General features: G+C 58.3%; 53 protein-coding genes (1 of these 53 cut by a window edge). 32 read left to right on the forward strand and 21 right to left on the reverse strand.

The features are described from left to right. Together ACR0NF_RS01935 and ACR0NF_RS01940 are read left to right on the forward strand one after the other, a co-directional pair. A protein-coding gene (locus ACR0NF_RS01935; RefSeq protein WP_480777682.1) for a sarcosine oxidase subunit alpha family protein crosses the window boundary here: on the forward strand, positions 1–2480 show its 3' portion. 535 nt of this gene lie to the left of the window's left edge; the window shows 2480 of its 3015 coding nt (coding positions 536–3015); its start codon lies beyond the left edge, outside the window; it ends in the stop codon at positions 2478–2480. Beyond that, positions 2473–3039 carry a sarcosine oxidase subunit gamma gene (locus tag ACR0NF_RS01940; RefSeq protein WP_480777683.1) on the forward strand — a complete coding sequence of 189 codons (567 nt, stop codon included), beginning with the start codon at positions 2473–2475 and terminating at the stop codon, positions 3037–3039. Before ACR0NF_RS01935 ends, ACR0NF_RS01940 begins: the two co-directional genes overlap by 8 nt. Positions 3040–3148: 109 nt before the next feature. Here the strand turns inward: ACR0NF_RS01940 and ACR0NF_RS01945 are convergent, their stop codons facing one another. Next, positions 3149–3916: an FkbM family methyltransferase gene (locus ACR0NF_RS01945; RefSeq protein ID WP_480469396.1), complete on the reverse strand. Its 768-nt coding sequence runs from the start codon at positions 3914–3916 to the stop codon at positions 3149–3151. Positions 3917–4017: 101 nt separating this feature from the next. On the opposite strand from ACR0NF_RS01945, the gene ACR0NF_RS01950 reads away from it, so the two are divergent. The 3 genes from ACR0NF_RS01950 to ACR0NF_RS01960 all read left to right on the forward strand — a co-directional run bounded on the left by ACR0NF_RS01950 (position 4018) and on the right by ACR0NF_RS01960 (position 6697). Next, the gene (locus ACR0NF_RS01950; RefSeq protein ID WP_480469397.1) at positions 4018–4617 is read left to right on the forward strand and encodes a superoxide dismutase; all 600 of its coding nucleotides are present in this window, start codon (positions 4018–4020) and stop codon (positions 4615–4617) included. 164 nt (positions 4618–4781) lie between these two features. Further along, a complete protein-coding gene (locus tag ACR0NF_RS01955) occupies positions 4782–5957 on the forward strand; it encodes a S41 family peptidase (RefSeq protein WP_480666732.1) in 1176 nt (391 codons plus the stop codon). A 287-nt stretch (positions 5958–6244) separates the two neighbouring features. Next, a complete protein-coding gene (locus ACR0NF_RS01960) occupies positions 6245–6697 on the forward strand; it encodes a baeRF12 domain-containing protein (protein ID WP_480469399.1) in 453 nt (150 codons plus the stop codon). A gap of 49 nt (positions 6698–6746) precedes the next feature. Here the strand turns inward: ACR0NF_RS01960 and ACR0NF_RS01965 are convergent, their stop codons facing one another. Beyond that, positions 6747–7298, reverse strand: coding sequence for an LOG family protein (locus tag ACR0NF_RS01965; protein ID WP_480469400.1), 552 nt, complete (start codon positions 7296–7298; stop codon positions 6747–6749). A gap of 126 nt (positions 7299–7424) precedes the next feature. Here ACR0NF_RS01965 and ACR0NF_RS01970 point away from each other — a divergent pair, with 126 nt between their 5' ends. From ACR0NF_RS01970 to ACR0NF_RS01980, 3 genes are read left to right on the forward strand one after another with little or no spacing between them, the layout of a single operon-like run. Beyond that, the gene (locus ACR0NF_RS01970; protein WP_480666733.1) at positions 7425–8780 is read left to right on the forward strand and encodes a LysM peptidoglycan-binding domain-containing protein; all 1356 of its coding nucleotides are present in this window, start codon (positions 7425–7427) and stop codon (positions 8778–8780) included. Between the two features lie 57 nt (positions 8781–8837). Beyond that, complete coding sequence (locus ACR0NF_RS01975) at positions 8838–10649, forward strand: ABCB family ABC transporter ATP-binding protein/permease (RefSeq protein WP_480777684.1); 1812 nt, start codon at positions 8838–8840, stop codon at positions 10647–10649. Positions 10650–10701: 52 nt separating this feature from the next. Further along, the gene (locus ACR0NF_RS01980) at positions 10702–11109 is read left to right on the forward strand and encodes a DUF2147 domain-containing protein (RefSeq protein WP_480469403.1); all 408 of its coding nucleotides are present in this window, start codon (positions 10702–10704) and stop codon (positions 11107–11109) included. 33 nt (positions 11110–11142) lie between these two features. On the opposite strand, the gene ACR0NF_RS01985 is transcribed toward ACR0NF_RS01980, so the two are convergent. Both ACR0NF_RS01985 and ACR0NF_RS01990 read right to left on the reverse strand, forming a co-directional pair. Beyond that, on the reverse strand, positions 11143–14910 hold the full coding sequence (locus ACR0NF_RS01985) for an efflux RND transporter permease subunit (RefSeq protein ID WP_480777685.1): 3768 nt from the start codon (positions 14908–14910) through the stop codon (positions 11143–11145). Beyond that, complete coding sequence (locus ACR0NF_RS01990; RefSeq protein WP_480777686.1) at positions 14907–16136, reverse strand: efflux RND transporter periplasmic adaptor subunit; 1230 nt, start codon at positions 16134–16136, stop codon at positions 14907–14909. Before ACR0NF_RS01990 ends, ACR0NF_RS01985 begins: the two co-directional genes overlap by 4 nt. Before the next feature lie 226 nt (positions 16137–16362). Between ACR0NF_RS01990 and ACR0NF_RS01995 the strand changes: the two genes are divergently transcribed. The 5 genes from ACR0NF_RS01995 (at position 16363) to ACR0NF_RS02015 (ending at position 21728) form a co-directional block, all read left to right on the forward strand. Then, positions 16363–17034, forward strand: a complete 672-nt coding sequence (locus tag ACR0NF_RS01995) for a hypothetical protein (protein ID WP_480469406.1) — start codon at positions 16363–16365, stop codon at positions 17032–17034. 43 nt (positions 17035–17077) lie between these two features. After that, entirely contained in the window at positions 17078–18400 is a 1323-nt protein-coding gene (locus ACR0NF_RS02000; RefSeq protein WP_480777687.1) for a PQQ-like beta-propeller repeat protein, read from the forward strand. Positions 18401–18449: 49 nt separating this feature from the next. Next, the gene (der, locus tag ACR0NF_RS02005) at positions 18450–19913 is read left to right on the forward strand and encodes a ribosome biogenesis GTPase Der (protein ID WP_480469408.1); all 1464 of its coding nucleotides are present in this window, start codon (positions 18450–18452) and stop codon (positions 19911–19913) included. A 162-nt stretch (positions 19914–20075) separates the two neighbouring features. Further along, entirely contained in the window at positions 20076–21062 is a 987-nt protein-coding gene (locus ACR0NF_RS02010; RefSeq protein WP_480777688.1) for a fatty acid desaturase, read from the forward strand. A 78-nt stretch (positions 21063–21140) separates the two neighbouring features. Next, positions 21141–21728: a helix-hairpin-helix domain-containing protein gene (locus ACR0NF_RS02015; RefSeq protein ID WP_480777689.1), complete on the forward strand. Its 588-nt coding sequence runs from the start codon at positions 21141–21143 to the stop codon at positions 21726–21728. Between the two features lie 52 nt (positions 21729–21780). Here the strand turns inward: ACR0NF_RS02015 and serS are convergent, their stop codons facing one another. Together serS and ACR0NF_RS02025 are read right to left on the reverse strand one after the other, a co-directional pair. Then, positions 21781–23073 (reverse strand): serine--tRNA ligase, encoded by a 1293-nt coding sequence (gene serS, locus ACR0NF_RS02020; RefSeq protein WP_480777690.1) that lies wholly within the window; start codon positions 23071–23073, stop codon positions 21781–21783. Positions 23074–23145: 72 nt separating this feature from the next. After that, complete coding sequence (locus ACR0NF_RS02025) at positions 23146–24807, reverse strand: mechanosensitive ion channel family protein (protein ID WP_480777691.1); 1662 nt, start codon at positions 24805–24807, stop codon at positions 23146–23148. Positions 24808–24999: 192 nt separating this feature from the next. Between ACR0NF_RS02025 and yajC the strand changes: the two genes are divergently transcribed. The 10 genes from yajC (at position 25000) to ACR0NF_RS02075 (ending at position 31977) form a co-directional block, all read left to right on the forward strand. Then, entirely contained in the window at positions 25000–25287 is a 288-nt protein-coding gene (gene yajC / locus ACR0NF_RS02030; protein ID WP_480469413.1) for a preprotein translocase subunit YajC, read from the forward strand. A 33-nt stretch (positions 25288–25320) separates the two neighbouring features. Next, the gene (gene secD, locus ACR0NF_RS02035) at positions 25321–26982 is read left to right on the forward strand and encodes a protein translocase subunit SecD (RefSeq protein ID WP_480469414.1); all 1662 of its coding nucleotides are present in this window, start codon (positions 25321–25323) and stop codon (positions 26980–26982) included. A gap of 1 nt (position 26983) precedes the next feature. Further along, positions 26984–27952, forward strand: a complete 969-nt coding sequence (gene secF, locus ACR0NF_RS02040) for a protein translocase subunit SecF (protein WP_480469415.1) — start codon at positions 26984–26986, stop codon at positions 27950–27952. Then, positions 27945–28691 (forward strand): sulfite exporter TauE/SafE family protein, encoded by a 747-nt coding sequence (locus ACR0NF_RS02045; protein WP_480777692.1) that lies wholly within the window; start codon positions 27945–27947, stop codon positions 28689–28691. Before secF ends, ACR0NF_RS02045 begins: the two co-directional genes overlap by 8 nt. Positions 28692–28700: 9 nt before the next feature. Then, a complete protein-coding gene (locus ACR0NF_RS02050; protein WP_480657306.1) occupies positions 28701–29054 on the forward strand; it encodes an Mth938-like domain-containing protein in 354 nt (117 codons plus the stop codon). 130 nt (positions 29055–29184) lie between these two features. Further along, on the forward strand, positions 29185–29799 hold the full coding sequence (ccmA, locus tag ACR0NF_RS02055) for a heme ABC exporter ATP-binding protein CcmA (protein WP_480777693.1): 615 nt from the start codon (positions 29185–29187) through the stop codon (positions 29797–29799). Continuing rightward, the gene (ccmB, locus tag ACR0NF_RS02060; RefSeq protein WP_480469419.1) at positions 29796–30452 is read left to right on the forward strand and encodes a heme exporter protein CcmB; all 657 of its coding nucleotides are present in this window, start codon (positions 29796–29798) and stop codon (positions 30450–30452) included. The genes ccmA and ccmB overlap by 4 nt, the downstream gene beginning before the upstream one ends. Before the next feature lie 61 nt (positions 30453–30513). Next, on the forward strand, positions 30514–31287 hold the full coding sequence (locus ACR0NF_RS02065) for a heme ABC transporter permease (RefSeq protein WP_480657308.1): 774 nt from the start codon (positions 30514–30516) through the stop codon (positions 31285–31287). Continuing rightward, entirely contained in the window at positions 31284–31442 is a 159-nt protein-coding gene (gene ccmD / locus ACR0NF_RS02070; protein WP_480469421.1) for a heme exporter protein CcmD, read from the forward strand. Before ACR0NF_RS02065 ends, ccmD begins: the two co-directional genes overlap by 4 nt. Then, entirely contained in the window at positions 31435–31977 is a 543-nt protein-coding gene (locus ACR0NF_RS02075; RefSeq protein WP_480469422.1) for a DsbE family thiol:disulfide interchange protein, read from the forward strand. Before ccmD ends, ACR0NF_RS02075 begins: the two co-directional genes overlap by 8 nt. Here ACR0NF_RS02075 and ACR0NF_RS02080 read toward each other — a convergent pair. The 3 genes from ACR0NF_RS02080 to acnA form a co-directional block, all read right to left on the reverse strand. Then, positions 31972–32673: an SDR family NAD(P)-dependent oxidoreductase gene (locus tag ACR0NF_RS02080; RefSeq protein WP_480777694.1), complete on the reverse strand. Its 702-nt coding sequence runs from the start codon at positions 32671–32673 to the stop codon at positions 31972–31974. The genes ACR0NF_RS02075 and ACR0NF_RS02080 overlap by 6 nt on opposite strands. A gap of 127 nt (positions 32674–32800) precedes the next feature. Continuing rightward, positions 32801–34303, reverse strand: coding sequence for a BCCT family transporter (locus ACR0NF_RS02085; RefSeq protein ID WP_480469424.1), 1503 nt, complete (start codon positions 34301–34303; stop codon positions 32801–32803). A 119-nt stretch (positions 34304–34422) separates the two neighbouring features. After that, entirely contained in the window at positions 34423–37113 is a 2691-nt protein-coding gene (gene acnA, locus ACR0NF_RS02090) for an aconitate hydratase AcnA (RefSeq protein ID WP_480666744.1), read from the reverse strand. A 226-nt stretch (positions 37114–37339) separates the two neighbouring features. Between acnA and ACR0NF_RS02095 the strand changes: the two genes are divergently transcribed. Beyond that, on the forward strand, positions 37340–38041 hold the full coding sequence (locus tag ACR0NF_RS02095; RefSeq protein WP_480469426.1) for a DUF1223 domain-containing protein: 702 nt from the start codon (positions 37340–37342) through the stop codon (positions 38039–38041). On the opposite strand, the gene ACR0NF_RS02100 is transcribed toward ACR0NF_RS02095, so the two are convergent. From ACR0NF_RS02100 to purB, 5 genes are all read right to left on the reverse strand, one after another. After that, a complete protein-coding gene (locus tag ACR0NF_RS02100) occupies positions 38042–38965 on the reverse strand; it encodes a lysophospholipid acyltransferase family protein (RefSeq protein ID WP_480777961.1) in 924 nt (307 codons plus the stop codon). 72 nt (positions 38966–39037) lie between these two features. Further along, on the reverse strand, positions 39038–40132 hold the full coding sequence (locus tag ACR0NF_RS02105) for a flagellar motor switch protein FliG (RefSeq protein WP_480777695.1): 1095 nt from the start codon (positions 40130–40132) through the stop codon (positions 39038–39040). Between the two features lie 66 nt (positions 40133–40198). Next, positions 40199–40741 (reverse strand): tetratricopeptide repeat protein, encoded by a 543-nt coding sequence (locus ACR0NF_RS02110; protein WP_480469428.1) that lies wholly within the window; start codon positions 40739–40741, stop codon positions 40199–40201. 104 nt (positions 40742–40845) lie between these two features. Further along, positions 40846–40998 carry a chitin-binding domain-containing protein gene (locus tag ACR0NF_RS02115; RefSeq protein WP_480469429.1) on the reverse strand — a complete coding sequence of 51 codons (153 nt, stop codon included), beginning with the start codon at positions 40996–40998 and terminating at the stop codon, positions 40846–40848. Positions 40999–41112: 114 nt separating this feature from the next. Further along, positions 41113–42417 (reverse strand): adenylosuccinate lyase, encoded by a 1305-nt coding sequence (gene purB / locus ACR0NF_RS02120; protein WP_480777696.1) that lies wholly within the window; start codon positions 42415–42417, stop codon positions 41113–41115. 88 nt (positions 42418–42505) lie between these two features. Between purB and ACR0NF_RS02125 the strand changes: the two genes are divergently transcribed. The 5 genes from ACR0NF_RS02125 to ACR0NF_RS02145 all read left to right on the forward strand — a co-directional run bounded on the left by ACR0NF_RS02125 (position 42506) and on the right by ACR0NF_RS02145 (position 44970). After that, positions 42506–42838 carry a hypothetical protein gene (locus ACR0NF_RS02125; protein ID WP_480666748.1) on the forward strand — a complete coding sequence of 111 codons (333 nt, stop codon included), beginning with the start codon at positions 42506–42508 and terminating at the stop codon, positions 42836–42838. Continuing rightward, positions 42835–43257: a DUF6314 family protein gene (locus ACR0NF_RS02130; RefSeq protein WP_480469432.1), complete on the forward strand. Its 423-nt coding sequence runs from the start codon at positions 42835–42837 to the stop codon at positions 43255–43257. The genes ACR0NF_RS02125 and ACR0NF_RS02130 overlap by 4 nt, the downstream gene beginning before the upstream one ends. A 76-nt stretch (positions 43258–43333) precedes the next feature. Then, a complete protein-coding gene (locus ACR0NF_RS02135) occupies positions 43334–43921 on the forward strand; it encodes a biotin transporter BioY (RefSeq protein ID WP_480666749.1) in 588 nt (195 codons plus the stop codon). 141 nt (positions 43922–44062) lie between these two features. After that, entirely contained in the window at positions 44063–44617 is a 555-nt protein-coding gene (locus tag ACR0NF_RS02140) for a hypothetical protein (RefSeq protein ID WP_480666750.1), read from the forward strand. An 11-nt stretch (positions 44618–44628) separates the two neighbouring features. Next, a complete protein-coding gene (locus tag ACR0NF_RS02145; protein WP_480469435.1) occupies positions 44629–44970 on the forward strand; it encodes a hypothetical protein in 342 nt (113 codons plus the stop codon). Positions 44971–45018: 48 nt separating this feature from the next. Here ACR0NF_RS02145 and ACR0NF_RS02150 read toward each other — a convergent pair whose 3' ends face one another. Both ACR0NF_RS02150 and dddP read right to left on the reverse strand, forming a co-directional pair. Then, entirely contained in the window at positions 45019–46233 is a 1215-nt protein-coding gene (locus ACR0NF_RS02150; RefSeq protein ID WP_480469436.1) for a bifunctional alpha/beta hydrolase/OsmC family protein, read from the reverse strand. 451 nt (positions 46234–46684) lie between these two features. After that, positions 46685–48028: a dimethylsulfonioproprionate lyase DddP gene (dddP, locus tag ACR0NF_RS02155; RefSeq protein WP_480777962.1), complete on the reverse strand. Its 1344-nt coding sequence runs from the start codon at positions 48026–48028 to the stop codon at positions 46685–46687. A 125-nt stretch (positions 48029–48153) separates the two neighbouring features. Here dddP and ACR0NF_RS02160 point away from each other — a divergent pair, with 125 nt between their 5' ends. After that, positions 48154–48897, forward strand: coding sequence for a heme-dependent oxidative N-demethylase family protein (locus ACR0NF_RS02160; RefSeq protein WP_480777697.1), 744 nt, complete (start codon positions 48154–48156; stop codon positions 48895–48897). A 36-nt stretch (positions 48898–48933) separates the two neighbouring features. On the opposite strand, the gene ACR0NF_RS02165 is transcribed toward ACR0NF_RS02160, so the two are convergent. The 5 genes from ACR0NF_RS02165 to ACR0NF_RS02185 all read right to left on the reverse strand — a co-directional run bounded on the left by ACR0NF_RS02165 (position 48934) and on the right by ACR0NF_RS02185 (position 53439). Further along, on the reverse strand, positions 48934–49842 hold the full coding sequence (locus ACR0NF_RS02165; protein ID WP_480666752.1) for a hypothetical protein: 909 nt from the start codon (positions 49840–49842) through the stop codon (positions 48934–48936). Positions 49843–50039: 197 nt separating this feature from the next. Further along, a complete protein-coding gene (locus ACR0NF_RS02170) occupies positions 50040–50831 on the reverse strand; it encodes a lytic murein transglycosylase (RefSeq protein WP_480469440.1) in 792 nt (263 codons plus the stop codon). A 60-nt stretch (positions 50832–50891) separates the two neighbouring features. Further along, positions 50892–51539 carry an MSMEG_1061 family FMN-dependent PPOX-type flavoprotein gene (locus ACR0NF_RS02175; RefSeq protein ID WP_480469441.1) on the reverse strand — a complete coding sequence of 216 codons (648 nt, stop codon included), beginning with the start codon at positions 51537–51539 and terminating at the stop codon, positions 50892–50894. Positions 51540–51661: 122 nt separating this feature from the next. Next, positions 51662–53068: a type I glutamate--ammonia ligase gene (gene glnA, locus ACR0NF_RS02180; RefSeq protein ID WP_480469442.1), complete on the reverse strand. Its 1407-nt coding sequence runs from the start codon at positions 53066–53068 to the stop codon at positions 51662–51664. A 32-nt stretch (positions 53069–53100) separates the two neighbouring features. Beyond that, positions 53101–53439 (reverse strand): P-II family nitrogen regulator, encoded by a 339-nt coding sequence (locus tag ACR0NF_RS02185; protein WP_480469443.1) that lies wholly within the window; start codon positions 53437–53439, stop codon positions 53101–53103. Between the two features lie 170 nt (positions 53440–53609). Between ACR0NF_RS02185 and ACR0NF_RS02190 the strand changes: the two genes are divergently transcribed. Next, the gene (locus ACR0NF_RS02190; protein WP_480666753.1) at positions 53610–55253 is read left to right on the forward strand and encodes an NAD(P)H-hydrate dehydratase; all 1644 of its coding nucleotides are present in this window, start codon (positions 53610–53612) and stop codon (positions 55251–55253) included. Between the two features lie 305 nt (positions 55254–55558). Next, positions 55559–56683 (forward strand): porin, encoded by a 1125-nt coding sequence (locus ACR0NF_RS02195; protein ID WP_480469445.1) that lies wholly within the window; start codon positions 55559–55561, stop codon positions 56681–56683. Positions 56684–56775: the final 92 nt, after the last annotated feature.

Consider the following 56775-nt stretch of genomic DNA (forward strand, 5'->3'; position numbering starts at 1 on the left):
GTGTCGCAGGTTTGCAAGCCGCCAAGGTGGCGGCCCAGTCCGGTGCCAAGGTGATGCTGATCGAGCAGACCGCGCATTGGGGCGGTCGCGCTCCGGTTGATGGCGGAACCATCAACGGTGAGCCTGTGGATAAGTTCGTGGAACAATTGGTTTCCGAACTCGAAACAATGGACAACGTGATCATACGCAATCGCTGCATGGGCGCGGGGGTCTATGACCACGGTTATGTGCTCGGGTATGAGCGCCTGACAGACCACAAGCCGGGTACGCAAGGCCCACGTCATCGCCTGTGGCGCATTCGTGCGAAACAGGTCGTGACCGCGACCGGTGCCATCGAGCGTCCGCTGTCATTTGCGGGCAACGATGTGCCGGGCGTCATGCTGGCGTCGGCCATGCGCGACTATGTTGTCAACTGGGGCGTAACACCGGGTGAGCGCGTGATTGTCGCCACCAATAATGACGACGCTTACCGGACCGCGATCATCCTGAAACAGGCCGGTGTGGATGTCCTGCGTGTGGTTGATGCGCGCGACACGGCCGGCCCCCTCGCCGAAGAGGCGCGTCAGCTGGGTATCCGCGTTGATCCCGGCAAGGCGATCGCCAAGGTCAAAGGTGGCAAGCGTGTCAAGAAGGTTGCCATCTGTAATCAAGAGGGAATTGGCGGCGCTCGGGAAGAGGTCGAATGTGACGCGGTCGCCATGTCGGGCGGTTGGTCCCCGGTCGTGCATATGTGGTCGCATTGCGGTGGCAAGCTGATCTGGGATGAGGCCAACGCGCATTTCCGCCCCGACCCATCGCGTCCTCCGCTGGGTGCCGATGGCGAAGGCTTCGTGCTCGCCGCTGGAGCCTCGAACGGTCCGCTGGCTTTGGGCGAAGTTCTGACCGATGCGGATGCGGCGGGTAAAGCGGCAGCCAAGGCAGCCGGGTTCAGCGCGAAGCGCACCAAAGCGCCGGTTGGCGAAACCATGGCCGAAGCCCCGATGGCAGCCGTCTGGCTGATGCCCTCGAATGCCGAGATTGGCCTGCGCATGAAATCGTGGCTGGACTTCCAGAACGACGTGAAAGTTTCGGACGTTCAGCTTGCCGCGCGCGAAGGCTATGAAAGCGTCGAACACACCAAGCGTTACACAACGCTCGGCATGGCGACGGATCAGGGTAAATTGAGCAATATCAATGGACTGGCGATCCTTGCTGACGCACTGGATTCAGAGATTCCGAAGGTCGGCACCACCACCTTCCGTCCGCCTTACACGCCCATTTCGATGGCGTCGATTGGCGGTGAGGCGCGTGGTGAGGTGTTCCAGCCGATCCGTCAAACCCCGATGCACAACTGGCATGATAAGAATGGTGCTGATTGGGAACCGGTCGGCCATTGGCGCCGTACATACGCCTACGTCCGTCCCGGTGAATCCGTGCATGACGCGGTGAACCGTGAGGTCAAGAACACCCGCGAAAACCTCGGTCTGCTGGATGCGTCGACACTGGGTAAACTGATCGTCAAAGGTCCCGATGCCGGTAAGTTCCTCGACATGATGTACACCAACATGATGTCCACGCTGAAGGTCGGCAAATGCCGCTATGGCCTGATGTGTTCCGAGAACGGCTTCCTGATCGATGACGGCGTTGTTGCCCGCATCGACGAAGATACATGGCTGTGCCACACCACCACCGGTGGGGCCGAGCGTATCCATGGTCACATGGAAGAATGGCTGCAAACCGAATGGTGGGACTGGAAAGTCTACGTCGCCAACGTCACCGAGCAATATGCTCAGGTCGCGGTGGTTGGCCCCAATGCCCGCAAGATGCTGGAGAAACTGGGCGGCATGGATCTGTCGAAAGAGGCGTTGCCGTTCATGGAGTGGCGCGATGGCAAGATCGGCGAATTCGACGCGCGAGCCTATCGCATCTCGTTCTCGGGTGAGCTGTCCTATGAAATCGCTGTTCCTGCCTCTCAGGGGCAGGCGTTCTGGGATGCTTTGATGGACGCAGGCAAAGAGTTCGGCGTAATGCCTTACGGCACCGAATGTCTGCACATCCTGCGGGCCGAGAAGGGCTTTATCATGATCGGCGACGAGACCGACGGCACCGTGATCCCGCAGGATCTGGGGCTGCATTGGGCGCTGTCGAAAAAGAAAGAGGACTACCTCGGCAAGCGGGCCCATTCGCGTAGCCATATGGCTGATCCTGAACGCTGGAAACTGGTCGGTTTGGAGACTGTGGATGGATCGGTTCTGCCCGACGGTGCTTATGCAGTAGGCGAGGGCGTCAACGCCAACGGTCAACGCAACATGATTGGACGTGTCACCTCGACCTACTACTCGGCCAATCTGGTTAAAGGTATCGCCATGGGCCTGGTCAAGCACGGCCCTGACCGTATGGGCGAGATTATCGAATTCCCGGGAACGGACGACAAAACTTACAAAGCCAAGATCGTGGACCCGATCTTCTATGATAAGGACGGGGAGAAGCAGAATGTCTGAACCCATCAGCGCACTGAACCACGCCAGCTATGACGGTATCGCCAAGGTCGAGGAATGCGGCCTGCAAGGCATGATCACGCTGCGCGGAGACCTGTCCGACAAGGTGCTGGCCAAGGCGGTCAAGGACGCCACCGGGCAGAAGATGCCTGGTCAGCGAGAGGCTCTGGTCGAGGGTGATACTGGCGTGTGCTGGATGTCCACCGACGAGCTACTGGTGCTTGTGCCCTATGCTGAGGTGGAGGCCAAACTGGCCGCGATGACCAACGCGCTTGGCGGTACGCATGCGCTGGCCGTCAATGTCTCGGATGCCCGTGCGGTGTTTACGGTCTCGGGCAGCAAAGCGCGCGAAGTTCTGGGCAAGGTTGCTCCGGTCGACCTGTCTCTTGCGGCGTTCCAACCGGGCCAGATCCGCCGTTCGCGCCTCGCGCAGGTGGCTGGTGCCTTCTGGATGGACGACGCCGAGACCTTCCGCATCGTTTGCTTCCGTTCCGCCGCGGATTATGCCTTCAAACTGCTGAAGGTTGCGGCGCAGCCTGGCAGCGAGGTCGGGGTTTATTAAGCCCTGATCGCCTGATGATATGTGGGTGCGGGGGCTTTGCCCCCTCGGCCTTCGGCCTCAATCCCAAGGCACTTCTGTCTAAATGAAAGTCGGATCTCTGTCTCGGGTGTCAGGGGTTCGCGCTGAACAGGAATGTCGGGAACTGAGTGAGTGCACGCTGGCCCGTGAGGGCTGACTTGCCGGTTTCGCCTGTGTGTGGGTCGTGGCAATGGCGATAGAAAGCCAGGTCTTTTGATAGTTTGTTCATAGCTGCGCTGCGGTTGTCTGCGCTCAGATAAGGTGCGTGCGTTGAGAGAAACAGCGCAGGGTTATCTATTTTTAACCAAGGCAGCAGAGAAGGCAGGACCGAAAATTCAGCGCCTTCGATATCCATTTTGACCAAAGACACGTTAGACAGGTCGACGGATTCAGAAAATTGATCCCAACCGACAGTGAGTGCGTCAGTGCCATGGCTTCCGTCGTGGAGCAATGACGAGGTGGAATCACCTGCCTCTCCGTGTGCCGATGCCATTCGGGTCACCCCAAACCCCTCAGACAAGGCGATGCTGAAGGCTGATACGTTGCGGATGTCGTTCAACTCTAGATTCCAGACCAAGTGGCGGTAAGCCACTGGGTCAGGCTCAAAACACCAGACATGGCGAGCGCGGCGCGCGGCGTATAGGACCGTAGGGCCGATCCATGCACCAATATCGAGATAGTCATGCTCGGGCGACAGACATTGGTCCAGCACCGAAAATGTCTCGGGCTCCCACCGCCCGGCTGATGCCTTGCGCCAGAATTTCGAGTGGTAGGGGTCCAGGCGAAAAGGTTCACCATTCAGGTTGCCCGCATAGTATCCGCGGGCGCGATAGAACATTTTGCGCGCCTGTGTCAGCATCGCGGGCCTCCGGGTTTTCTTGTCTCAGCCCTTGACCTGCGGCATTTGCCAAAGCATGTAACCTTTGGAAACCGCAACATTCATTTCAACAGGGGGCCGAGATGGCTTTTGAACTTCCTGATCTTCCTTATGCACATGACGCGCTGGCAGCCAAGGGTATGTCCGCAGAAACGCTGGAATATCACCATGACCTGCACCACAAGGCCTATGTCGATAACGGCAACAAGCTGATTGCGGGCACCGAGTGGGACGGCAAGTCGCTGGAAGAGATCATCGTTGGCACCTACGACGCGAACGCCGTCGCTCAGAACGGTATCTTCAACAACATCAGCCAGCTGTGGAACCACAACCAGTTCTGGGAGATGATGGGCCCTGACGGTAACGCGATGCCCGGCGAGCTGGAGAAGGCTCTGACCGAAAGCTTCGGTTCGGTTGACGAGTTCAAGTCGCAGTTCAGCGCCGCTGGTGCCGGTCAGTTCGGTTCTGGCTGGGCATGGCTGGTTAAGAACGCAGACGGTTCGCTGGCCGTAACCAAGACCGAGAACGGCGTGAACCCGCTGTGCTTCGGTCAGACCGCCCTCTTGGGTTGCGACGTGTGGGAGCATTCCTACTACATCGATTTCCGCAACAAGCGCCCGGCCTACCTGTCGAACTTCCTCGACAACCTGGTGAACTGGGAAAACGTCGCATCGCGGATGTGATTTGATCCAAACGGGATCAAAAGTGGCCTGCTGGCGGTGACGCTGGTGGGCCTTTCGTTTTAGATGGGTGTTTCTATTGCTGTGGTGGTGCTTCGCAAACGGCGTCAAATGACAGTTCTGAGCTTAATCTAGACATTGACGAACGGCTGTGCCCACTGTGGGCCATGTCGCTGACGGAAGACCTGAAGCAAATTCTAGAAACTACCCTGCCAACCGATCCCAGTTTTCGGCGGATCGAGAAAGCCGTGATAGACAGCTGCATTAGTGACTGCAGACGATACGCTTTGGAAGGCTCAAAAGAGGCCTTTCTGATTTCCGCGATGCGCCTATTGGCACTTCCCAACAATGGGCACACACGGCTGATCCCGAATGATGCGATCTCGGTGCTCCCGCTGAGGTTCGTGAGCGTGGGGCGTTCGGTGCAACTCATAGGGGCGGCACCAAGGGTAACTGCGCCGCGAGGCGAGTTGATTGCAGTCAACGGCGCAGCTTTGAGCCAAATCGAAGCCGCCTCAAATGAGTTTCTGGCGGGAACGCGCCAAAGAAAACGGGTCATCGGATCAATTCTTCTGGCTTGGCCGTATGCTCTGGCTCATCTGGGGTTTTCTTCAAAAGACGATACGACCGAGTATCGCGTGCAAGACGAGAATGGGCGGATAACCGGTTTCAAAGTGGAAAATGGATATACCGTTCCTGCATCAACGCTCTACCCGAGAAACGAACACGGCAAGGTTGATCCGGCCTGGAAACCTAAGAGATTTGTGGAGATTGAGGACTGGCAGGGATTGGGGCTTTCAATAGTGTTGCCAAGTTTCTTTGATCCAGACGAAAGTGCGCTGCCGAAAGCTATCTCGGGTGCAGCAGAACATGTACGCGCCTGGCCGGACAAAACGCTCTTGATTGACATTCGTGGAAACACTGGTGGCGACTTTCTTCAAACGATGCCATTGATCGACGCCATCTCGGAAAACGCAGGCAGTCAGGTTGTTGTGCTTGTCGATAAATTCACGTTTTCCGCAGCGATCGTGTTTGTAGCCATCCTTAAACGTCGTGTGAGAGATAGGCTCAAACTCATCGGGGAAGAAATGGGTGATGGGTTGAAGTTCTTTGCTGAGGGTGGGCTGCTCGATTTGCCGACAAGCGGAGCGGTCGTTCGATACTCATCAGCCTTTCACGACTGGAAGAATGGAACGACCGACGAAACCACTCCGTCCGAGATCGTGCAGCAAATCGTACCCGCCGGGGCACTGAACTTGGATCGGGAATGGGTCGCAGGACCTGCTGATGCGGATGCACAAGGCGCGTTCTACCAACGAGTACTCAAAAGCCTGAGCGATTAGACGAACTGCCAGTAAGCCCGCTTGGCTGACTCTACAGATTGTGTCATGCGAACGTGCTGATCCAACTCGGCGACGCAGCCGCGAGAGAAAACCTGCCGATACGTCAACTTTCGACCCAAGACCTATTGTACCGGCCCGCACAACCCCTAGCTATAGTATGCGGAGGGAGAGAACCGCCAATACATTCAGGACTGATCACGCAGCGCGCGGAAACATCTAGATCGCGCGATAGATAAGCTGTGTCCAGGGGACGGGGAAAGCCACGTCAATCTTTGCAGGAGACTATAATGGCCGCACTTGAACAGGGAACATGGGTTATCATTGCTGATGGGGAAAAGGCTCTGGTGATGGAGAACATTACCGACGCGCAGGACCCCAATCTCGTTGTCGTATCCGTCGAGGAGCAGGAGGTGACCCCGGCAAAACCCTCCGACAGGGCAGGGCGCAGGTCCGATACCGGCCCTAATCAGAAATCCGCCGTGGAAGAGGATACCTGGAAGGCTCACGCTAAATCCCTGTTTGTTCAGGACGTGGCCAATCTGCTGAACCGGAAGGGGCTGAAGGGGGCCTATAAGCGGTTGGTTCTGGTCGCCAGTCCCCATGTGCTGGGCCTGTTGCGGCGCAGGTTGCATAGCGAAGTATTGGCGAAAGTGGTGGCCGAGGTGGACAAGACTTTGACCAACCATCCGCTGCACAAAGTCGAACGCATCCTCAAGTCGCGGCTTGCAAAGCCCGCCTGACCATCAAGCGAAGGTACGGGCGGTTACGACCGCCCGATTGCCTGTCTTTTTAGTTAAGAAAGTCACGCAGCCGAGCCATGGCCTCATCAGGCGTGCCGACCCAAGTGATGAAGTCGGCCAGTGACGTATCGGCAAAGCCCTGATTGATCACCTGATCTAGCAGCGTATGCAGCGCATCCCAGTAGCCGTCGACATTCAGCACCAGAATGGGTTTGTCATGCAGACCCAGCTGCCGCCATGTGAGCGCCTCGAACAGTTCATCCAGCGACCCGGGGCCGCCGGGCAGCACGATCACCGCATCTGCGTTCATGATCATGACCTTCTTGCGCTCGTGCATGGTCTCGGTGACCACAAATCGCGTCAGATCGGTTTTGCCGACTTCGCGCTGCAGCAGGTGGACAGGGATGACGCCGAATGTGTCTCCTCCGGCAGTTTGTGCAGCACGCGCAACCTCACCCATCAGTCCCACATCTCCTGCGCCGTAGACCAGACGCCAGCCTTCGTTGGCCAGCAGGGTGCCGAACGACCGGGCCGCCTCGGAATAGGCCGGACTCGCACCATTGCGTGACCCGCAATACACACACACGGATTTCTGGGACATGGGTCGGTCTCTCTGCTCTTGTGTTCGGGGTTTTGACCCCTGATAGCGGGATTGATAGGTTGGCTCAACCGTCTGTCGGAATGCTTGGCTGTCAAAGCATTTACGCGACGGAGTGAAAGGAAAAGAATGAACGCCAATTCGGGAAGCGGAAGCTCGGGCACCTTCATCTGGGGGCTGGTTGCCGGGATTGTTGCAGTGATCGCCGCTGGCGGATTGTACTTGTCGGGTATCTTCGGCACAGCGCCAGAGCCACAGACGCCTGAGGTGGCCGAGGTGGCTCAGCCAGACGAAGAGACGGCTGAGGCCACGCCAGAGCCCGAAGCCGGGCCGATCGAAGAGACGCCATCCGAAACGGTTGAGGCGGAGCCAGAAAACGAAGAGGTCGCGGCCCCCGCCGTGCAGGCGCCTGTTCTGGATCAGATTTTTGTCGAACCCGACGGCAACGCCGTTCTGTCAGGCAATGCCGAACCGGGGGTCGAGATCATCGTGCTGCTGGACGGAGAGACCGTGCACAGCTTTGTCGTGGATAACAGTGGTCAATTTGCCGAGTTTGTTACGATCCCGTTTGCAGATGCTGCGCGTGGGCTGGTGCTGGAAGTACAGGGTGATGGTGAACCCGTGCGGTCGGATGACTATCTGATTGCGGCATTGCCGAAGCCACCTGCGCCTGAGGAAACCACTCCTTCCGTTGAAGAGCCAAGCGTTGAAGTTGCCGAGGCCGAGACGACCCTGGAAGCACAGGAACCGAATGAGGAAACCACCGAGGCGGTGACGGAATCAGAACCCGAAGCGCCCGCGTCGGAGACTGCTGAGGCAGACACGACAGACGTTGCCAGTGGCGAAACGGATGTGACTGAGCAGGCTGAGGCGACGCCAGAGCCGCAACCTGAGGCGGAAGCATCGCAAACCACCGAAAGCCAAGATCAGCAGATCGCGGTCATCCGGTCCGGAGAAGAGGGCGTCGAACTCGTTCAGCCTCCAACCGTTACGGATGTCCCGCCCAAGCAGATTGCTCTGGATACGATCGGCTACTCGGATACCGGCGACGTGGAACTGACGGGTCGCGCACAGGATGGATCGGCCGTGCGCCTTTATCTCGATAACCGGCTGATCGCCGACCTGCCACCCGCGCCGGACGGCCAGTGGCGTGGCGAAGTCGAAGGCATTGATCCGGGTGTTTACACCTTGCGCGTGGATGAAGTCGCACCCGATGGTACCGTGGTCAGTCGGCTTGAAACACCGTTCAAACGCGAACCCGTCGAAGTCTTACGCGCCGCCGAAGAGACCGAGCAGGGCGAGACCCCGAGCGAGACGCCTCCGATCCGGTCTGTCACGGTACAACAGGGTGATACACTCTGGGCAATCTCGCGTGAGCGGTTTGGCGACGGTATCCTCTACGTCAGGCTGTTCGAGGCAAACCGCGATTCAATCCGCGATCCAGACCTGATATATCCGGGGCAGATTTTCACAATCCCCGAGTAACACTCTGCCTCGGCCCGTTCGGGCCGGCGCATTCTCTGACCGCAGTCAAGGTACGTGATGAGACGATCCTCAGCCCTGAAAGTCGATGCCGACGAACAGCGTTCCGGCTGGCGCACGATCCGCAAGGTCGCGCCCTATCTCTGGCCCGATGACGAGGCCTGGGTAAAGCGCCGGGTGGTTCTGGCGCTGGTGATGCTGGTGGTGGCCAAGCTGATCGCGGTCTATACCCCGATCCTTTACAAAGGCGCGGTAGACGGTCTGGCGGGCGAAGGTGTTCCACCGCTGGCGCTGGGGGCGGTGGGGCTGACGGTGGCCTATGGCGTCGCGCGTATGATGACGGTGGGCTTTCAGCAGTTGCGCGACGCGCTGTTTGCACCGGTGGGTCAGCGCGCGCTGCGGGCTCTGGCGCTGGAAACGTTTCAGCATATCCATCAGCTTTCGATGCGCTACCACGTCACCCGACGCACCGGCGGTCTGAGCCGGATCATCGAACGCGGGGTTAAGGGTGTCGAGTTCCTGCTGCGGTTCCTGCTGTTCTCAATCGGGCCGCTGATACTGGAATTGCTGTTGGTGGCCATTATCCTGATGTGGCTGTTCGATGTCTGGTATCTGGTCGTCGTGGCGGCGACCATCGCGCTGTACATCTGGTTCACCTTCGCCGTGACCGAGTGGCGCGTAAAGCTGCGCCGCGAGATGAATGATCAGGACACCGAGGCCAACCAGCGCGCCATCGACAGTCTTCTGAACTTCGAAACAGTCAAGTATTTCAACGCTGAAACACGCGAAGCTGAACGCTATGACGTTTCGATGAAGGCTTATGCGAAGGCTGCATTGAAGACCGCCTATTCGCTGGCTTTCCTGAATTTTGGCCAGTCCTTCCTGATCACCTGTGGTCTGATTGGCGTAATGGTTCTTGCCGCAATCGGTGTGCAAAACGGTCAGCTGACCGTGGGCGATTTCGTGATGGTCAATGCCTATATGATCCAGATCACCGTGCCGCTGAACTTTTTAGGCACGGTCTATCGCGAAATCCGTCAGTCGCTGGTGGATATGGGGCAGATGTTCGACCTGCTCGAACAACCTGCCGAGGTCACCGATAAGCCTTGCGCGCCGAACCTGAAAGTCAATGGGGGCGAAGTCACTCTGGAAGATGTGCGCTTTGGCTATGAGGCAGACCGCGAAATTCTCAAGGGTGTGTCCCTGACAGTCCCGGCGGGGCAGACCGTGGCCATCGTGGGGGCGACCGGGTCAGGCAAATCTACCATCGGGCGGTTGCTGTTCCGGTTCTACGATGTCACCGGCGGCGCGTTGAAGATCGACGGGCAGGATGTGCGTGATGTCAGTCAGCCCAGCCTGCACGCGTCTATCGGAGTCGTGCCGCAGGATACGGTGCTGTTCAACGATACGATCCGCTACAACATCGCTTATGGCCGGGAAGGAGCGACGCAGGAGGATGTCGAGGCGGCGGCCAGGGCCGCACAGATTCATGACTTTATTACCAGCCTGCCCGAGGGCTATGACACCAAGGTGGGCGAGCGTGGTCTGAAACTGTCCGGCGGCGAGAAACAACGGGTCGGCATCGCGCGAACGTTGCTCAAGAACCCTCCGATCCTGCTGTTGGACGAGGCAACCTCGGCACTGGATACCGACACCGAACAGGACATCAAGGACGCGCTGGCCCGCGCGGGCGAGGGGCGCACGGTGATCACCATCGCGCATCGTCTCAGCACCATTGCCGAGGCTGACCGGATCGTTGTTCTGGAACGTGGTGAGATTATCGAGCAGGGCACTCATGATGAGTTGCTGGCGCGTGAAGGTCGTTATGCCCAGCTTTGGAGCCGCCAGCAATCGGATGCGCAGGCGGCCTGATCCCACGACTTTGATATGCTATGATGGGGCCTTGATAGGCGGAGGATTTACTATGTTTGGATGTCCAAAGACCTTCAGTGCCCCAATTATCGCCGTCCTGATCCTATTGCCCGGGATCGCCCTTTCAGACCCCATTGTGGGTGTCTGGAAGACCGAGCCGGATCGCAAGAACCTGACCTCTCACATCAAGATCACTGCCTGTGGTGACAAATTCTGCGGTCAAATTCTGTCGGCCTATGATCCGTCGGGCAAAGAGGTGCAGACACCGAATATCGGCAAAAAGCTGTTCTGGGATGTCGCCAGCGAAGGTGGTGGCAAATATGGCGGCGGTGAGTTCTGGGTGCCGTTGATCAATGTCGATGCGGTACCGCAGATGACGTTGCAGGGCGACACGCTGCAGGTCAAAGGGTGCGAACATCTGGTCTGTGCCCATCAGACCTGGTCACGGTTGAAGGGCTAAGAGAAAGGGCCGGAAGATCCGGCCCTTGTGGTGTCATTCTGCTGCTTTGAGTGGCGGTCCAGGCGGCTGATCCGGATCCTGTTTGACCTCGGACGCAGTGCCATCGTTCCAAACAATCTCGGTCGCTTGCATGTCGCGTGCGCTCTGGTCGATGGCCATGTCCTGCGCGATCTTGCTGGAGCGCCCCTGTGTGGCCCGCGCCAGCGCTTTGCCGAGCCAGACCGCATAAGTCGTCACCCACACCCGCAACGCCAGCAGCGAGGGCGTCACGATCAGCGTCAGCACCGTCGCCGTGCCCAGACCAAACACCACTGCTGTCGCCAATTGCTTCCACCACAGCGCGGTGGGGCTGTCGATTGAGTAGCCGCCATTGATGAAGTCCAGAGACAGCCCGAACATCATTGGCGTCAGACCCGCCATGGTGGTCAGGGTGGTCAGCAGAACGGGACGAATACGTGCCTCGGCGGTGCGGACGATGGCCTCGATCCGGGGCATATAGCGGCTGTACTCCTGATAGGTATCGATCAGAACGATATTGTTGTTCACCACGATCCCCGCCAGCGCCACGATGCCCGTCCCGGTCATGATGATCGAGAACGGCTGCTGCATCACCATCATCCCGATCAGAACACCGGTGGTCGACAGCACCACCGCCAACAATACCAGCACCGAGTTGTAGAACGAGTTGAACTGTGCCAGCAGGATCACGAACATCAGACCCAATGCTGCGAGGAAGGCGCTGGACAGGAAGGCTTGGCTCTCGGCCTGATCTTCCTGATCGCCGGTCCATTCCCAACTGATGGTGCGACCGAACGGATCGGTCTGCAGCCATTCCGTCAGCACCGCGATCCGCTCGTTCGGGTTGATCAGAGTAAAGCTGGCGCTGCCATCTTCGATGCTTGCGCGCAGTTGGCCGATATTCTCTGCACCGGTCAGTTGCACCAGCTCATATTCGCTGCCATCGGGACCGGTGATGATGGCTCGGTCAGAGGTTGCTCCCTCGGCCAGCGGGCGCACGACGGCCAGCCGCTCAGTGCTGCCATCCGGGCCACTGGCCACGACCTTGCTCAACCCCGGTTCGACATCGGCTTTCACGTCATAGTAACGCTGCTGATCGACCCGGTTGATCTCGGCCAGTTTGGCCACCGGCTGGCGGGTCACGAAGTTTGAGAGCGGCACCAGCCCGTCCGGCGTGCGGACCTTGAGCGTATCGAGCGTCGACAGCACTCGATCCTGATCGGGCAGGCGGACGCGGATTTCGATCTCTTCATCGGTCGAATCCGGGCGCATTTCACCCAGCAGGATACCGCGGGTCACAAGCTGCACCATTGCGCCGACGGTGGCGACGTCGGCGCCAAAACGCCCTGCCTTGGCGACGTCAACGTCGATCTGCCAGTCGATGCCGGGCAGGGGCAGGGTGTCTTCGATCTTGATCAGACCGGGGGTCTGTTCGAACGCCTCCCGTGCGGCGAGAGCGGAAGAGGTCAGCTCTTCCCAACCGTCGCCCTTGATGCGCAGATGGACGGGCTTGGCCGAGGCGGGGCCTTGTTCAAGTGGCAGAATTTCGACGACGAATCCGGGGATCTTGGCCAGTTCGGCATTCAGCTCATCCAGCACGAAATCGCCATCATATTCCGGCGCGATCACGTGGCGGTCGAAGAGCCCCCCGAAGATAGGCTCCGATACATTCGGACGATCCTCCCACGGGATGATCTCGAACTGAACGCGGCCCACGGTATCCGCGGGGGCGGTGGCTCCGCCGTTATTCTGGTTCAGGCCACCTTCACCGGCAAAGGCAAAAACGTTGATCACAGCCGGATGGGCGCTGATAACCTTTTCTGCCTCCAGAACCATCTCGTCCTTCTCGGCCAAAGACAGGTTGCCGCGAGCCCTGACATAAGCCGTGGCCTGTTCGGGTTCGCTTTCAACGAAGAATTCAACACCGCGGTTGTTTTCGCCAAAGACAGTCATGACGCTGATCACAGCGAAACCGACTAGACCAAGCGACACGATTGGCATGATCGGATTGCCGACCAGGAATTTGATCACATAGCCAAACGGCGTGTGTTCTTTGGCGGTATGCACATGATCATCCGGCGCGCGCTGGATTTTGGCAGCGCTCAGAGTGACCGACCCGGCGAAAGCGCCGAAGAGGAACATCAGAGCCCCGGCAATCGCGCCTCCGGGCAGCAGATAGCCGGGGTTCAGCATCTGCATCGCACCAAGGAAGATCATGTACAGCGACGGCGGCACCAACAACAAGCGCACCCACCAGTGCGTTCTTGCCCGCAGCCAGTTCGAGCTGCGGTCGAAACTACGGCTCATCCGGCCGGAGACGCCCCCCACGACAGGAAGATAGAGCAGCGCCACGATCAACGACGCGGACAGCACGAAGATAAGCGTGATTGGCAGCATCTTCATGAATTCGCCTGGAATGCCAGGCCAGAACAGCATCGGCAGGAATGCGCACAAGGTCGTGGCGGTCGAAGAGACAATCGGCCAGAACATCCGTTGCGCGGCCTCGACATAGGCGTGCATCGGACCGACGCCTTCTTTTATGCGTTTGTCGGCATATTCCACCACAACGATGGCACCATCGACCAACATACCCACGGCAAGAATCAGGCCGAACATAACCATGTTCGAGATTGTGACCCCGATCATCGCCAGAAACGCGAAACACAGCAGGAACGAGGTCGGGATCGCAAAACCCACCAACAACGCGGCGCGTGTTCCCAGAGACGCCAGAACCACGATCATCACAAGTGCGACGGCGGTCAGGACGGACCCTTCAAGCTGACGCACCATTGAATCGACGATGCGACTCTGGTCGTTCGAGGTGCCCACATCAACAGCGGCCCGCAGCTCGGCTGGCCACTTGGTCTGGGCCTCGGCCACGGTGGCTTTGATCAGCGCGACCGTATCGATCAAGTTATAGCCCTTGCGCTTGACCACCTGCAGCGCGACGGTGGACTCTCCGTTGAAGCGGGCCGTGCCTTCGCGGTCTTCGAAAGTATAGTTGATCTCGGCCAGTTCACCCAAGGTAACCACGCGGTCCCCATTGACCTTAACCGGCAGGCCATAGACGTCCTGTGCAGTTTTGAAGGACGAGGGGATTTTGACCGAGAACGTGCCTTGTTCAGTCTCAACTTCACCGGCGGCAATCAGTTGGTTGTTGTTCTGCACCACGCTGATCAGTTCGGCGGCGGTGACGTTATAAGCCTCCAGCCGCAATGGGTCGATCACGACCTCAAGCATCTCGTCACGGTTCCCGGCGATGCCGGCCTCAAGCACAGCATCCAATGCCTCAAGCTCGTCCTGCAGGTCTTTGGCAACGCGTGCCATTGTACGTTCAGGGACGGGACCCGTCAGGTTGACGATGACGATGGGGAATTCCGAGAAGTTAACCTCGGTAATCGTATATTGCTCGGCCCCCTCGGGGAAGTCGGCCTGCGCGCTGTTCATGGCGTCGCGCACGTCTGCGATGGTGGCGGACTTGTCCCAACCGAACTCGAACTCCAATAGAAGGCCCGCATAGCTCTCGGCAGCGGTGGCGGTCATCGTATCCAGCCCGTCGAGATCGGCCATCTCGGTTTCCATCGGCTTGATCAGCAGGCTTTCGCTGTCTTCGGCTGAAATGCCCGGAAACTGCACCGATACGAACAGCATCGGGATGTCGATATCCGGCTCACCTTCTTTCGGCAGGCCCACATAGGCGAACCCGCCAACAACCAGCGAGATCGCGATAAAGGCCAGAACCATCCTGGCCCGGCCTGCGGCCCAACTGACGATCCCCGTCATTGCGATGCTTCCCTGTAGGTCGGTGCAACGGAAACGCCTCTGGTGACGAATTCCTGCCCGATTACGATGATATCAGCGGTTTCAGGCAAGCCACCCACCCAAACGCCATCTGCGGTGTCACGCAGCAGTTGGATCGGCACAAAGTCGACCACATTGTCTGCGACGACGGTTCGCACGCCAATCTGACCTTCGTTGTTCAGGGTTAGCGCCGACTGCGGCAGCAGATGTGCTTTGACACCTTCCGCTGCGATCTGAATATTTGCGGTCTGGCCATCACGGATCAGCAATTCCGGGTTGGGAACAGTGATCTCTACCTCAAAGGTCCGGGTGGTCTCATCGGCTGAGCGGCTGAGGAAAGTCACACGCCCCTCGACCTGCAACCCGGTGACCAGCTGCGCCGACGCCATCGAGCCGACGATGATCCGGTTTACCTCGGTCTCGGGCACGAAACCGACCAGCTTGATCGGGTCCAGCTGGATCACGGTCGCGCACAGCGAACCGGGCTGCATCAGGCTGCCAAGCTCGGCTGTGTCACTTTCCAACAGTCCTTTGAACGGGGCTTCGATGGTGAGCCTGTCCATCTCGCGGTGCGCAGCGGCCACTTCGGCGGTTGCGGCTTCGATCCCGGCTTGGGTAGCCTCCAGCCCAGCCTCGGCGCTTTTGATGCCTGCTTTGGCCGAGCTCATTTCGGCCTCGCTCGAGATGCGGCGGGTTTCCGATCCAAACCCGGTTTCCGACAATTTGCGCGCGGCGGTCAGATTGATTTCGGCTTCGGCCAAACGAGCGTGGGATTCTTGCAGACGCGCTTCAGCTTCGGGCACACGGCTTTCGGCCTCAAGTTTGGCGGCCTTCGCTTCGGCGAGGCTTGCAGGGCGGGTGCCCGGGTCAAGTTCACACAGCAGGTCGCCCGTCTCAACAAAGGCCCCTTTGCGCTTGGGCTCGGAGACAACGGTCGAGGTGGTCTCGGCAAGAACCTCAACCTGACGGTTGGCTTTAGTCTGTCCGCGCAGCTGAACAGCACTGCCAATTTCCCGCGCAGTCGAGCGTGATACGACGACGCCAATCGCGTCCGCGATCTGTGTTTGTTCGGTTTCCGTGGCGTCAACTGGCGCTTCGGTCTGTTCTTCTCCACGGCCAGCAAACGCGAACAGCGCGTCGCGTTCGAAAACAAGGAAATACAATGCGACTATAACCAATACGGCGTTGATGAATGAAATCAAACGCATGCGGTGTATTCTCCAGATCTGATCGGCCACCCGGTTGCGGCGCTTACGCCTTGAAATGGGGCCGGGTCTTTGGCTTGTCCATACTGAACTGAATAGTTCGGTTCACTTTTTTTAGCAAGTCCCGGGGGCAACCGAGCAATTGTGTGAATTCGGACACTTGGCTTGGCCCAAAGGCCGGGGTATGACATGGCGCTAGAAAACCGAACACCTAAGCCTGGGGGCAGGGATGAGCGATACCGACAGTTTCATTGATGAGGTCACTGAAGAGGTGCGCCGTGATCGCATGTTCCTGCTCTTGCGGCGCTGGGGTTGGGTCGGTGTTGTCGCTGTCATCGCCATTGTCGGCGGGGCTGCGTTCAACGAGTACCGCAAGGCGCGCGACGCGGGTCAGGCCGAGGCGTTGGGGGATGCGATTCTGACGGCTCTTGCTGAAAACGGCTCGGCCGAACGGGCGACCAGCCTGCAGGCGGTCGAGACGCAATCGGTGGGCGGAGATGCGGTGCTGAACATGCTGCTCTCGGCGGCTCAAATCGAGGCCGGGTCCGATCAGGATGCTGTAAACAGCCTGAACGCAATTGCGACACAGGGCGATCTGCCCGAGATTTATCGCGCAATCGCGAGCTTCAAGGCGTTGCTGCTACAGACGGAAACTCTGCCGGTTGCCGATCGTCGCCAGCAATTCGAAGCGCTGGCAACACCCGGTGCCCCTTTGCGTCTGCTTGCGGAAGAGCAGCTTGCTCTGATCGATGTGGCCGACGGCAATACGCAGGCGGCGCTGGACCGGCTGCAAGCGCTGCGGCAGGACGCCGAAGCCAGCATCGATCTGCAGCAGCGTGCAGCGCAGCTGATCGTGGCGTTGGGTGGTAAGCCCGAGCCCGTCGCGGCCCAACAGGGCTGACCCGGGCGGCGAAACAGGATTTCACAGACGAGTTCATAAGATCATGGTAGCACGTTACTTCTCACGCCTTGGATTGCCCGTCGCGGCGATTGCCCTGACAGCACTGAGCGCCTGTCAGGAACCCGAGACGATCCTGCCGGGCGAACGGGAAGATATCCGTCCTGCCCTTGACAATGAAACGGTTGAGACGCGCGGAGCCAAGCCCATTAGCCTTCCGGCCCAAAGCCGCAATGCAAGCTGGTCGCAAAGCCCGGGGACCCCGGCCTTCCGCACGACAAACGCCGCACTCAGCACGACGCCACAGCGGGTTTGGTCCGCCAATATTGGCAGCGGCGACAGTCGCAGACAGCGGATCACCGCTGATCCTGTTGTTGCAGGCGGTTTGATTTATACGCTCGATTCGGGCGCGAATGTCTCGGCTGTGACCCCACAAGGGCAAGTGGCCTGGACCACGAACCTTATCCCACCTTCCGAGAAAGATGGCGACGCCACGGGAGGCGGGCTCGCCCATGCTGACGGGGTTCTGTATGTCTCATCCGGCTTTGGCCGGCTGACCGCGCTGGACGCCAAGACCGGTGCTCAGAAATGGCAAAAGCGCTTGAACGCTACTGGTAGCGGCGCGCCGTTGGTCAGCGGCGGAATCCTCTATCTCGTCGCCGGGGATGAGACGGGTTGGGCCGTCAACACCAAGGATGGTCGGATTCTCTGGCAGATCGATGGCACCCCGAGCGTCGGCAATGTACTGGGCGCACCCGCGCCGGTCATCGCCTCGGAATTTTCTGTCTTTGCATTTGGGTCCGGTAACATTGCGGCAACCTTCCGCCGAGGGGGGATCCTGCGTTGGACCGCTTCAGTAGCGGGTGGTCGCCGTGGCCGAGCGGCTGCTCAGATCGTGGACGTCACCGCCGGGCCTATGGTGTCTGGCAATGCTATCCTGATCGGCAATCACTCGGGCCGTACCGTCTCGTTCGATGTCGATTCAGGTGAGCGGAACTGGACCGCGCTTGAGGGGGCGGTCGACACGGTCTGGCCAGCTGGAAACAGCGTCTTTTTGATTAGCGACCGCAGCCAATTGGTGCGGTTGAATGCTGCAGACGGTACGATTGTCTGGGCCATCGACCTGCCGGGCTTTGTCAAAGACCGGCCGGGACGCCGCGGACCGATCTTTGCCCATTACGGCCCGATCATGGCCGGGGGACGGCTGGTCTTAGCCTCGAATGACGGTTTCCTGCGCTTCTTCAATCCTGTCGACGGTGCGCTGCTGCATCAGGTCGAAGTCCCCGGCGGGGCGACGACGGCGCCTGTGGTGGCGGGTCAGACGCTCTATGTCGTGTCGACCAAGGGTGAATTGCACGCTTTCCGTTGACGACAAGATGCGTTAAAGGGCGCATCTTGAGTCTTGAAAGTTGAGTATCATGTCGCTGACCCTCGCCATCGTGGGGCGCCCGAATGTGGGTAAATCCACTCTGTTCAATCGCCTCGTGGGCAAACGTCTGGCTTTGGTCGACGACCAGCCCGGCGTGACGCGCGACCTGCGCGAGGGCGAAGGGCGGCTGGGTGACTTGCGCTTTACCGTCATCGATACGGCAGGTCTTGAGGACGCGACCGACGACAGCCTGCAAGGCCGGATGCGTCGCCTGACCGAACGCGCCGTGGACATGGCCGATGTCTGCCTGTTCATGATCGACGCGCGTGTGGGCCTGACGCCAACCGATGAGATGTTCGCCGAAATCCTGCGTAAACGGTCCAAACACGTGATCCTTGCGGCCAACAAAGCCGAAGGCAATGCAGCGGATGCGGGCGTGCTGGAGGCCTATAATCTTGGACTGGGTGAGCCTGTGCGCCTATCTGGTGAGCATGGCGAGGGGATGACGGACCTTTATGCGCAGTTGATGCCGCTGGCCGATGCCGCTGAGGAAGCGCAAGCCGAAGAGACGCCGGAAACCAATATCGAACTGGACGAAGACGGCGAGGGCGAAACGCCTTTGATCACCGCTGCCAAGCCGTTGCAGGTGGCTGTCGTAGGCCGTCCGAATGCCGGTAAATCCACGCTGATCAACAAGATCATCGGTGAAGACCGTCTGCTAACCGGTCCCGAGGCCGGGATCACCCGCGACGCGATCAGCCTGCGGATCGATTGGGGCGGGCCGGATGGGGACAGCACCCCGATGCGGATCTTTGATACCGCCGGGATGCGCAAGAAAGCCAAGGTGCAGGAGAAGCTTGAGAAGCTCTCGGTCTCGGACGGTCTGCGTGCGGTCAAGTTCGCCGAAGTTGTCGTGGTCTTGTTGGATGCGGCTATTCCGTTCGAACAGCAAGACCTGCGGATCGCCGACTTGGCCGAGCGTGAGGGGCGCGCCGTGGTTGTCGCCGTCAACAAGTGGGATGTCGAGGACAACAAGCAGGAAAAGCTGCGCGATCTCAAGGAATCCTTCGAACGCCTATTGCCACAATTGCGTGGTGCGCCGCTGATCACTGTTTCGGCCAAAACCGGACGCGGGCTGGAGCGTCTGCGCGCTGCCATTCTGCGCGCCCATGACGTCTGGAACCGCCGCGTGCCGACGGCTGCACTGAACCGCTGGCTGACGGCCATGCTGGAGCAGCATCCGCCGCCAGCACCGCAGGGCCGCCGGATCAAGCTGCGCTATATGACACAGGCCAAGACCCGCCCACCGGGGTTTGTCGTCATGTGCTCGCATCCTGACAAGATGCCCGAAAGCTACAACCGTTATCTGGTCAACGGTCTGCGCGAGGATTTCGACATGCCGGGCACGCCGATCCGGCTGACCTTGCGCGGCCAGGGGGACAAGAACCCCTATAAAGGGCGGCGTAAGAAAAACGCCGGTGCGCTGGCGAAGCATCTCAAGGGACGGGCGTAACTGCGCTAATTTTCAGCGTTTTCAGTGAGGGGGCGTGACAGCCCCTTTTTCGCGCGCTAGCATTCAGTAGCGTGCATTTGTTTTCGCGCGCAGCTTGTCTGCGGGTTTTCCGCACATAATTTGCAACAGGTAATAACCGGACCACCCTGGGGAGCGGGCGCGATGGATCTGAGGGAATATACTAGACAATACGCGGTACAGGATAATCGGCTTGCCGCGCTCAGCTATTTCGGAACATTTGCGGTCTATTTCGCATCGCTGACACTGGCGATCATCTATGTCGACAGCTGGTATATCATGATCCCGGCCGGGATCGTTTTTGCCTTTTCAGCCGTGCGTCTCTACGTGCTGCAGCATGATTGCGGGCATCACTCGCTGTTTGAAACGCGCGAGCAAAACGAATGGGCGGGTCACGGATTGTCACCGTTTACCTTTGCGCCGTTTGAAGTGATGAAACAGAACCACAATCTGCACCATGCCGGTATCGGTAATCTCGAACATCGAGAGACCGGTGAAATTCACACCATGACACTGCGCGAATGGAACGAGGCGGATTGGAAAAAGCGTCTGTTCTACAGGCTTTATCGCAGTCCCTTCATTCTGGTTCCTGTGGGCGCGCTGTTTACTTATTTCATCCGCTATCGCTGGCCCAAGAACACTGTCCGGTTCGGTGTTGTGGGGGTGCTGCTGCACAACCTTTCGATCGTCGTGTTTTTGGGGGTGCTCTATCTGATCGCTGGCACCACAGGGATACTGGTCTGGCTGGTATTCTCGCTGCTGGGCGGGATGCTAGGTGTGTTTCTGGTATATTTGCAGCATAACTTCGAGGATACCTATTGGGATCGCCGCCCCGATCTGGATCCGAAGATTGCGGCGCTTCAGGGATCGTCAGCGTTGGATTTCGGATGGTGGTTTGACAATGCGGTGGCTTGCATCACATTGCACGACATCCACCATTTCAACGCGCGTATCCCATCCTATAGGCTGCGTGCATGCCACTATAACTTGCCACCGGAGTTTACTCCGCGGCGGATCAAGTTCCCCGAAGCGGTGGCAGCGCTGAACCTCAAGCTATGGGATGAAGAGGCCAAGCGTCTCGTCCCGTTTCCAAAGCGGCCGCACGGGCAAAGGGTGACGCAGACCAGTTGATTGGCGGGTGCGCAGCTCTTGTCTGCGTGTTTAGGCTGGGTACATACATGTGTGAGGGAAGACAGGAAAGGATCCGCGATGACTGCAGTTACCGATGTGCATGGCGTGGGACAGGCGCTGGCACAGGCGCTGAATGCAAACGGCTATAAAACAGCCGAGGCCGTCGCGAAGGCCACACCTGAGGATCTGGTGAAAGTGCCGCGTATCGGTACAGCGCGAGCCGTAATCCTGATTGCTGCTGCGAAAGAGGCGATTGCCAAACCGACCCAAACCAAGGCACCCGTGCGTCGCGCGCCCAACCGGAAGCCTCCGGCGCGTCGGACGCCCGCTCGCAGCACCGCAGCAGCCAAAAAAGCCGAAACCGAACGCAAGGCCGAAGAGGCGCGTAAAGCGGCACAGGAGCGCGCTGCGGCAGAACGGGCGGCGGCGGAGGCCAAGGCAAAGAAGAAGGCGAAAGCCAAAGTCAAAGCCGAGAAAGCAGCCCGGAAGAAATCCGAGATGGAGGCTGTATTCTCCAAGGCCAAGGAAAAGGTCAAAAAGAAAGCCAAAAAGGACAAGAAGCCAAAAGGCGACGGTAAGAAGAAGGCTGACAAGAAAAAACCGAACAAGAAGAAGTCCGACAAGAAATCCGGTAAATCCAAGGATAAGAAAAAGGCGAAGAAATAGTTCCTTCTCCGGCTCGATTTATCTAACCGGCACCATTTGAGTGCCGGTTTTATTATGTCAGAGCGCCATCGGTCTGAAGGGTCAGTTTGCCACCTAGATAGGGGGCCAGAATCTCGGGCAGAGTGACCGTACCATCAGCGTTCTGTCCGTTCTCCAACACTGCGATCAGGCAGCGCCCGACTGCAAGGCCCGAACCGTTCAAGGTGTGCACGTACTCCGGCTTGCCGCCGCCCTCGGGACGGAAACGCGCATTCATGCGGCGCGCCTGAAAATCACCTGTGGTCGAAACGGAACTGATTTCGCGATAGGTGTTCTGCCCAGGCAGCCACGCCTCAATGTCGAAGGTGCGGCGCGCGCCAAAGCCCATATCGCCGGTGCACAGAACGACGGTGCGGTAGGGGATGCCGAGCTGTTCCAGCAAATCCTCGGCACAGCGCAACATGCGCTTCTGTTCCTCATCCGATTTCTCGGGATGGGTGACCGAAACCATCTCGACCTTCTCGAACTGGTGCTGGCGCAACATTCCCGCCGTATCCTTGCCGGCGCTGCCTGCCTCAGACCGGAAGCAGACTGTGTGGGCGGTCATGCGAATGGGTAGGGCGGCTTCGTCCAGTATGTCGCCCGATACCGAATAGGTGAGCGTCACCTCGGAGGTCGGGATCAACCACCAGCCATTGGTGGTCTGATAACTGTCCTCGCCGAATTTCGGCAGTTTGTCCGTGCCGTACATTGCTTCATCGCGAACCAGGACAGGCGTTTGTGTTTCGGTCAGTCCGTTCTTGTCGATATGCGTATCCAGCATGAACTGCGCCAGCGCGCGATGGACGCGGGCGACACCCTTCGACAGGTTCACGAAGCGGCTGCCGCTCGTTTTGGCCGCAGTCTCGAAATCCATCGCAGCGGCGACGGCGGGGATGTCGTAATGTTCCTTCGGGGCAAAATCGAACTCTCGCGGAGTGCCCCAACGGTTGACCTCGACATTATCGTCTTCGTCTTCGCCCGATGGCACATCTTCGGCAGGCAAGTTGGCGATGCGGGCCAGTTGATCGGTCAGCAACGCATCCAGATCCTTGGCCTCGGTCTGCATCCGGGCAATTTCAGCCTTCTTCTCGGCAACCAGCGCGCGCAGACGCTCAAATTCAGCCTCATCGCCGCGCGCTTTCGCAGCGCCGACTTCCTTGCTGGCCTTATTCTGTTCGGCTTGAGCGGTCTCGGCGGCCAGAATCTTGGCCCGTCGACTTTCGTCCAGCCTCAACAGATCTGACGACACCGGCGCGTCCCCACGGCGCGCAAGGGCGGCGTCGAAGGCGGCTGGGTTTTCGCGAATGGCGCGGATGTCGTGCATGGTTCAGATCCTTAAATGCGTGAATCACTGAAACCGCTTATGCACCATCTGAAAGGCAGGGTGTAGCGCCGGTTACGACTTATCCGGGTCGTCGTGGGTTTCCTGTGCCAGATGGCCATCCCATTTTTCGGCCGGAATTTTTGGCTCGGGCGGATCAGCCATGTAGGACGGCGTCATGATCTGCACATTGTTCTCGTTGAATACAGCCACGATGTTGCGATGCAGATCCGAGCGGATTTTCGGAATGATGCTACCGCGTGTGGTATATCCGTTGATCTGATAATTGATCGCGTAATCCGCCAAAGCTGTCCATAAAACAAAGGGTTCAGGCTTGGCTTTGATGCCCTTAGTACGATGTGCGGCTTCGATCAGCATCGCCTCGACCTTTTCGGGCGGCTCTTCATATCCAATCCCGACAGTGGTGTGCAGCAACAGCCCGTTGCCATCGGTTTTCTTTGAGAAATTTACTACGTCCGAATTCATCAACTGGGCATTCGGGATCGAGATCAACTCATTCTTGATGGACTTCAGATGTGTCTCCATCAGCTTGATTTGCACGACGTCACCGATATGGTCTCCGATCTGGATGCGGTCTCCGATCGAGGTGGATCGGCGATAGATCACAAAGAGCCCCGCCAGCATGTTTGACACGACCGAGTTTGCCCCCAGCGACAGCATCGCGCCCACCAGAATGGTCAGGCCCTGAAATGCCGCAGAATCCGACCCCGGGATGTAGGGCACCGCAAATACCAGTGCGATCAGGATCACGACCACCCGTGCGATGTTGAACGTGGGGTTTATCCAGTGCTTCTCGAAATCGCCCATATCGAACGATCCTGCCTCGACCGCGTCGAAGAACACGCGCATACCCCGGATAATATACAGCGTTATCCAGGTGATAAGCGCCAGCATGATCAGGTTCGGAATATAGCTGAGTACGCCTTTGAAGATCAGCAGGACTGGTTCGGTCAGATAGGTCAGCAGTAGCTGCGCGAAATATCGTGTTTCCGCAAAGGCCAGCAGAACGAAAGAGAGGTAATAGTAGAAGCCGAGGAAAAAGATCACCAGCAGTAGGAAATTCAAGCCATACCGGATCAGCGCCGCTATGGCTTCGGCCTGTACGCTTTTGGCGGTCGCGGTTTCGACGTCTCTGAGGTACCGCTTGACCAGTTTCAGTGTGCGCCGGCGAATCCTTCGGTTGAGCCACAGGATCACCACAGCGAACACAGCAAACCCGACCGTCCAGCCCGCTGCTTCGATGGCCCCTGAGACCCGCGCTTGTTCGGTTCGGTTCGCGCGATAAGTGACGATGGCCTCTTTGATGGCCTCTCCGTGGAGCAGGCTGAGCACATCAAGCTCCATCTGATCCAGTTCCGCATCTGCAACCGTTACGATCGAAACGATCACGTCATCGGCCAGTATGCGCGTGCCCAACTCGGTTTCTTCGAAACGTATCTCGACGGTCGGGTTGTCCGAGGCTTCAGCGACCGCGATTATGCTGTTCTGCACCCGTTCTGCGCGTTCGCTGGCAGGCAACGCGCTGGAGCCGCGCAGGAAGAACAAGGTGTCGCCATCGACAATAACGGGTGCCTTGAATACGTCGGACTCTTCTTCTGTAGCAGGCGCATCGGCAGGCGCATCCTGTGACCACGCGGGCAGCACCGGCAGGCACAGGAAGAACACTGCCGCAAGCAGGCAGACCGCCGTTGTAAGGGCTTGGAAGAATTGAGTCATTGTGCCTCCCTCCCTGCAACTATATCCAACCAGAGCGGTCTGCCTAGAACATATCTGCAACGTTGCATTTCAAACCTGCGGGGCAGATCGTGGAATTGGCATCGCCTTTGCTTGCAAACCCTCGGTTCAAAGCATAGGTTCCCGCCAACTTTGCAGAGAGCCCTCTGCATCATCAAAACAAAGGAATATCCCATGGAAGGTGGCGCAATCGCCCAGTTTCTCCCGCTGATCCTGATCTTTGCGATCATGTATTTCCTGCTGATCCGTCCACAGCAGAAAAAGATGAAGGAACATCAGGCCATGGTCGAGGCCGTGCGCCGGGGCGATCAGATCGTCACCCAGGGTGGATTGATCGGTAAAGTGTCGAAGGTCAAGGAAGGCGAGAACGAGATCGAGGTTGAACTGGCCGAGAACGTCAAGGTTCGTGTCGTCAAATCGACCATCGCTCAGGTTCTGAATAAGACTGAGCCAGCGAAGTAAGTTCGCACGACAATTCCTTGAAAAGGCAGGGTAATGCTGCAAATTGATACCTGGAAGCGGGTTCTGATCTGGGCGGTCTGCGTGATCGGTCTGATCCTGGCCCTGCCGAATGCGTTCTACACGCGCGTCGAGCAATCCAACGACGCTAAAGCCGCGATCGAGCTTGGCATTGATACGCCCGAGATGCAGGCCGAAGCGGGGCAATGGCCCGATTGGTTGCCATCGTCTCTGGTCAATCTCGGTCTCGATCTGCGTGGCGGCGCGCATCTGTTAGCCGAAGTGAAGGTCGGCGATGTCTACGAATCCCGGATGGAGGCGATGTGGCCGGAAATCCGCGATGCACTGCGGGACGAGCGCGGTACCATCGGAACGGTCCGCCGTCAGGACTCGGCCCCTGACCAGATTCGCGTGCGCATCAGCCAGCCCGAAGGCATTTCCCGCGCTCTGGAGGTCGTGCGCGGCTTGGCGCGTCAGGTTCAGACCCTGACCGGGGTAGGGGCCACGGATATCGAAGCCTTTGCTGACGGCGATACCATCGTCGTGCAGCTGTCAGAGGCCGAAAAACTGGCCTCGGATGACCGTACCGTGCGTCAGTCGCTGGAAATCATCCGTCGCCGGATCGACGAGGTCGGCACGCGTGAACCGACGATCCAGCGCCAGGGTGCGGATCGTATCCTGATCCAGGTGCCGGGTATCGGCAGCGCCGGTGAGTTAAAAGAGATCATCGGGACAACCGCCCAGTTGACCTTCAACCCGGTTGTTGGTCGTGGCTCTGACCCCGACGCGATTCCGGGTGTTGGCGAAGAGATCGTGCCTTCGCTTGATGAAGAGGGTTTGTACTACACGCTAGAGTCGGCCCCGGTCGTAACTGGCGAGGAACTGGTCGACGCTCAGCCCTCGTTCGATCAGAACGGTCGCCCAGCAGTGAGCTTCCGCTTCAACACTTCCGGAGCACGCAAGTTCGGCGACTATACTCTGGATAATATTGGCGCCCCCTTTGCCATCGTGCTGGATGATGAGGTCATCTCGGCCCCTGTGATCCAAAGCCACATCCCGGGCGGATCCGGAATCATCACCGGCAATTTCACCGTCGAGGAAAGTACCAATCTCGCCGTTCTGCTGCGTGCAGGCGCTTTGCCCGCTGGTCTGGAATTCCTCGAAGAACGCACCATCGGTCCGGAATTGGGTCAGGACAGCATCGACGCGGGTAAAGTTGCCACCATGGTCGCCTTTGCCGCCGTTCTGGTTTTCATGGCGCTCAGCTATGGCCTGTTCGGTATCTTTGCCAATATCGCGCTGATCCTGAACGTGGGCTTGCTGTTCGGGCTGTTGTCTCTGATCGGCGCAACGCTAACGCTGCCGGGTATCGCTGGCATCGTTCTGACCGTCGGTATGGCGGTGGACGCCAACGTGCTGATCTTCGAGCGTATCCGCGAAGAACTTAAATCGGCCAAAGGCCCGGCGCGTGCGATTGAACTGGGCTACGAAAAAGCGCTGTCCGCCATTCTGGACGCCAACGTGACCACGTTCATCACTGCGACGATCCTGTTTGCCATGGGCAGCGGCCCCGTGCGCGGCTTTGCGATCACTCTGGGACTGGGGATTCTGACCTCGGTCTTCACCGCGATCTTCGTGACACGCCTGATGGTCGTCATGTGGTTCGAACGCCGCCGTCCGAAAACGATCGAGGTTTGACATGAGACTGAAACTTGTACCCCAAGGCACCTCGTTCGATTTCTTCAGCCGCTGGAAGATTTGGTTGGGCATTTCTGCTCTGATGATGGTCGTGGCCTTCGCCTCGTTCATGCTGCAGGGCCTGAACTTCGGCATCGACTTCCGGGGTGGCACCACGATCCGGACCGAAAGCACGCAACAGATTGACGTTGGAGCCTATCGAGACGCCATCGCGCCGCTGGAGCTGGGTGATATCACCATTACCGAGATCTTTGATCCCACCTTTGGACCCGATCAGAACGTCGCCATGATCCGTATCCAGGCGCAGGATGATGCCGAGGCCGTCGCCGCCAGCACCATCACCGCCGTGGAAGCGGCGCTGCAATCCGTGGTTCCCGATATCGAGTTCGTTTCGGTCGAATCCGTCGGCCCCAAAGTGTCAGGTGAGTTGATCCAAACCGCCGTGATCGCTGTGGTGCTCGCCATCGGGGCCGTGCTTGTCTACATCTGGCTACGGTTCGAATGGCAGTTCGCGCTGGGTGCGGTGGCAGCACTGGTTCATGACGTGATCCTGACCATCGGCATCTTCTCGGAACTGCAAATCCGTTTCGATCTGGCCATAATCGCGGCGCTGCTGACCATTGTCGGTTATTCGCTGAACGACACCGTGGTTGTCTTCGACCGGGTGCGCGAGAACCTGCGTAAGTACAAGAAGAAAGACCTCAAAGAGGTGCTGAACATCTCGATCAACGAAACCCTCAGTCGGACAGTGATGACCTCGGTCACCACGCTGCTGGCGCTAATCTCGCTCTATGTGCTGGGCGGAGACGTCATCCGCGGCTTTGTCTTCGCGATGATCTGGGGTGTGATCATAGGCACCTATTCGTCGGTCTTCGTGGCCTCGACCATTCTGTTGTGGCTGGGGGTCAAACGCGACTGGTCGAAACCGTCGAATACGGCGGGTAACCAGTTCGCCAATATCGATGCCTGAGTATTTCGGCCAGACTCCGACCAGTCTGGCCGTTATCATTTCAGCCGCCCTGATCGGAGGCATCGTCCGCGGCTTCTCGGGCTTCGGAACGGCGTTGATATTCCTGCCCATGGCCAGCCCGTATCTTGGCCCCTTCGGCGCGATCATCGCACTGACCATCATGGATATCTTTGGCCCGCTGCCGAATCTGCGTCGCGCCTGGAACGCAGTCGACAGGTCTGATCTTATGCGCCTTATTCTGGGATGTGCGGTGGTCCTCCCAATTGGCCTTTGGCTGCTCGCCCGCTCTGAGCCCGAGCTGTTTAGATACCTCGTCAGCCTGATCTCACTGTCGATGTTGGCCGCACTTGCCTTCGGCCTGCGCTATCACGGCAGAGTAGGGCGGGGAATGGTAACAGCAATCGGGGGTACTGCGGGTTTTCTTGGGGGGATCGCGGGGATACCGGGCCCGGCGGTCATCCTGTTCTACATGTCGCGCCCACTCCCCGTTGCCGTCATCCGCGCCACGATCCTGCTGTTCCTGTTTGCCTTCGATTTCCTGATCCTCGGCTACCTCACGGGAATGGGGCGCGTTACGTTTGCAACCGTCGGTATGGGGCTGATGCTTGCCATTCCCAACATCGCGGGGAACTGGCTGGGTGGCTGGATGTTCCGGCCCGAGCGCGAAAGGCTCTACCGCATAACCGCTTATCTGGTGATTGCGTCAGCTGCCTTGTCCGGTCTGCCGCTTTGGGGTTAAAACCCCGCCATGCGCCTGAATGAGATCACCTATACCAACGCCCAGCCGATCGACGGCTACGGCCCCGGCTTTTTCCGCATTGGCGGGCAAGTGCATGAAGGCCTCGTGCTTACCGGCCCCACAGGAACCACAGCCTGGGGCGGTTATGCTGATGAAAACGCACTTCTGGCTTTGTCGGATCAGATCGATGTTCTTTTCATCGGAACCGGCATGGACCTGACCCACATCCCCGCCAAGCTGCGTTCAACGCTTGAAGAAGCTGGCATTGGTGTCGAAATCATGAACTCCCCCGCTGCCTGCCGTACCTACAACGTGCTGCTTTCTGAAGGCCGCCGCGTCGCGCTGGCGCTGATCCCCGTCTGAGGATCCGTTCTTCATCTGGCCGAAAATATCTCGGGGAGCGCGAGGGGCTGGCCCTTGCTTCAAACACTCCCATCCGTTCTGCGGCATTTCCGACCTTTTTCCCGCACGCACAATCCGTTAATCGGACGTCATGACTTTGATAGTAACCGATCTGGCCATCACGCGCGGAGGCGTCCCCGTTCTGGAAGGGCTCAGCTTTTCGCTCTCTGCCGGAAAGGCTTTGATCCTGCGTGGCCCCAACGGGATCGGCAAGACAACCCTGCTGCGCACACTTGCTGGCCTGCAGCCACCGCTGGCAGGCCATATCGAAAGCGCCGAGGATCAGATCGCCTATGCCTCACACTCTGATGGTCTGAAACCAACACTGACGGTGACCGAAAACCTCAGCTTCTGGGCGTCGGTCTTCGGAGTGCAGGGCATCCAGAATGCGCTTGATGCGTTTGCGCTGAACGAACTCGCGGATCGGCACGCGGGTAACCTGTCTGCGGGGCAGAAACGGCGGCTCGGATTGGCCCGGATGCTGGTCACCGGTCGTCCGATCTGGATGCTGGACGAGCCCACTGTGTCGCTGGACAAAAACGCCGTACAGATGTTTGCCGACGCCGTGCGCGCACATCTGGGGCAGGGCGGCTCTGCCCTGATTGCCACTCATATCGACCTCGGTCTGGATGGAGAGGTTCTGGATGTCGGCCCCAACAAGGCCAAACCCAAACCCATCGATGATTTCGACGGAGGTTTCCTGTGATCGCCCTGTTGCTGCGCGACCTGAAATTGGCCTTCCGCGCGGGTGGAGGGTTTGGTCTGGGTCTGGCTTTCTTCCTGATCGTGACCGTGCTGGTGCCTTTCTCGGTCGGCCCGCAATCTTCGCTGTTGTCCACCATTGCACCTGGGGTCCTTTGGCTGGGCGCATTGCTTGCCTGCCTTTTGTCCCTCGACCGCCTGTTGGCCCTGGATTGGGAGGACGGCTCGCTCGATCTGCTGGCCACCGCGCCACTGCCACTGGAATCGGTGGTTACCATCAAAGCTTTGGCCCATTGGCTGACGACCGGCCTGCCTTTGGTTCTGGCCGCGCCGTTTCTGGGTGTGTTGCTGAACCTGCCGGTGCCCGGCTTCTTCTGGCTGGTTATCTCTCTGCTGATCGGCACCCCAGCCATGAGTGTCATCGGCACCTTCGGCGCAGCCCTGACCGTCGGCCTGAAACGCGGAGGTTTGCTGATGTCGTTGCTGGTCCTGCCGCTTTATGTCCCGACCCTGATCTTCGGAGCCGAGGTCGCCCGCCGTGGGGCCACGGGGATGGAGACGCAAACCCCGCTGCTTATGCTGGCCGGTATCACGGCCGCCACGGTTGCGCTGCTGCCCTTTGCCAGCGCCGCCGTCCTGCGTATCAATCTCAGGTAACAGGATCGATGATTGACCGAGGTCAATTGAGAACCATACCGACTTGGACTAGATAGGGCTCATGACAATCGCAGCCAAAGCCAACGCCCTCTGGGAATACGCCAATCCGCGCAAGTTTCTTGCAACGAGCGAGCGCATCCTGCCGTTCTTCTGGATAACCTCGGCTGTCTGCCTGGTCACTGGGCTGGTCTGGGGGTTCTTTTTCACACCGGATGACTACAAGCAGGGATCGACCGTCAAGATCATCTATCTGCATGTGCCCGCCGCGCTGATGGCAATCAACTGCTGGCTGATGATGTTGGCGACTTCGCTGGTCTGGCTGGTCCGTCGCCATCATGTAAGTGCTCTGGCCGCGCGTGCCGCCGCACCGATCGGCATCGTTATGACCCTGATCGCTCTGGCCACCGGCGCGATCTGGGGTCAGCCCATGTGGGGGACGTGGTGGGCCTGGGATCCGCGCCTGACTTCGTTCCTGATCCTGTTCCTGTTCTATCTTGGCTATGTTGCCTTGTGGGAAGCGATCGAGGATCCCGACACTGCCGCCGACCTGACCTCGGTCCTTTGCCTTGTGGGATCGGTCTTTGCGCTCCTCAGCCGCTACGCGGTGAACTTCTGGAATCAGGGGCTGCATCAGGGCGCCTCGGTCATGCGGGCCGGGGCGATTACCGGAACGGATACCGAAGAGAAGGTTAGCAATATCTACTTCTATCCGCTGCTGCTTTGCATCATCGGCTTCGTGCTGCTGTTCATCGCACTGGTCTTCTATCGCACGGGCACGGAAATCCGATCCCGTCGGACCAAGGCACTGCTGGCGCGGGAAAGGATTAACGGATGATCCCCGATCTTGGTAAATATGCCGACACAGTCTTGTGGTCCTATGTCGTGTCAATCGGGCTTCTGATCGCGTTGGTGGGTTTCAGCGTGGTCCGGGGCCGCAAGGTACGGGCCGAGATGGAAAAGGTCGAACAAAGGATGTCGCGCAATGGCTAAGATTTCGCCCCTGATGATCGCGCCTCCGCTGATTTTCGGAGCCTTCGCTGTACTCGCTGGCATCGGCATGTTCCGCGACGATCCCAACGCGCTGCCGTCAGCGCGCGAGGGCCAGCCCGCACCGCCCGTCGTGTTGACCGAGTTCGCGGGCAAACCGGGTTTCGATGACGCCACTCTGCGCGATGGTGAGGTCAAGCTGGTCAACTACTGGGCCAGCTGGTGTGCGCCCTGCCGCGTCGAACACCCCAACCTGCAGGCACTGTCGGACGAGGGCATTCCGGTCTACGGAATCAACTACAAAGACAAGCAGGACAATGCCGAGGCTTTTCTGACCGAACTGGGGGATCCCTATGCTGGGATCGGGCGGGATGAACAGGGCCGTATGGGGCTGGATTGGGGCGTCTACGGCGTGCCTGAAACCTATGTGATCGACGGTGAGGGCACGATCATCCTACGCTTTGCAGGGCCGATAACGCAGCGGGTGATCGATAGCACGATCCGTCCCGCGCTTGAGAAGGCGGCAGGCGGTTCATAACCGGTAACCTCCGGTCGCAGTCAGTACCTCTCCGGTGACGAAGGACGCGGCGTCGGAGGCCAGAAATCTGACCACTTTGGCGATATCTTCGGGCCTTCCAGCCCGACCTAAAGCCGTATCTTTGACGAATAACTCCGTCAGTTCCTCTGACCGGGGCGCTTCGGGAATGTTGATAGCTCCCGGAGCTACCGCATTCACGCGTATCCCTTGTGGCCCGAGCTCCTTGGCCATGGCGCGGGTCCACAAGTTCAGCGCGGCCTTGCTGGCCCCATAGGTCACCGCATCCCGCGGCGGCAGAACGGCGTTCATTGAAGAAATGCTGATGATCGAGGCATCGCGTTTCAGATGCGGCAGCGCGGCTGTCAGCAATGCAGCAGGGGCCAGCAGATTCAGATCCAGAATGGCGCGATGGTCTTCTGCCTGAAACTCCTCTTTCGGCGTAGATTTCACGAGACCGGCGTTGTTGACGATCACATCAAGCCGACCGAACTGCTCCATCACCTGAGCGATCACTTTCGCAGGTTGATCGGGCGCAGACAGATCGGACCGTATGGCCAGATTTTCCCCGCCCAAAAGCTCAGGTGCTGGTTTGCTTGACAGCCACGTAAAAGCAACACGGTGATCGCGGCTGAAATCCTCGACAATTGCACGCCCTATTCCGCGTGCGCCGCCTGTTATCAATGCAACTTTTTCCATCGTTGCAGAAAATCGTCATAGCGCCGAAGTTTCAATGACGAATATGCGCAGTTATTTGCGGATCAAAATCCAGATCATTGCACCGATGAATGCAAATGTGATCAGGTTCATCAGGGTATCTGTCAGATCACCGATCAGCATGGTTCTGGCCCTCCTCCCGTAACCCTCGGAACAGGCAGACCATCAGCAGGACTGAGATGAACACAAAGGGTAACGCTCCGAGTGAGATCAGGATTTTCACCGAATTCACCGACCCGGACAGGATCATCGCCACGCTCAACAGACCCAGCAATGCGCCCCAGATCAGGCGCACGCGCGGGGGTGGGTTTTCGTCCCCTTCGGTCGAGAATGTACCCAGAACAAAAGCCGCGCTTACGACGCTGGTCACGATGAACAGAAACGCTGCTGCTACGGTTGCCAGCGTCGTGATCAACGACAGGGGCAGACGGTCGAGCAGGGCGAAGGTCACCCGTTCAATGTTCGTTTGCGTGTAGGCCAACAGCTCTCCCGCGCCGTTGAGGGCCTCGAACAGGCCGATGCCGCCAAAGGCGCCAAACCAGAAGATCGAGAACAGCGTGGGTGCGAAAAGCACCCCGATCACGAATTCTCGTATGGTTCGACCGCGTGAGATCCGCGCAACGAACACGCCCACAAATGGCCCCCAGGCGATCCACCAGACCATGTAGGTAAGGGTCCAGTCGCTGAACCATTTGGCGACGTCATCGCCGAAGAATGTGAAGGTCTGAAAACCGCGTGGGATGACATTGGTGATGTAGTCGCCAAACCCCTGAACCACTGTATTCAGAAGGTATTCGGTCGGACCGAGGATCACCGTGTAGGAAACCAAACAGATTGCGATCAGCATGGCAGCATTGGACAAACGCGCCATGCCCTGACCCAGATCGATCAGCAACGCCGGGATATAGGCTGCGACCATGGCTAGAAAGACGAGGCCGATCAAAAGGGCTCCGACCGTTTCCTGACCGCCCAGAACCGCGATCCCGTCTGCCACCTGAAACACGCCCATTGCCATCGAGCCACCGACACCGATGGCAATGGCAACTATGGCCATGAAATCCGACAGCCACCCGACACGCTCGGCCCAGCGTTCACCGGGAAACAGGCTTTTGATCGGAGCGCTGACCATCATGCCCGTCCCGCGCCGAAAGCTGAAATAGGCGATAGTCAGCGCGGTCGAGCCGTAAATGGCCCATGCGTGCAGGCCCCAGTGGAAATTCGTTGCCAACATCGCCTGCTGCGCGGCGACATAGTCGGGGGCCATGCCCGAGATAAAATTGAAATGAGTCAGCGGCTCGGCGACCGCCCAGAACAGCAGACCAACGCCCATTCCGGCGGAAAACAGCATTGAAATCCATGTGGCGGTTGAGAATTCAGGCTCTTCATCATCTCGGCCGAGGCGGATCTTTCCATACGGAGAAAATGCCAGAACCAGGCACCCGATCAACATGCCCGAGGCGGCGAGCATCACAAACCAGCCGCGACTGTGGAAAGTTTGTTGCACGATACCATTGGCCCAGGTCACCAAACTCTGGATGTCGATGACACCCCAGATCCCGATCACAGCAATAACGCTGAGCGAGCAGATCAGCAGGGCGTTGGGTTTTTTCATGGCGGATGGCGTCCGTAGGTGACCTCTCTTCACAGTTTCAGATTTTTGAATTAATGGCCAGAAAACAAAAAACCCCCGACGCTAGGCCAGGGGTTCGGATTTGATATGACGCAGTTGCGTTACGATGCTTTTGCGAGGTTACGCAGCACGTACTGCAGCACGCCGCCGTTTTCGATGTACTCGATCTCGGGCGCGGTATCGATACGGCACTTCAGGGTGATCGTCTTCTCGGTGCCGTCGCCATAAACGATGGTGCAGGGAACTTCCTGCAGCGGCTCAACCGAGTCCAACCCGTGGATCGATACGGTCTCATCACCTTTCAAGCCCAGCGACTTGCGTGTGTCACCGCCAGTGAACTCGAACGGGATGACGCCCATGCCAACCAGGTTCGAGCGGTGGATACGCTCAAAGCTTTCGGCGATCACGGCCTTGACGCCCAGCAGCGCAGTGCCTTTGGCCGCCCAGTCACGCGAGGAACCTGCACCATACTGTTCGCCGCCAAAGACGACCAACGGAGTGCCTTGTTCCTGATAGGCCATCGACGCCTCATAGACCGAAGTCTGCGCGCCATCGGGGCCTTTGGTGTAGCCGCCTTCAACGCCGTCCAGCATCTCGTTCTTGACGCGGATATTGGCGAAGGTGCCGCGCATCATGATCTCGTGGTTGCCACGGCGCGAGCCATACGAGTTGAACTCCCGCGGTTGAACCTGACGATCTGTGAGATACTTACCGGCAGGTGTGGTCGTCGCGAACGAACCAGCGGGCGAGATGTGGTCAGTGGTGATCATGTCACCCAGGATCAGCAGAACCTTGGCACCCTCGATGTTCGAGATCGTGCCCGGTTCGGCCCCCATGCCCTGGAAATAGGGTGGGTTCTGAATGTAGGTCGATGTTGCAGGCCAGTCATAGGTCTCCTGCTGCGGAACATCGACACCCTGCCATTTCTCGTCACCTTTGAAGACGTCGGCATATTTCGACTGGAATGCCTCGCGGGTCACGGTCTGTTCGACCAGCTCGGCAACTTCCTGCGCTGTCGGCCAGATGTCTTTCATGTAGACATCGTTGCCGTCCTTGTCCTGACCGATCGGTTCCGAAGTCAGGTCAATATCCAGCGTACCGGCCAGCGCATAGACCACGACCAGCGGCGGCGAGGCCAGATAGTTGGCGCGCACATCCGGCGAGATGCGGCCTTCGAAATTCCGGTTGCCCGACAGAACAGAAGTGGCAACCAGATCGCCTTCGGCAATCGCTTCCGAGATCTCTTGCTGGATCGGACCCGAGTTACCGATACAGGTGGTGCAGCCATAACCCACGAGGTTGAAGCCGATCTTGTCCAGATCTTCCTGCAGATCCGCCGCCTCAAGATAGGCAGACACAACCTGCGATCCCGGTGCCAGCGAGGTTTTGACCCAAGGCTTGCGGTTCAGACCCAAAGCGGCGGCTTTGCGCGCCACCAGACCCGCGCCGATCATCACATAGGGGTTCGATGTGTTGGTGCACGAGGTGATCGAAGCGATTACGACCTTGCCCGATTCCATTGTGTAGTCTTCGCCTTTGACGGCGACTTCTTTGCCCATGGGACGCTTGAAAGTCTCTTCCATTTCCTTGGTGAAAGCGGCCTTGGCGTCGGTCAGCGCAACATAGTCCTGCGGGCGTTTCGGGCCCGAGATCGCAGGGACAATGGTACCCATGTCCAGCGACAGGGTGTCGGTGTAGATCGGTGCATAGTCCGCGCCGCGCCAGAAGCCGTTCTCTTTCGCATAGGCTTCGACCAACGCGATACGGTCTTCATCACGACCGGTGTTGCGCAGGTAACGCAGCGTTTCGTTGTCGATCGGGAAGAAACCACAGGTCGCGCCATATTCCGGGGCCATGTTGGCAATGGTCGCACGGTCGGCCAGCGGCAGACGGTCCAGACCTTCGCCGTAGAATTCGACGAATTTACCGACCACGCCCTTTTCGCGCAGCATCTCGACGACCTTCAACACGAGATCTGTGCCGGTGGTGCCTTCGACCATCGCGCCAGTCAGCTCAAAACCAATAACTTCCGGGATCAGCATCGAGATCGGCTGACCAAGCATCGCCGCCTCGGCCTCGATCCCGCCGACGCCCCAACCCAGAACGGCCATGCCGTTAACCATGGTGGTGTGGCTGTCGGTGCCGACCAGCGTATCGGGGTAGGCGACCTCTTCACCGCTCTGGTCGGTGTCGGTCCAGACGGTCTGGGCCAGATATTCCAGGTTCACCTGGTGGCAGATACCGGTGCCGGGGGGCACAACGCGGAAGTTGTTGAACGCGTTCTGGCCCCATTTCAGGAACTGGTAGCGTTCCATGTTGCGCTCATATTCGCGGTCCACATTCATCTGGAATGCGCGCGGGTTGCCGAACTCGTCGATCATGACCGAGTGGTCGATGACCAGATCAACTGGGTTCAGCGGGTTGATTTTCTGCGCGTCGCCGCCCAGACCCTTGATGCCGTCGCGCATCGCGGCCAAATCGACCACGGCAGGCACGCCGGTAAAATCCTGCATCAGAACGCGGGCAGGGCGGTATGCAATCTCGCGCGGGTTTTTACCGCCATTCGCGCCCCATTCGCCGAAGGCTTTGATATCGTCGACCGAGACCGAAAAACCGTCATCCTCGAACCGCAGCATGTTCTCCAGCACCACTTTCAGCGCGGCCGGAAGTTTCGAGAAATCGCCCAGACCGGCCTCTTGCGCGGCGGGGATCGAGTAATAGGAAATGGACTTGCCATTCACGCTCAGGCTGCGGCGTGTCTTGGCGGTATCCTGTCCGACTTTGATGGGCATCTTATGGCCTCCCTCTCAAATGACGTGGAATATGGGATTCGCTGAGGGGTATCTGCATGACGTTTGCTTTCGGTTCAAGGTCCAACAGGCCACCTGCGGCAATTTTTGTATACCATTGCACACATTTTCGCGAAATTTTGCCAAAATAGTCTCAAGAAACCTTGATTGGTGGTTCAGGTGATTCCGGTTTAGACCTTTAATAAGACTACTCAGACCGAGAGATTTCATGCTCAGAACAGCCGCCCTGACCGCGATTGCCTCATTCTTCCTTACGACCGCAGCCGTGGCGGAAGCCGATCCGGTGGTGGTTGAGTTGTTTACGTCGCAGGGCTGCTCTTCCTGCCCGCCGGCGGATCGGATCATGCAGGAACTGGCGCAGCGCGATGACGTCATCGGGCTGGCCTTGCATGTGGATTATTGGGATTACATCGGCTGGAAAGACGAATATGCCAGCCCCGCGCATACGGAACGTCAGCGGGCTTACGCGCGTGAGGGCGGGCGAACCATGATCTATACACCGCAGATGGTGGTGAATGGACAGCAGGATGTTGTGGGTGCCAAAGCAGGTGAGTTGAATCGTTTGATCAACGCCCACCTGACGGCGGCGCCCGAGGCTGAAGTGAGCGCGACACGTACAGGCGAAGATGTGGTGGTGGACGTTACCCCGGTCGAGCTTCCCGCTGGCCAGACCTATGAGGTGCGCGTCGTGCAGTATTCTCCGATGCGCCATGCCTCGATCCGGCGCGGTGAGCTGGCAGGGTATGAACTGGACTACGCCAATGTGGTGGAAAACTGGCAGATCGCCGGGCACTGGGATGGCGTGGCACCGCAGGAATTCAAGGTGTCGCTCGCATCTGACTTGCCTGCGGTCGTGTTGATCCAACGCGCGGGTCATGGGCCAATCGTCGCTGCAACGCGTGTGAAGTGATCAGGGCATATCCTGAGGTTGCACCCCAAGTTTCTTCCACGCCTTCCAGCGGCGGTGAATCCAGAACCATTGCCCCATGTGCTGCCGCACCATCGCTTCCAGGTCATCATTGGTAAACTGGGTCATGGTCTTGGGATCGGTATGGGGCACCGGATCGTGCAACACGATCTCAAAATCAATGCCATTGGGTTGGCGCACCGCATAGCAGGGGATCAGCACCGCCTTGTATTTGATCGCCAACTCAGCATTCAGGACCGAAGTCACGGCGGGTTTGCCAAAGAAAGTCAGCTCTTCACCGCCATGGGCATGGAGGTCTGACACAATCGCGATGATGCCGCCTTTCTTCAGCGAGCGGACCATCTCGACCATGCCGCGACGGCCTTGTTCGAACATGGGCGCGCCAGTCTGATAGAAAGCATCCACATACATCTCGTTGAAATAGGGGTTGGCCATGCGGCGATAGAGGCAGCCGATCGGCTGGCCGCTGCGCGCTTGCAGTGCGACACGTGCCGCTAGGTAATGCCCGAAATGCGCGGTGATCATCATCACTGGACGCCCTTCGACAACGGCCTTGTCAAAAGCCTCGACACCCGGCCCCGAGATCTTGGCCTTGCTTTGACGGTCGATGAAACCATCGGCCGAGAAATGCTCCATGATCGCCCGCCCGGCATTGTCAGGCACCGCCCGGCAGATGCGTTTGACCTCATCCTCGGGCAGTTCAGGGCAGGTGAGTTTCAGGTTGCGCCGCACACGTGTGCGGAAGCCCACCAAGGGTGCAAGCCAGCTGGTCAAGGACCCCATCGCGCCAATGCGCCGTTCATAGGGCAGCATACGCATGCCGCCGATCACCCCTTTCAGGAACAGGTTGGCGACATAGTATTTTCCAAGCTCAAATCGGCTCAGTTCCGACTTTTCGACGGGCATGGGGAAGGGCACCTGGGCGTTGTGAATTGCGCGATCAGACATACAGGCCTCGTTCTTTGATCACAAGTGGGGCTAGGCGTCCTCCTCCTCAGTCTCGATCTGAATAATGGTACCTTCGTCCAGTAAGGCGCGGATGGCGGCAACGATCTGTGTCATCGACTCTTCCGCTTCGGCTTGTTTGACCTTGCCGCGATCTGCCATCTCTTCGCGCAGATTGTCGGCCATTCGAGAAGATATGTTGGACAGGATAAACTCAACCGCCGCCGCGTCGTCTTCGGTGCTTGCGCCTGCAAAGGCGGTCACAAGGACGGGCTGTTCCACCGTGCGTAGGATTGCGGGTATATCGCGCGGCTGAATACGCTTGGGAATATGAGCAAATATGAAGATCGATTGCCGGACTACACTGGCAAAATCTGCATCCTCTTCGTCCAGCGCCGACAGCAAGCCGTCGCGTGTGGACGCCGCCGACTGATTGAGGATCGCGCCAACCCGCGCGCCGGGACCATCGCGAAAGGCTGGGGTGGGGCGCTGGTCCAGTTGCGCGGCCAGAGACCACCCGATGCGTTCCACCGCTTCCGGCGTCACGTTCGCGGTTTTTGAAACCGCATATGTGATCCGGCGTGCCGTTGGGCCGGGCAGGTGACCGAGGATCTGTGCTGCCGTCGCGGTTTCAAGCTTTGATAGCATCACTGCTGCCACTTCGGTGCTTTCCGCCTTGGCCATTTCGGCCAGCTCTTCCGGGGGCACCTCGCGCAAGCGTTGCCATGGATCGCCAACCTGTCGCACTCCGGCCACTTTGCGGAGCCGCGCGGCGGTTGCCGGGGCAATCTTGCCATTCACCGCGTCCAAAGCCCCGGCCAATCCATGCGGAAAGGACAGGCCAACGCCATCCAGCGCATCCACGAATTCCTGCGCAACGGCGGCCAGTGTTACTCGATCAACAAGGCACATCTGCCCCAATTGATGGGTCAGTTTCTCCTGCAATGGATCGGGTAGTTCTTCAAGCGGGATGTCGGCACCTTCGTTCAGGAGCAACCGAACCACAACCGCCGCTTTTTCCCGGTTGCTGAGCTGGCGGGGCACGATCCGATCTGCCCCATCATCCTGATCGGAGAGCGTGGGTTGAGCACCCGGTGCCCTTTGTACCAATGCGTGTGTGTCCTGCATCTGCCTGCAATGCCAAGTTCGCGTTGCAGGCAGAATAAGGAGAGTCGGGTAAAGAAACCCTGAAGCTTAGTAGCTGTAGGTCAGCCCGGTGCGAATGGCTTCGCGCAAGGAGGCTTCGGCCCAGGTGCCTTCACCGCCGCGTGCCTTGATCTCGCGCCATTGTGCAATGGCCAGCTCGGTCTTGCCTTCGGCGACAAAGCCCTGAGCCATGTAGCTGCGGGCCAGGATGTTGTCGGGGTTAGCATCGATGGCCTTCTGATAGAAGGCATTGGCCAGTTCCAATTCACCCATCTTGCGGTAGGTAAATCCCCAATAGGTCTGAACCCGGTCATCCTCCTGATCCATGATGCGGAGAATGCCCTGAGCGTTTTCATATTGCCCGTCATAGGCCAACTCGCGCACCGCATCATACAATTGATCTTCGGTAAAGTTGGTTCTGTTGGGTTTTACACAACGTCCAGCCGCCTCGTCATATACGCGGCCAAACAGGCATTTCTTGGTGGTGTTGGTCGGTTTGGGAGGGCTGCTGTCACCGCCGCCTGCGGCGTGAACCATGGGGGCAAAGGCAAATGCCTGAAATGCAATTGCGGATGCAAGGACTAAGCGCATAATTTGTCTCCGTTCTCGGGGCTGCTTCTTGAAATCATAGTGCGTTCTTCAGAAAAGCTAACACCGGACGGGTCGCATTTATTCACAAACAGGAAAGAACGTCTTCAGCTGTTCACGATTTTTGTGCAGCTTTGCGCTTCCTGATCCCAGACCGAGCCTTCGGCGCAGGATTGGGTTTGTTTGGTAGAGTTACTGCATGCAATGCCAGCAGAGGCCAAGCAAACAAGGGCGATGGTGCAAAGAGCGGTTCGGATCATGATCTGTCCCTTTCGCAGAGATTATCACCGTATCATAACCGATTTTCGTGCATTCGTAAAAAGGCCCGACCTGCGTTTGAGCAGGCCGGGCCATATTTTCGGGGTTTTGCGCGTTTATTCGCCGAAGACCCGTTCAAAAATCGTGTCGACATGCTTGGTGTGATAGCCGAGGTCGAATTTCTCTTCGATTTCCTCGGGGCTCAGCGCGGCGGTGACATCGGGGTCAGCCAGCAATTCTTCTTTGAAATCGGTGCGATGTTCCCAAACCTTCAGCGCGTTGCGCTGAACCATGGCATAGGCGTCTTCCCGGCTGACCCCCGCCTGTGTCAGCGCCAGCAGGACCCGTTGGCTCATCACAAGACCGGGGAACTTGTTCATGTTCTCCAGCATGTTCTCGGGGAAGATCAGCATCTTGTCGATCACGCCGGTCAAGCGCGCCAGCGCAAAATCCAGCGTAATCGTAGAGTCCGGCCCGATCATCCGTTCGACCGACGAATGCGAGATATCGCGTTCGTGCCAGAGCGCCACGTTCTCCATCGCCGGGATCACGGCCGCACGCACCATACGCGCGAGGCCGGTCAGGTTCTCGGTCAGTACCGGATTTTTCTTGTGTGGCATGGCTGACGAGCCTTTTTGGCCCATCGAGAAGAATTCCGCCCCTTCCAGCACCTCGGTCCGCTGCATGTGGCGGATTTCGATGGCGATGTTTTCGATGCTGCTGGCGATCACGCCCAGAGTGGCAAAGAACGCCGCGTGGCGGTCGCGTGGGATGACCTGCGTGCTGATCGGCTCGGGGACCAGCCCCAACTTGTCGCAGACATGCTCTTCGACGTGCGGATCGATATTTGCGAAGGTGCCAACTGCGCCGCTGATCGCTCCGGTGGCGATTTCAGCGCGGGCATCGCGCATGCGCGACAGGTTGCGGTCCATCTCGGCATAGAAACGGGCAAAGGTCAGGCCCATCGTGGTCGGCTCGGCGTGGATGCCGTGGCTGCGGCCAATACGGACGGTGTTCTTATGTTCGATGGCGCGACGCTTGAGAGCAGCCAGTAGACCTTCGAGATCGGTAATCAGGATGTCCGCAGCGCGGGTCAGCTGCACGTTAAAGCAGGTGTCTAGAACGTCCGAACTGGTCATGCCCTGATGCACAAAACGGGCTTCTTCACTGCCCACATGCTCGGCCAGATGGGTCAGGAAAGCGATGACATCGTGTTTGGTGACGGCCTCGATCTCGTCGATGCGGGCGACGTCAAATTCCACGTCCTTGGCTTTCCACACCGCCTCGGCGTTTTCGCGCGGGATCACGCCCAGTTCGGCCATAGCATCGCAGGCATGGGCCTCGATCTCATACCAGATGCGGAATTTGGCCTCGGGCGACCAGATAGCGACCATGTCAGGGCGGGAATAGCGGGGAATCATTGGCGACAGCACCTTTTTGTGATTGGGATGAGGCGTTGGCGCGGGGTTTAGCCGCGTGCGCACGAGGGAACAAGATGCGAGTGCCGGGATGAGACGGTTTGCCCTGATTTTGTTGCTCTGGCCGGGTATATTGGCGGCGGAAGAGTTTCGCGCGCTCACGGGCGATGAGATATTGCGGGCGTTGACTGACAGAAAGCTCGAGTATGGCGCAGGTATCTGGCAAATCTTCGAGGGCTCTATGCAAACCCGGTATTTCTCGGGTCGTCCCAGTCTGGGGCGCTGGGCTGTGCGTGGGGATCAATATTGTTCGATCTGGCCACCATCCGAGCTTTGGGCCTGTTATGACGTCCACCAACGCGGCGATACGATCCGGTTTGTCGACAAATCGGGCGGGATAACCGATGGAACCTATATCGAATGACCTTGCCTGCATCTCTTTCTGACTTCGAAGGACGCTGGAGCCTTGATCGGCTGATCCGGGACGACCGGGCAGGGCAACTGGTTCACGCCGATGGAAACGCCGTTTTTCGGCGCGAAGGGGGTGCATTGCTTTACGATGAGACCGTCACGCTGCGCATTCCTGACCAACCTGAAATGACAGGCACGCGCCGTTACCTGTGGCGCGAAGCAGGCGACCAGATAGCGGTCCATTTCGATGATGATCGCTATTTTCATGCTCTGAAACTGGGGCAGGACCGGGCCGAGGACCACCACGATTGCCCGCCCGACAGCTATGATGCATTATATGATTTCTCAGGGTGGCCGCACTGGAAAGTTCGTTGGAGCGTGTCCGGACCGCGAAAATCCTATGAAATGGAGACCAAATATACGCGGCGATAGCGTAATCATCTTGCAGTACAGGCCCGGAATCTGCATTGCTGCATGCGCAAAGAGATCCGCAAGTGGAGAGAACAAAATGAATGCGAACGTATTGGCCAATGCGATTGGCCCGCGCGAGGGGACAGCGCTGCGCGTCAAACAGGTTGTACTGGTTGCTCTGGGCATCGTTGCTCTGGCGGTCGCTGCAAAGGTCAAAGTACCGATGTGGCCGGTTCCGATCACCATGGGCACCTTTGCCGTGCTGACCATCGGCACCGCTTATGGCGCGCGCCTGGGCCTGATCACCATGCTGGGTTACCTGCTGGTTGGCGCGCTGGGCTTTGATGTGTTCGCCGGTTCGTCGGCCGAGAAATTCGGTCTGACATACATGATGGGCGGCACGGGCGGCTATCTGGTCGGTTATGTTCTGGCGACATTGGCTTTGGGTGCTCTGGCCGCGCGTGGCTGGGACCGTTCGGTTGGTAAGCTGGCGCTGGCACTGGTTCTGGCGAACGTGCTGATCTATGTGCCCGGCTTGCTGTGGCTGGGTCAGCTTTATGGCTGGGACAAGCCAATCCTGGAATGGGGCCTCACACCCTTCCTGCTGGGTGACGCGATCAAGCTGGCTCTGGCCGCACTGTTGATCCCGGCTGTTTGGAAACTGGTCGGCGACGCCCGCACCTGATCCTACGCCTTTTGCTAAGATCCAAACCCGCGTCCGAGTGCTTCGGATGCGGGTTTTTTATTGCGGCGACAACGTCATGCTGGACAAGAGCGGGCAGGGCGGGTCAATCTGAGCCTTGAGAAATCATTAGGCTATTGAGATATGCGTATTCGACTAAAGTCAGCGCTCGCGCTGTGTGGCGCATTGTGGTTCGCAGGCGCTGCACTGGCTGAAACTCCGGTAACATATACTGATGATGGGCGAGCACTATTCCGCTTTAATGTACCCGATTTCTGGGCCGTTCGAACCGGTGGTCCGCGCGAGATCGAAGACACCGAACTGGGTGATGCCCGTGCCGTTGCACGGGTTATGGGGATCAAGCCGGTCACGGATGATAACGTCTGGATGGGCTTCGTCTCACCCGCCGGAGTATCCGATATTCAGGGTGGCATCCGCTATCTGGACGATATCGACAAGTTTCTGGTCAACGACCCAACGGTTACCAGCACCAGCGATACTCGTATAGGCGGGCTTGCTGCTCGGGTGATCCGGGGCTCTGGTTCGCGTGAGGGACGCGGAGTGAATTTCACCGCGACAATCATTGATCTGCCGCAGGGCCGTGTCGCAGTAGCGGTGGCGATCCTGCGCGATGGGGCCGATCCGGCTTATGTGGACGACCTAAACGACATCTTCTCGTCCTTCCGGTCATTGCAGTGACGGAGGTTCGGATGACACGCAAACTTATCAAACGATCCGCTCTGGCTCTGGGCCTCGGCTTGTCGACCCTTTCCCTTTCGGCCTGCGACGGCGTCACAATTGGCGTTGGGTACGGGTATGACCCGTTTTATGACTCGATGCTGTGGAACGATTATTATCACAATCGTGACGTGAATGTTGACGTGGACATCAATCGGCCTGAGCGACCCGATCGCCCCAAGCCGCCTGTTTCAAAACCTCCGCAGCGGCCAAAGCCTCCGATCGCCAAACCGCCTGCGCGTCCACGCCCGCCCGTGGCGCGCCCTCCGGTGGCAAGACCTCCGATCCACCGCCCGTCACCACGGAGGCGCTAATCCGAAAGCAACTGCACGGCAGCGCGTTGATGGCCGATGCGCAAGGCGTTAGTCGAGCAATTCGGTCGTGATCCGTGCTGATCCTTCCAGGGTCCGGTGGACAGGGCATTTGTCCGCGATCTCCATCAGCTTGGCTTTCTGATCGGCGTCAAGCGGCCCCTCAAGCCGGATCTTGCGGCGGAACAGATCAACCTTGCCCTCACTGGCAAGCCCCGCGTCCTGAGCATGCACCTTGTTGTGACAGACATCGACGGTAATCCCGGTCAGCGGCCAGCGCTTGCGGCGCGCATACATGCGGATCGTCATCGAGGTGCAGGCCCCGAGGCCAGAAGATACAAAACCATAGGGCGACATGCCGCGATCCGTGCCACCATAAGAGGCCGGCTCGTCTGCCACGGCGTGATGACGCGGTCCGGATTGAATATCCTGCAGAAATCCTGACGGATCAGCCTCAGTCACGCGCACGACGCCCTCTGGCGCGCCGGGTGGAGGCGCAGGCGGGCAAAGTTTGACGTAGCGAGATACCCAGGCCGCGATTACGTCGGCCGCATAGTCGGCATCCTCTGCGCGGGTGATCAGGTGGTCAGCATCGTCGAGGGTTACAAAGCTTTTCGGATGTTTCGCGGCCAGAAAGATGGTGCTGGCATTGTCGATGCTGACAGTCTCATCCCGCGGGGCATGCAGGATCAGCAGGGCCGCTTTCAGTTCGGCAATGGCCGGTGACAATGCGGTTTGTGAAATGTCGTCCACGAACGCCTTGCCGATACGGAAAGGCCGCCCACCCAGAGACACTTCGGCGCTGCCTTCCGCCTCAATCTCGGGCAGGGCAGCTTCAAAATGGTGCGAGACATGGCCGGGATCGGCAGGCGCGCCCAGTGTGACCACTGCCTTGACCGAAGGGATGCCAGCGCGGGCACGCAGCACGGCGGCCCCGCCAAGTGAATGGCCGATCAGCAGTGCAGGGGCCATATCGCGCCCCGCCAGATACTGCGCCGCCGCGATCAGGTCCTCAACGTTTGAGGTGAAGGTGGTGTTCGCGAACTCTCCGCCCGAATGGCCGAGCCCGGTAAAGTCAAATCGCAGTACAGCGATGCCCATTGCGGCCAGGCGAGCAGAAATACGTCGCGCCGCCGGGATGTCTTTGGAGCAGGTGAAACAATGCGCAAACAGCGCCGTTGCCAGCACGGGCCCATCCGGCAGATCGAGGCGCGCGGCCAATTGACTGCCGTCGTGACCGGCAAAGGTGATGCGTTCGGTGGGCATGGGTGTTCCTTGGTGTTGGGATCACGCCAATACTGTGTGCTGCGGGCGGTTCGCTCAACCCTTATGTCAGAAGCGTCACGGTAAGGTGAGGATTTGACACCAAAACCTGCGCCGGATCGCGGGTCCGTCGTGTCTCATGAAAACTGAACATTCATCATTGGTTGTGATGATACATCAAATAAACATTCATTTTACTAATGTATGTGGGGCGCCTACCTCTTAGCCATCACTGGTTCAAATATCGGAGGCTAAAATGGCACATGCACCCATAGTTACACCAAGACCAACTGTGCGCCCCGGAGTATTGTTTGCAATCCTCCTGACGGGCGCAATCGGCTTTGCCCTCGGGCAGAACTGGCCGCTTTTCGAATCTCAGCAAACCGTCGTGTCGGCACCAGAGGACTGGCACGGTAATGTCAAACGTTCAGATTGGGGACGGGATCGTTAACCTCTATTCCAGTCCCATAAGCTGTGCGTCGAACGGGTATTTGGTCAGGTTCTCATAACCATCTTCGGTGATCAGGACCTGATCTTCTAGCTTGATCGAGAAATCTCCGCCAACTTCGCCCACGGCGGCTTCGACGCACAGCACCATGCCCGGTTCGAGCGGGTAGTCGTATGCACCCTCGACCGCTTTGTCCGGATAGGCGACAAGGGGCCATTCATCACACAAGCCGACCCCATGCATCAGGCAGCCGTATTTCTGAGCCTGGAACTTGTCGTCCAGCCGGTGGGCATTGGCAGTCAGTTCCGGGATCGTGACGCCGGGCTTCAGCATTTCCATATTGGTCATGATGTGTTCATGCGCGTGCTGCATCGCATAGATCATGTCAGCGCGGGGTTTCTGATCGCCGATCCACCACGTGCGCGAGATATCGACACAAATACCGTAGGACCCGATCAGGTCTGTATCAAAGGCGATGATCTCATTCTGGCGTGTGATCCGCGGACCGCATTCCTGAAACCAGGGATTAGTACGCTGGCCCGAGGCCAGCAGGCGGGTCTCGATCCATTCGCCGCCGCGCCGGATGTTTTCTGCGTGCAGGACGGCCCAGATATCATCTTCAGATGTCTTTCCATCGCCCACATTGGCACGCGCAAACCGTTCCATCTCCGCAACGGCAGTCTCACAGGCATGACTGGCGCAGCGCATGGCGAGGATCTCGTCCGGCCCTTTCACGGCGCGGGTCTTTTCGGTGAGTTCTTCACCCTCCATGACGTCAAACCCCTGCGCTTCAAGTGCGCGCAAACCGTGCAGCATGATCTTGTCCACACCCAGCCGTTTGTTGCTGCCGCCATGTTCCTCGATCAGCACCCGCACCTCGTTCGAGAATACATCAGCGGCAATGTCGATCTTGTCGCCGCGATCAAAATAGAACAGGTCCGCACCCGAGCGCTGCTCACGCACGAGCGGGTTGAATTTCGACAGAAACGGGGAGTTCTTGTAGTCCCAGATCACCATATATCCGTCTGCGCACACCAGCACCGCTCGGAACGGGTTATGAGTGTTCCACAATTGCATATTGGTGCTGTCGGTTGCGTAGCGGATGTTGAGCGGATCAAACAGCAAAACACCGCCCCAACCACGATCCACAATCCCTCGGGTTAGCCGTTTCCAGCGATACTCGCGCATGCGTTCAAGGTTCGGCAGGCTTAGCCCGGCCGCAGCCCATTCATCAAATGCCAACTGGGTCGGCCCGATCTCGATCCGATCGTTGTCGTTGGGGGTTCCATCCCCAAGGGTGGCGCCTTTGGTCGGGTCAATCTTGCGGGTATCGCGATATGGGCTGTTCACGGGGCGGGCCTCTCTGTTGGTCTGGTCACACTGCAAAGCCAGTTTCACCGCGTCTTTAAGGTTTGCGACTGAAAGCGGGTCGCTTTTTGACCGACAGGGTTGGCAAGGGATGTTATGCCTCTGACATGACAGCGATTTTGCAACGAGATATCCCTTACGACCCTCTGGCTCCGAATCCGTTACCCGGCATACGCCCAGATGATCCCGACCACTGGCTGCTGCGGGACGATGCCTTTGCGGGTCAGATGCAGCGGCGCGACGCGCTTCTGGCAGAGCGCAAGGCGGATGTTCTGGCGCAAAGCCCCGAGGCATTGGCCCCGGCGCAAGAGTTGCTCGATCTTGTATTGCGGCAAGCCTATCCGGGCGCTGCCGAACAGGTATGCCGCCCCGATGGTGTGCGGATCACGATAGACAGATCAAAGCCGTTGGAAACACTTTGCCAATTGGTGCAGGAGGATTTCTGTATCCTGCAGAAACAGGGTGATGAGCATGTCTTGACCGGAGCCATCCTGTGCTTTCCCGCAAGCTGGACGCTGTCCGAGAAATTCATGCACCCGTTGATTGCGATTCATGGGGAGGTTGACGCATACGACGCGAATATTGCCCGGCGGGTGCAGCGGTTATTCGATGGCATTCAAGTGGGTCGTCCCCTCTGGCGGTTCAATACGCTGTGGTATCACGATGCCGAGCTGTTTCAGCCTCGCAGCAATCAAGAGCCGCGCAGGATCCGGGATCGCGACAGCGCCCGATATCTGCGCAGCGAGCGTCAGATCCTGCTGCGTCTGCCGCAGACGCAGGCGGTCGTCTTCTCGATCCATACATATGTTCTGTTGGCTGACCGCTTCCTGAAAATGGAAAACCCCGCCTGATGGCGGGGCTTCCAAGGAGGGTCTTCGGTAATTCTGTTAGATGCCCAAGGCGGTCGCGACCTCGGCGAAGGCGTTGGTTGAGTGCAACCCGAAAATCGCCATCGTAAAGGCCAGTACCTGCGTATTAAGGCGGAAGTCTTCACCCCGGATCAGGTTCACGGCGGCCAGGGAAATCGCAATCGGGGCCGAGACGCTGGCGACAGCACCTGTCATGCCCCAACTGGTGAGCCTTAGAATATCGTTGGGTTTCTCCGTTTCATCGACAGAAGCGGGAGAATCCTGCACAGTGACCGGCGCCTCGGGCTCAGTGCGGAATGCGATGCTGAGCAGTTGCTCATCGCTCAGCTGGATGGGACGGGGTTTGGTGGTTCTGGGTTCGTCCATCACCTCATCGGGATCAGGCAGATCAAGTCCGGCAAACCGCCCGCTGATGGAGTCGAAAATCTGCTTTCGATCCCGGGGTTTACGCGGCGCGATTGAATCAAATGCCCCAAGAAACTGTTCGATCGTCAAAACCGTCTTGGGGGACAACCACTCGACACGCTGGGTCGAACAGATGTCGACCATGCGATAGAGGATGACGACAAGCATAAGTTCGGTAATCTCGCTGTCATCCAGAAGGGCAGATACCGGGCAAATCGTGATCGTCAGCCTGTTGCTCGGCAATGATACGACGGGCCGTTTCAGTGTCTTCAGCCCGGCAGCGCGGTCCATGCGTACGTGACGCGAATGCTCGGCCTCGACGGGCGCTGAATCCAACGTAAGACGCACGAGATACTGGCTGGTGACAATACTGGCCTCAGAGGTGCTCAGCAGGGTCTTGCGCTCGACCAGATGCCCATAGTCTTCAAGCGTAGTCTTCACGACGTCACAAAAGCGCTCAAGCGCGCCGTCTGTGGTGCCGTTGAATTGCAGACCACCATGATACATGTGCTTTGCGGTCACAGCTTGTTCCTTTGCCGTAATATTCCTCACGACAGATTAACCGCGGATGTAGGGCAAATTTTGACGAAACGGGAGAAAAGTCAGATTTTTCCGGAATTGATTACGCTTTGGAAACCAAGAAACTAAGGGGGTGCCTTAATGTCTGTGGCAAGAATGTGGCTGAAATCAGGTTCGGCGATGTCGGCCGTCGGGCAGGCTCAGTTATCGATTCGCCACGCCATAATTGCGATGGATTGCTGGTAGACCGAGGCCGCATTCCACTGCTTGATGACTGCAAAATTCGACTCGCCCGGTTGATAGCCCTTACCGGGTTTCCACCCTTTCTTACGAAGAAAATTTGCGGTCGAGGCCAGGGCATCGGTCATGTTGTAGAAGTCGACCTGACGGTCTCCGGTGGCGTCGACACCATAGGTTAAGGCATTGCCCGGCAGGAACTGTGTATGACCCAACTCGCCATGTTTTGCCCCTTTTGTCGCCATCGTGATACTACCCTGATCCACCAGTTTGAGTGCACCGATGGCATGAGGGATAAAGAATTCGGATCGGCGACAATCATAGGCCAGAGTGGTGATTGCTGACACAACCGGACTATCGCCCATAAAGCCACCGAACCCGGTTTCCATGCCGTGGATGGCGATCAGGATGCCCGCCGGCACGCCGTATTGATTCTCTAGCGCTGCGTAGAATTGCGGGTTGCGGGCTTTGCGTTTACGCCCCTGCGCGATGATCGTGTTTGCGCCACGCACCTGCATGAACTTGTCCAATGAATACTTGAAGCTTTTCTGGTTGCGGTCGGCCGCGATCGTTCTTGTCTGGTACTGGGTTTGGGCCAGCGCTTGCAGGCCTTTCTTTTTGACGCCTGCGCGTTTGGCCTGTTTCGCGAAATCCTGTTTCCAGGCTTCGAAGCCAGCGCTGGTGTTGCCACACGTGGCCGAGAAGGCAAGTCCGGGTGTGATCAGTGCGAGAGTCAGTAGAAGCGGGCGAAGCATAAGACCTATCCGTTTGGGTAAATTGAAAGTGCAGAACGCGTTGACCGCCGGTGCAACGAGTTAATAGAGATCCAGTTCTCCAGCCGCTTTCAGGCTTTCAAACCATTCGTCCGGCGTTTGTTTGATCTTGGCATGCTTGACCATCATTGCGTTCATGTTCGGCAAGTTGGAGGAATCAGGCCAGTTCTCTGGCTGCCAGAGATTTGCGCGGATAACGCATTTGGGGCAATGCGCGAAAACAGTCTCGACATGGACCAAAAGCGCAAGTTTGGGTGCGTGCGCATTCACGGCCATTGATTGCAGCAGGTTGGGATCCGCACATATGCGCGCCGTACCGCGCAGGCGCAGCGTTTCCATTTTGCCGGGAACAAAGAATATCACGCTGACCCTGGGGTCTTGCAGCACATTATGAAACGTATCTACACGTTTGTTCCCGGGCCGGTCCGGAATGGCGATCAGAGAGTCCGACAGTACCTGAACAAACCCGTGCGGATCGCCGCGTGGAGAAATGTCGAGATGCCCCTCCGGGTTGGCAGAGGCGATCAGACAGAACGGAGAGGTTTCGATGAAATCGCGACACATCTGATCCAGTCCGGACAACTCTTTATCGATGATCTGGGGCAGCGGCTGTCCGCAGATGCGCTCCAAGTCTTCGGGCGAAGTTATGAAATCTGAAAATTCGGCAAATCGGGCGTCGCTGGCGGTCATATGCATTCTCCGCAGGGTGCAATGATCCAAGTGTGGAAGATCAGCCGCAATCCGTCAAACCCCGTCGAAAAAAGGGGCGCCCGATGGGCGCCCCTCTGAGAATTTTCGCAGAAAATTCTTAATCAGCAGCTGTAGTACATGCCGTATTCTACAGGGTGCGGAGTGTGCTCGTAGGTTTCGACCTCTTCCATCTTCAGCGCGATGTAGCCGTCGATCTGGTCTTTGGTGAACACGTCGCCCTGCAGCAGGAAGTCGTGATCGGATGCCAGAGCTTCCAGAGCCTCACGCAGCGAGCCGCAAACGGTCGGGATGTCGGCCAGTTCTTCGGCAGGCAGATCGTATAGGTTCTTGTCCATGGCTTCGCCCGGATCGATCTTGTTCTTGATGCCGTCAAGACCGGCCATCAGCAGCGCGGCAAACGCCAGATAGGGGTTTGCGGCCGGATCGGGGAAGCGGGCCTCGACGCGCTTGGCTTTCGGGCTTTCGGTCCACGGAATACGCACGCAGCCTGAACGGTTGCGGGCCGAATAGGCGCGCAAGACGGGGGCTTCGAACCCAGGGATCAGACGCTTGTAGCTGTTGGTCGCCGGGTTGGTGAAGGCATTCAGGGTCTTGGCGTGCTTCAGGATGCCACCGATGAAGTACAGCGCCTCATCCGACAGATCGGCGTATTTGTCGCCAGCGAACAGCGGCTTGCCGTCTTTCCAGATCGACATGTTCACGTGCATGCCAGTGCCGTTGTCACCTGCGATCGGCTTCGGCATGAAGGTGGCCGATTTGCCGTAGGCGTGTGCCACGTTGTGGATGACGTACTTGTACTTCTGCAGCTCGTCCGCCTGCTTGGTCAGGCTGTCAAAGATCAAGCCCAGCTCGTGCTGACAGGACGCAACCTCGTGGTGGTGCTTATCGACCTTCATGCCCAGACGCTTCATGGTCGACAGCATTTCCGAACGCAGGTCCTGGCTTTCGTCGATCGGGTTGACTGGGAAGTAACCGCCTTTGACGCCAGGACGGTGGCCCATGTTGCCCATCTCGTACTCGGTGTCGGTGTTCCACGACGCGTCGGTTGCATCAACTTCGTAAGATACCTTGTTGATGCTGTTCGAGAAACGGACATCATCGAATAGGAAAAACTCAGCTTCGGGCCCCATGTAAGCAACGTCGCCGATACCCGATGCTCTCAGGTATGCCTCGGCCTTCTGAGCAGTTCCGCGCGGGTCACGCTCATAGGCTTCGCCGGTGTCGGGCTCAACAACCGAGCAGTGCACGCAGATGGTTTTTTCCGCGTAGAACGGATCGACATAAGCGCTGTCGGTGTCGACCATCAGCTTCATGTCGGATGCTTCAATCGACTTCCAGCCCGCGATGGACGAACCGTCGAACATGAAGCCTTCTTCCAGAAAGTCTTCGTCAACCTGATCGGCCATCAGGGTGACGTGCTGCAGCTTGCCGCGCGGGTCGGTGAAACGGACATCGACGTATTCGGCGTCTTCGTCCTTGATCAGCTGAAGAACTGCGTCCTTGCTCATTCTTTTGATTCCTCTGATTTGAAGATAGTGCGTTACAGGGCTTCCGAACCGGTCTCACCGGTACGGATGCGAATGGCTTGTTCGACGGGCGAGACAAAAATTTTGCCGTCGCCGATCTTGTCGGTCTTTGCGGCACCGACGATGGCCTCGATTGCGGCGTCGACCTGATCGTCGTCCAGCACGACTTCGACTTTCACCTTGGGCAGAAAGTCGACAACATATTCCGCGCCGCGATAAAGCTCGGTGTGGCCTTTCTGGCGGCCAAAGCCCTTTACCTCGATCACGCTGAGGCCTTGCACGCCCACGTCCTGCAGCGCCTCTTTTACTTCGTCCAGTTTGAACGGCTTGATGATCGCTTCGATCTTTTTCATTCCGGCTCACCTTGCATGGTTGTCTGGATCGCACTGATCACGTCTAAGATGGTGCGGCAATCCGATTGCTGTATTGCTCGATGTCAGATGCATGGAAATCAGGCGTTGGATCAAATTTTGATCGCTATGCACAAAAAGTAATCGAAATTGAATCGCTTGAGGGAGTTGAGATGACGGAATTGCTGACCGCTGCGCAGATGCGCGCCATCGAACAAGAGGCGATCGAGTCCGGCAAGGTTACCGGCCTGGAATTGATGGAGCGGGCAGGGCAGGGCGTTGTCGAGGCGATCTTTGAAGAATGGCCGGAGTTGCGCGGACGAGGGGTCAACCCCTCGCGCTCCCCGAGATATTTGGGGCCAGATGAAGGGGATCCCTTGCGCGCGGTGGTGTTGTGCGGTCCAGGGAATAATGGCGGTGACGGTTTCGTGGTTGCGCGGCTGCTGCGCGAGCTGGGTTGGAAAGTCGAGGTCATTCTCTTTGGTGATCCGGCCAAGCTGCCGCCGGATGCGCGGGTGAACTACGAACGATGGGAGGGACGGACACTGGGCCTTGCTGAGTCCATTGAGGCGGAGATGCAGCATCCGCATCTTTCCATTGATGCGTTGTTTGGAACCGGTTTGGCGCGGCCAATCGAGAACCCGGCTCTGTGGGAACATCTTTGGCTGCACGATGACGCAGAAGACGCGTGGGAAATGCGACGGCAGGGCGCGGGGACGGAAATCATCCCACCACGGACGGTGGCGATCGACCTGCCATCCGGTCTTTGTTCGGATTCGGGTAAAGTGTTGGGTGGCACGTATCCCTCGCATGGTCGTCGGTGCGCGCGTTCGGCTCTGACAGTCTCGTTTCATTCCCGCAAGCTTGGGCATGTGCTGGGTGAAGGGCCATCTTTCTGTGGTCGGCTGGTCGTAAAGGATATCGGGCTGAGCCGCGTATCAGACAGCCCCGAGATCGTGCAATCGGTAGAGCGGCCAACAGCTTCAAATCTTTGCAAAGGCGGATCTGGCCATAAATACGCGCATGGTCACGCATTTGTCCTGACAGGCGGGGCTGGAAAAACCGGGGCTGCGCGCCTTGCGGGGCGGGGAGCATTGCGGATCGGGGCTGGTTTGGTGACGCTGGGCGTGCCGCCCTCAGCACAAATGGAAGTGGCCAGCCAAATCACGGCGCTGATGATGCAACGAGTCGAGGGTGCCGATCATCTGCTGGGGATACTGGCAGATGAGCGATTGAATGCGCTTTGCCTTGGGCCCGGTTTGGGGGTGGAACGCGCGCGAAAATTGGCGCCGGTTGCACTGGCGGCGCAGAGGTCGGTTGTGTTGGATGCTGATGCGCTGACAGCTTTTTCCGATGATCCTCAAAGCCTGCATAGCCAATTGCATGACCGCTGCGTATTGACCCCTCATGGGGGCGAATTTATGCGCCTTTTCCCGGATATTGCCGAGAGATTGAAAGCTGTTTCAGATGTAGGACCTGCATACTCCAAGGTCGACGCCGTCCGCGACGCTGCAAGGCGGACAGGTTGCGTTGTGCTGTTCAAGGGGCCAGATACGGTAATTGCAGCACCGGATGGGCGATGTGCGATCAATTCAGCCCTTTACGAGAGAGCCGCGCCTTGGCTGGCGACAGCCGGATCGGGCGATGTGCTTGCAGGGTATATCGCCGGGTTGCTGGCGCGCGGGCTTGAACCGATGCAAGCTGCCGAGACGGCAGCATGGCTGCACGTGGAGTGTGCGCGGCAATTCGGCCCCGGTCTGATCGCCGAGGATCTGCCAGAGAAGTTACCCTCGGTATTCAAACAACTTGATATTTAGGTATTTTGAGAAAAGAATGACATGGCACCAGCAAATCCGGTGATGCTTAGCGGTCGGTTTGCTCTGGTTGCAGTGCGTATGTCTGCAGGATGTGTAGCGCGGTGTCGAAATTTGTTAGGAGGTGTGTCGATTACGCGTCTCACGATCAATTAAAGCATTGATATAAATATAGTTTCTGAAGGCATTCGGGGTTGCCTGTAGTGAAGGCAGAATGCCCCGCCAGCAGATATCCGCCCCTGTTTTTACTGCCGTGTTTCCGGCGCCTTTGGGCCGCGCGTGAAACCTGAACTTGGATGGTGATTGAAATGACCCGCACACTTAAACTGTCTTCGATGGCTGCAATACTGGCTGCGACCACGGCAATTCCAGCCGCAGCCGAGCTGAAATACGAAAACAACTCCGGCGGTTATGTACTGCTTTACGGTCAATTGGACCCGGTCATCGTTTCGGTTGACGATGGTGAGGAAACCGAGACTCGGTTGCTCGACAACGATTTGTCCAACAGCCGGGTCGGCCTTCGGCTGATGCAGCCATATGGCAGCAATGAATTCATGTTCCGCTTTGAAACCGGTTTGGGCCTGCCAAGCACCGGTACGGCCAATCAGGACGGGACCAACACCAATGGCTGGTCGCGCGAAGATATCCGGCATGTCGATTTCTCGCTGAAGGGTGGGTACGGCAAGTTTTCAGCCGGTCAGGGCAGCATGGCTTCGGATGGGGCGGCAGAAACTGATCTCTCTTATGTCGGAACGGCTCTGTATTCCTTCACCAACGATGAAAATGGCGCGTTTTTCTACCGTGGGTCGGATGGCATTCTGAGCGATATCACCGTGGGTGACTCGGCTGGTAACTTTGACGGCGCGCGCCGCGGGCGCATTCGCTATGACACGCCGGATTTCAATGGGTTCTCGGCCGCGATTGCCTATGGTCAGAACATCTTGTCCAGCAGCGATGACGACGACTATTACGACATCGCGTTTTCGTATGGGAACACATTCGCCAATGGCGTAGAGTTTGCCGCAAGTCTCGCTTACGCTGTGCGTGACTTTGACGACGGATCGGGCAAGCGGAAGGACACGATCGGGTCGGCCTCGGTCCTGTTGCCAAGTGGTTTCAGCTTTACGGCGGCGCTCGGGTCGCGTGATGACACGGCGACAGGGGCCAGCGATCCAGACTACTGGTACACCAAGCTGGCCTATGAGGGCGATTGGGTGTCCTGGGGCAAGACCGGGATCGGTATCGACTATTTCGACGGGTCGGACTTTGAGAACTCAGGATCCAGCACCAAGTCCTGGGGGATCGCGGTGGTTCAGCGGATCGACAGCATCAATACGGATGCCTACCTGAAGTACCGCAGCCATGATTTCGACGATACGGTCGATTTCGAAAAGAACGAGGCTTGGGTTCTGGGTGCGCTCTGGAAGTTCTGAACCTCAAGGTCTGAGGATAAGGTGCCCCGGTTGGGTCCGGGGCGCTTTTTTGTTCAAATCGGCGGCAAAACAGGACCGATAAAGGCATTGCC

The organism is Ruegeria sp. CF4, assembly GCF_056537345.1.

What these genes read in the sequence shown, in the direction of transcription:
- ACR0NF_RS01955 (WP_480666732.1), top strand. Translation starts at nt 4,782, where the DNA reads ATGTCGCTGACGGAAGACCTGAAGCAAATTCTAGAAACTACCCTGCCA.
- ACR0NF_RS02075 (WP_480469422.1), top strand. Translation starts at nt 31,435, where the DNA reads ATGGCTAAGATTTCGCCCCTGATGATCGCGCCTCCGCTGATTTTCGGA.
- ACR0NF_RS01950 (WP_480469397.1), top strand. Translation starts at nt 4,018, where the DNA reads ATGGCTTTTGAACTTCCTGATCTTCCTTATGCACATGACGCGCTGGCA.
- ACR0NF_RS02195 (WP_480469445.1), top strand. Translation starts at nt 55,559, where the DNA reads ATGACCCGCACACTTAAACTGTCTTCGATGGCTGCAATACTGGCTGCG.
- ACR0NF_RS01995 (WP_480469406.1), top strand. Translation starts at nt 16,363, where the DNA reads ATGAGCGATACCGACAGTTTCATTGATGAGGTCACTGAAGAGGTGCGC.
- ACR0NF_RS01970 (WP_480666733.1), top strand. Translation starts at nt 7,425, where the DNA reads ATGAACGCCAATTCGGGAAGCGGAAGCTCGGGCACCTTCATCTGGGGG.
- ACR0NF_RS01965 (WP_480469400.1), bottom strand. Translation starts at nt 7,298, where the DNA reads ATGTCCCAGAAATCCGTGTGTGTGTATTGCGGGTCACGCAATGGTGCG.
- purB (WP_480777696.1), bottom strand. Translation starts at nt 42,417, where the DNA reads ATGATTCCCCGCTATTCCCGCCCTGACATGGTCGCTATCTGGTCGCCC.
- secF (WP_480469415.1), top strand. Translation starts at nt 26,984, where the DNA reads ATGAGACTGAAACTTGTACCCCAAGGCACCTCGTTCGATTTCTTCAGC.
- ACR0NF_RS02185 (WP_480469443.1), bottom strand. Translation starts at nt 53,439, where the DNA reads ATGAAAAAGATCGAAGCGATCATCAAGCCGTTCAAACTGGACGAAGTA.
- ACR0NF_RS02010 (WP_480777688.1), top strand. Translation starts at nt 20,076, where the DNA reads ATGGATCTGAGGGAATATACTAGACAATACGCGGTACAGGATAATCGG.
- ACR0NF_RS02085 (WP_480469424.1), bottom strand. Translation starts at nt 34,303, where the DNA reads ATGAAAAAACCCAACGCCCTGCTGATCTGCTCGCTCAGCGTTATTGCT.
- ACR0NF_RS02050 (WP_480657306.1), top strand. Translation starts at nt 28,701, where the DNA reads ATGCGCCTGAATGAGATCACCTATACCAACGCCCAGCCGATCGACGGC.
- ACR0NF_RS02100 (WP_480777961.1), bottom strand. Translation starts at nt 38,965, where the DNA reads ATGCCCGTCGAAAAGTCGGAACTGAGCCGATTTGAGCTTGGAAAATAC.
- ACR0NF_RS02135 (WP_480666749.1), top strand. Translation starts at nt 43,334, where the DNA reads ATGAATGCGAACGTATTGGCCAATGCGATTGGCCCGCGCGAGGGGACA.
- ACR0NF_RS02145 (WP_480469435.1), top strand. Translation starts at nt 44,629, where the DNA reads ATGACACGCAAACTTATCAAACGATCCGCTCTGGCTCTGGGCCTCGGC.
- ccmA (WP_480777693.1), top strand. Translation starts at nt 29,185, where the DNA reads ATGACTTTGATAGTAACCGATCTGGCCATCACGCGCGGAGGCGTCCCC.
- ACR0NF_RS02110 (WP_480469428.1), bottom strand. Translation starts at nt 40,741, where the DNA reads ATGCGCTTAGTCCTTGCATCCGCAATTGCATTTCAGGCATTTGCCTTT.
- ACR0NF_RS01945 (WP_480469396.1), bottom strand. Translation starts at nt 3,916, where the DNA reads ATGCTGACACAGGCGCGCAAAATGTTCTATCGCGCCCGCGGATACTAT.
- ACR0NF_RS01960 (WP_480469399.1), top strand. Translation starts at nt 6,245, where the DNA reads ATGGCCGCACTTGAACAGGGAACATGGGTTATCATTGCTGATGGGGAA.
- ACR0NF_RS02115 (WP_480469429.1), bottom strand. Translation starts at nt 40,998, where the DNA reads ATGATCCGAACCGCTCTTTGCACCATCGCCCTTGTTTGCTTGGCCTCT.
- glnA (WP_480469442.1), bottom strand. Translation starts at nt 53,068, where the DNA reads ATGAGCAAGGACGCAGTTCTTCAGCTGATCAAGGACGAAGACGCCGAA.
- secD (WP_480469414.1), top strand. Translation starts at nt 25,321, where the DNA reads ATGCTGCAAATTGATACCTGGAAGCGGGTTCTGATCTGGGCGGTCTGC.
- der (WP_480469408.1), top strand. Translation starts at nt 18,450, where the DNA reads ATGTCGCTGACCCTCGCCATCGTGGGGCGCCCGAATGTGGGTAAATCC.
- ACR0NF_RS02190 (WP_480666753.1), top strand. Translation starts at nt 53,610, where the DNA reads ATGACGGAATTGCTGACCGCTGCGCAGATGCGCGCCATCGAACAAGAG.
- ACR0NF_RS02045 (WP_480777692.1), top strand. Translation starts at nt 27,945, where the DNA reads ATGCCTGAGTATTTCGGCCAGACTCCGACCAGTCTGGCCGTTATCATT.
- ACR0NF_RS02130 (WP_480469432.1), top strand. Translation starts at nt 42,835, where the DNA reads ATGACCTTGCCTGCATCTCTTTCTGACTTCGAAGGACGCTGGAGCCTT.
- ACR0NF_RS02170 (WP_480469440.1), bottom strand. Translation starts at nt 50,831, where the DNA reads ATGCTTCGCCCGCTTCTACTGACTCTCGCACTGATCACACCCGGACTT.
- acnA (WP_480666744.1), bottom strand. Translation starts at nt 37,113, where the DNA reads ATGCCCATCAAAGTCGGACAGGATACCGCCAAGACACGCCGCAGCCTG.
- ACR0NF_RS02065 (WP_480657308.1), top strand. Translation starts at nt 30,514, where the DNA reads ATGACAATCGCAGCCAAAGCCAACGCCCTCTGGGAATACGCCAATCCG.
- ACR0NF_RS02140 (WP_480666750.1), top strand. Translation starts at nt 44,063, where the DNA reads ATGCGTATTCGACTAAAGTCAGCGCTCGCGCTGTGTGGCGCATTGTGG.
- ACR0NF_RS02150 (WP_480469436.1), bottom strand. Translation starts at nt 46,233, where the DNA reads ATGCCCACCGAACGCATCACCTTTGCCGGTCACGACGGCAGTCAATTG.
- ACR0NF_RS02015 (WP_480777689.1), top strand. Translation starts at nt 21,141, where the DNA reads ATGACTGCAGTTACCGATGTGCATGGCGTGGGACAGGCGCTGGCACAG.
- ACR0NF_RS01990 (WP_480777686.1), bottom strand. Translation starts at nt 16,136, where the DNA reads ATGCGTTTGATTTCATTCATCAACGCCGTATTGGTTATAGTCGCATTG.
- ACR0NF_RS01940 (WP_480777683.1), top strand. Translation starts at nt 2,473, where the DNA reads ATGTCTGAACCCATCAGCGCACTGAACCACGCCAGCTATGACGGTATC.
- ACR0NF_RS02095 (WP_480469426.1), top strand. Translation starts at nt 37,340, where the DNA reads ATGCTCAGAACAGCCGCCCTGACCGCGATTGCCTCATTCTTCCTTACG.
- ACR0NF_RS02105 (WP_480777695.1), bottom strand. Translation starts at nt 40,132, where the DNA reads ATGCAGGACACACACGCATTGGTACAAAGGGCACCGGGTGCTCAACCC.
- ACR0NF_RS01985 (WP_480777685.1), bottom strand. Translation starts at nt 14,910, where the DNA reads ATGACGGGGATCGTCAGTTGGGCCGCAGGCCGGGCCAGGATGGTTCTG.
- ACR0NF_RS01980 (WP_480469403.1), top strand. Translation starts at nt 10,702, where the DNA reads ATGTTTGGATGTCCAAAGACCTTCAGTGCCCCAATTATCGCCGTCCTG.
- serS (WP_480777690.1), bottom strand. Translation starts at nt 23,073, where the DNA reads ATGCACGACATCCGCGCCATTCGCGAAAACCCAGCCGCCTTCGACGCC.
- yajC (WP_480469413.1), top strand. Translation starts at nt 25,000, where the DNA reads ATGGAAGGTGGCGCAATCGCCCAGTTTCTCCCGCTGATCCTGATCTTT.
- ccmD (WP_480469421.1), top strand. Translation starts at nt 31,284, where the DNA reads ATGATCCCCGATCTTGGTAAATATGCCGACACAGTCTTGTGGTCCTAT.
- ACR0NF_RS02125 (WP_480666748.1), top strand. Translation starts at nt 42,506, where the DNA reads ATGAGACGGTTTGCCCTGATTTTGTTGCTCTGGCCGGGTATATTGGCG.
- ACR0NF_RS02080 (WP_480777694.1), bottom strand. Translation starts at nt 32,673, where the DNA reads ATGGAAAAAGTTGCATTGATAACAGGCGGCGCACGCGGAATAGGGCGT.
- ACR0NF_RS02160 (WP_480777697.1), top strand. Translation starts at nt 48,154, where the DNA reads ATGACAGCGATTTTGCAACGAGATATCCCTTACGACCCTCTGGCTCCG.
- ACR0NF_RS01975 (WP_480777684.1), top strand. Translation starts at nt 8,838, where the DNA reads ATGAGACGATCCTCAGCCCTGAAAGTCGATGCCGACGAACAGCGTTCC.
- ACR0NF_RS02000 (WP_480777687.1), top strand. Translation starts at nt 17,078, where the DNA reads ATGGTAGCACGTTACTTCTCACGCCTTGGATTGCCCGTCGCGGCGATT.
- ACR0NF_RS02175 (WP_480469441.1), bottom strand. Translation starts at nt 51,539, where the DNA reads ATGACCGCCAGCGACGCCCGATTTGCCGAATTTTCAGATTTCATAACT.
- ACR0NF_RS02025 (WP_480777691.1), bottom strand. Translation starts at nt 24,807, where the DNA reads ATGACTCAATTCTTCCAAGCCCTTACAACGGCGGTCTGCCTGCTTGCG.